Source organism: Pseudomonas gingeri, assembly GCF_013386115.1.
GTDB lineage: Bacteria > Pseudomonadota > Gammaproteobacteria > Pseudomonadales > Pseudomonadaceae > Aquipseudomonas > Aquipseudomonas gingeri.
On sequence record NZ_JACAOR010000007.1, the window covers coordinates 24,702 to 82,372 of the forward strand.

A 57,671-nucleotide genomic window follows, 5' to 3' on the forward strand; every position below is an offset into this window, starting at 1 on the left:
CGGGCTTGCCCGCGAACCGCCGCAAGGCGGCCATTCACAAGACGCCTATCGCCGGGCCAGGATCAACTCTTCAATCGCCCGCGCCGCGCCATCCTCGGTATTGCTGCCGGTCACCACATCCGCCTGGCGCTTGACCACTTCCTCGGCCTGGCCCATGGCAATCGCCAGCCCGGCGCGATGAAACATCGCCGGGTCGTTGCCACCATCACCGATGGCCGCCGTCTGCTCCAGGGGCACGCCGAGGAACTTCGCCAGCGTCATCAACGCCTCGCCCTTGTTCGCCTGCATCGCGGTGATATCCAGATAGGCCCGCTGCGAACGGCTGGCCAGCGCCTGGTCGGCCACCAGCGGTTGCAACACCGCCTCCAGGTCGATCAGCAACTGCGCATTGGCGCTGGCGCCGACGATCTTGTCGATACGGTCCAGGTACGGGCCGAAGTCTTCCACCACGGTCGGTGGATAACCCAACGCGTGCTGCTCCCGGGGCACCATGGTGCCGTGGGGATTGCGCAGCAGCCAGTGGTTGTCGGCAAACACCCAGACCTCGACCTCGTCATGCCGCGACAGCAGTTCCAGCGTGCAGATCGCCGCGGCCCGTGGCACATGGTGGGCCACCAGGTAGCTGCCATCGGGATGCATCAGCGTACCGCCATTGAAGGCCGCCACCGGCAGATCGACACCGAGGGCGTCGATCTGTTCGCGCATCGCCCGTGGCGGACGCCCGGTGGCAAGGCTGAAAAACACCCCCGCCGTCCGCAACGCCCGGACCGCCTCGACGGTGCGCGGGCTGAGGCTGTGATCGGGACGCAGCAAGGTGCCGTCCATATCGCTGAGCACCAGCCGGATCGGATACCGCGCCGTGCCGCTCATCCGATGCTGTGCCAGACACGGCCGTCGCGGGCCAGCAACTCGTCGGCGGCTGGCGGACCGTTCTCGCCGGCCTTGTAGCCCTGCACCCGGTTGTCCTCGCGCCAGGCATCGAGGAACGGTTGCACGGCCCGCCAGCCGTTCTCGATATTGTCGGCACGCTGGAACAGCGTCTGGTCGCCGGTCAGGCAATCGTAGATCAGCGTCTCGTAGCCGGTGGACGGCTGCACCTCGAAGAAGTCCTTGTAGGCGAAGCCCAGCTCGACATTGGCCATCGCCAGCGCCGGCCCCGGACGCTTGGCCAGCAGGTCGAACCACATGCCTTCGTTGGGCTGGATCTGGATCTTCAGGTAGGTCGGCTGCAGGCGCTCGACCTCGGTGTCGCGGAACTGCGCATACGGCGCCGGCTTGAAGCAGATGGCGATTTCCGTGTCGCGCACGCTCATGCGCTTGCCGGTGCGCAGGTAGAACGGCACGCCGACCCAGCGCCAGTTGTCGATCATCACCTTGAGGGCGACATAGGTCTCGGTGTTGCTGTCCGGCGCCACATTGTTTTCTTCACGGTAGCCGGGCAAGGATTTACCGCCCAGCTCGCCCGCCTGGTACTGGCCGCGCACCGAGTTGGCCCGTGCCTCCTCGACGCTCCAGGGCCGGATCGCGCCGACCACCTTGGCCTTTTCACCGCGCACCGCATCGGCGCCGAACGCCGCCGGCGGTTCCATCGCGACCATCGCCAGCAACTGGAACAGGTGATTGGGCACCATGTCCCGCAGCGCACCAGTGTGCTCGTAGAAACTGCCACGGGTTTCCACGCCGACGGTTTCGGCGGCGGTGATCTGCACGTGGTCGATGTAGTGGTTGTTCCAGAACGCTTCGAACAGCACGTTGGAGAAACGGCTGACCAGGATGTTCTGGACGGTTTCCTTGCCCAGGTAATGGTCGATGCGATAGATCTGTTTCTCGCTCATCACCTTGAGCAGGCAGGCGTTGAGGGCCTCGGCGGTGGCCAGGTCGGAACCGAAGGGTTTCTCGATCACCACCCGGCGAAACGCCTCGTCGGTTTCCTCGAGCAGACCGGCCGCGCCCAGGCGCCGCGCCACTTCACTGAAGAAGCGCGGTGCGGTGGCGAGGTAGAACACCGCATTGCCGGTGCCGCTGGCGGCAATCTTGTCGGCCAGCGCGGTGTAGGTCGAATCGTCGAGAAAGTCGCCCTGGACGTAGCTGATGTTCTTCGCCAGCTTGCTCCAGAGCGCGGTGTCCAGTGCCTTCTGCGCACCCTCGCCGGTCTTGGCCGCTATTTCGGCACGGCTGAAGTCTTCCAGCTTGCTGGCGAAATCGGCATCGCTGATGGCGTTGTGATCGACGCCGACGATATGCAGGCCATCGCCCACCAGGCCATCGCGGGTCAGGTTGTACAGCGCCGGCATCAGCAGGCGCTTGACCAGGTCGCCATGGGCGCCGAACAGGAACAATGTGGTTGGCGGCGCCGGCTCGGCCTTGCGCTTGCTGCGGGTGGCATTCATTTTTTCGGTGTCTCCACATGACCGCCAAAGCCGAAGCGCATCGCCGACAGCAGCTTGTCACCGTAGGTGCTTTGCTGGCGGGAGCGGAAACGGGCAAACAGCGAGTTGGACAATACCGGCACCGGCACCGCCTGTTCCATGGCCGCCTCGATGGTCCAGCGCCCTTCGCCGCTGTCGGCCACCGCGCCGCTGTAGCCGTCGAGTTTCGGATCGCTGGCCAGGGCATCGGCGGTCAGGTCCAGCAACCACGAGGAGACCACGCTGCCGCGCCGCCAGACCTCGGCGATATCCGCCAGGTTCAGGTCGAAACGCTGGTCTTCGGGCAGGCTCGGCGAATTCTTGGTCTTGAGGATATCGAAGCCTTCGGCGAAGGCCTGCATCATGCCGTACTCGATGCCGTTGTGAATCATCTTGACGAAGTGCCCGGAACCCGGCGGGCCGGCATGGATATAGCCGCGCTCGGCACGGTCGTCGGCGCTGACCCGGTCGCGGGTACGGGGAATGGTGCCGATCCCGGGCGCCAGGGTGGCGAACAGCGGATCGAGGCGCTCGACCACCTTGGCATCACCGCCGATCATCATGCAGTAGCCGCGCTCCAGGCCCCAGACGCCGCCGGAAGTACCGACGTCGATATAGTCGATACCCTTTTGCGCCAGCTCCTGGCCGCGACGGATATCGTCCTTGTAGAAGGTGTTGCCGCCGTCGATGATCACATCGCCGGCATCCAGCAGTTTGCTCAGCTCGGCAATGGTGTCCTCGGTCGGCGCACCGGCCGGCAACATCACCCAGACCGCCCGGGGCTGGTCCAGGCCGGCGACCAGCGCAGCCAGGTCGGCGACACCACGGGCACCCTCTTTCGCCAGGCCGCTGACGAAGTCGGTATTGCGGTCATACACCACTGTCTGATGGCCATCAAGCATCAGGCGCCGCGCGATATTGCCGCCCATGCGGCCCAGTCCGATGATTCCCAGTTGCATGCAGCGTACTCCCGATATCGATGAAAAACTCTGACACACCTTAGCCCAGCGACACGCGGATGTCTGTCTCGATATCGCTCGGGACGATGGACGCAGAGACCTGCCGGCGCGTTTTCAGCCACTTGTATCCACTTCGCCAGTATTGAAAAACAGCGCCTGGGCCACGCCCTTGTCGAGAATCCGGCCGCGGTGGATATCCAGCGTCAACTGCGCCCGACCGCCCTGTCCGGCCTGTATCCTGGCGGCGGCGCGCTGCCGGGCCGTGGCCTGGGCCCTGCTGCCCAGGCGCCGTTGCGCCAGGGTCTTCAGATGTGCGCTGGCAAAGTCCTTATCCGCCGTCGTGGCCGTTGGGTAATGGAAATGCGCGTACCACAGCGGGCGGCCATCCTTGTCGCTGATCACATACTCCTGCAGGAAGCCACCCTGCTCCTGCGCCTGGCGCCCACCGGCGCGATGAATCTCCACCTGGTCCTGCTCCTTCAGGTATTGCAGACGCGCCAACTGTGGCGCGTTGCGCTTGATCGCGGCGATCCGCGCCTGGCGTCCTTCGGCAGCCAGGCGGGTGGCGTCGTGGCGCAGGGAGTCCTTGAGCGCCTGGGCGGCTTTCACCGATGCCGACGTCCCGCTGCCCTCATCGAGGGCCTGCTGGATATCGTCCGCCAGGGCATTGAGCTTCTGCCCTTTCAGTTCCAGGATACCTTGCAGGTCGCGGGGGTCCTTGGACGTGCCGGTCAGCGCCATCACCTGGCGTATCAGGGCCTCGACGCCAGCGCGCTCGGCCTGCCCCTGGGTCACCAGCCGGGCCAGCCCGACCTTGCGCTGGCCCGGCGGGACTGGCGCCGGTTCGGCCTTTAACTCCTCCCAGAAAGTATTGCCGGCATCCGCCTTGTTCTCCTTGAAGGCCGACACCAGCGCGCCATTGGGATCGGTGATCTCGACGATTTCGTCCGCCTGCCCGGTGGTACGCTCGCGGACCCGGCCGACGAACACCTCGCGGTTGCGGGTGCGGATGAACTTCTTGCGCGGACTGCCCGCCGATGGGCCGGGCCTGGGCGCAGGCTCGGGGTCGGCCGGCGTGGTGTCGTCCCACAGGCCGGCGAGGCTGTTCAACGCCCCCTCGCGCAACCGGGCCAGCAATCCCGACAGGCGGCCGGCATATTCGAGCAGGCGTTGGCCCGGCATCAGGGTCTTCAGGTAGTCGAGCAGGTCGCGGGTCTCGTCGTAGCGACCGATTGCCGTCAGCAAGGCGTCGATCCGGTCCTGGCGTGGGTCTTCGGCACTCAGGCGATTGATGGTGTTGGTCACGTATCGGGTCTGTTCGGCACTGTGCTTGATCGCCGCGAAAATCTGCTCGTCCATTTGCAGGGTGATCTGCAACGGCAGTTCGTCCAGGGTCAAGGCCAGCAGGATCGGCAACTGCACCGCCTGCCAATCCAGTGGGGTGAACGGCTGCGCCACCGCCTGCACCAGGGCGGCGGCTTGCGCCGGCCCCGGTTCGGGCAGCGCCCGCAAGTCGTCGAGCGCGGCGTATTCCCTGGTGCTCCAGAGGATCTGCTTGTCGGTGATCTCGACATTGTGCTTCAGGTTGGCGACGACCTGGGCATAGCGGGTAGCGGCGTTGCCGGCGATCATCTCGCCAATCTCCCCGGCACTCAGGCTGCCTTCGCGCCCCACCGTCAGCGACAGGTCCAACAAGGCTCGGCAATTGCGCACGCTGTCGGCCAGGGTCGCCACCAGCACCGACGTCTGCGGCACCACCTGGCGGTTGTCATTGAGTGTCCTGACCAGGCCGATCTTGTCTTCGAGGGCGGCCTGCAAGTCCTCCAGCTTGCCCAGGTATTCGCGGCGCTTGTCGCGACGTTGGCGGTCGCTGAAGTTCTTCGCGGTCTTGCCTTCGCTCAGGGTGGCCAGACGCTTGCGCAGCGTTTCAGCCTCGCCGAACAGGACGCCGATACGCGCCGACGCCTGGGTCACTTGCCCCTGCAGCGCGGTGGCGCGGTCGCGCAGCTTGCGCTGCAGGCGTGCCTGCACGGTGTCACGGCCGCTGCCCCCGCGCAGGCGCAAGCGCAGGTCGAGGCCCCAGCGACCTTGCCCGTCACGCCGCAGAAACGGCCCCGGCGCGCCCGCGCCATCAACCACACGGGGACCGTCATCGCTCCAGGCGACCCGATACAGGGCATTGCCGATCAGGACATGCCAGCCCTTGTCCCGGGCATCCTCGAGATGCACCAGGCCCTGGTTCGGGCCGCTTGCAGAGACCGTACCGAGACCATCGAGTCGCGGTGGCGTATCGAACACCTTGACGCTGAACGTCTCCAGCACCTGGCGCGCCGCCGCCGACAGGGCGCCACGGGGATTCGACCAGGAGCGGTCGAAAGGCAGTTGGGGCGAGTCATCGCCGGCCAGCAGTGGCGTGATCCGCTCCAGCGCCACCTCGCCGTCGATCGCCCGCGGCTCGCGCTGAGCCAGCGACTCCGGCAAGGCTTCGCGCTCGTCCGCTATCACCTCATGCAACAGCACCGCCGCCAGGTTGCTCAGCATATCGGCCCAGGCCTGGGCCCGGGCTTCCTCGTCGTCGCCCTGCAACCCCGGCAGATCCTGACGGACCCCGCGATAGAGAAGGACCAGCCAGCCGGCCTGGGTCAATGGGCCGCTGGCAAACATCAGCCAGGCACTGAACAACTGCCAGCCGCTGTCCTTCAACCGCTCCCAGCGCTTTTCCGCATTCGACAACACTTGCCTGTCGGCCTGGTGGATAACCGCGTTGACGCAGGCACGGAACAGATGCTGGACATAGTCCTCGGTGATTTCCTCGCTGCCCAGGGTGGCCGGTGCCGGAGGGGTCGGCAGCGGTGCGCTGTCATCCCCCGGCAATAGCGAAACCAGATGGGGCTGCTGGAAACCGCCATGGGCATACACCGCGGTCCTGTTTGCGGGGAGCCAGGCCAGCACACTGTCCTGCAAGGCACCGGCTTGCCCGATGGCCGCCAGCAACGCCTGGCGGCTGGCATATTCACTCAGGGGCGGGTCGAACAGCGGTCGGTAAAGCACATGCGGTCCACGGCGGGTGTCCCGGGGTTCGATCAGAAACATGGCCGCCACCGTGTCCGGGTTCGCTTCGGCGCTCGCCCGCAAGGCCAGGGGCCGGAGCACGATCGGCACACCGTCGACCTGCCGCTCGTGGGCGTCGAGCGCCAGCATCGCCGTGACCCAGCGACAGCCCTGCCCGGTGATCCCCTGTTCGCCGCGCAGCTTGAGCTCCAGTGCCGCCAGGGGCAACTGGGCCTGGACCTGGCGGGAAAAGCGCTGCTGGCGGATCACCGCATAACGGCTGTCGCCCAACAGTCGCTGACGCAGGTAAGCCGGGTAGCCGGCACCGATATCCACGGCGGTGACCAGTTCCACCAGATAGTCAGCCGTCATCCAGTCCGGTGGCGGGCTCTGGTCAGCGAGGTGGATATGCATCCTGGTTGCGCCGAAACGAAAGTCGTCGAGGTTGGCCAGCGCCAGTTCGGGCAGGCTCAACTGGACTTCCTCGAACTCCCCCAGCACGTCCGGCGGCAGCGGCTTGCGTCGGTACTTCTCAAGCCTGAGCCGGATATCCTGCATCTGGATGTCCGGCATCCGTGGGTGGCGGCGCACCATCGCCGCCCTCAGCGCCTGGCCGCTGAAGGCCGACAACGACGCGACATCGTCGAAAAGACCGTGGGACGATGACTGGCCCAGTGCCATGACCAGCGTCGATAAATGTCCCGCATACTCGCGGCGATCCGCGGCCGTGGCCTCCAGCAACCACAGCGGCGCCACCTCGCGCACCCGCCGTTGCAACGGCGTGAGCGGCGCGGGCGCGGGCATGGCGAACCAGTCTCCCGGATCGGTGACGCGCGCGACCCGCGCCGGCCAGGACTCGCCCACGCCGTCACCGCCATTTCGCGGCAGACGCTCCAGGGCCTGCAACTGGTTTTCCAGCAAGGCCCCGGCCAGGTTGTCGAAGACATTCAATCGCGAGGGGATCAGTTCGAGCCTGCCGGGATCCGGCAGTTGCCCGCGCAACAGCGTCCAGAGTTCATCGATGTGCTGCAAGCGCTGCACGTCATGGCCTGGCCGGAGCAGGAAATAGGCAAAGGCCTGCGCCGGCAACTGGCGGGCGAAGACCACCGCGACCGGAGTAGTACCGAGTCGTTCGCGCCGGCCCCTGGCATACAGCAGGTAGGCGACCAGGGCATTCTTGCCCAGCAGGCTGTCACGGGTTGGCTGGTCTTCGCTGACCAGCGCCTTGGGCAGCATCTGGCTGGCCTGCAACGCCAGGCTGCTGGCCTGGTTCCCGGCACCGTACATCGACACGAACAGCAGGTTCGACAGGGCCGCGCAACGGCTGGGGACCTGCGGCGAGTGCCGGTCCCAACCCGGTACCCAGGCGTCCGATCCCGGGACCTTGCCCGCCCAGTCGGGCACCGGCTCATTCCAGAACTCGACCAGTCGTACCTTGAACATTTCGCGCCGGGCAGCATCGTCACTGTCGAGCGTCGTCCCCATCGGTCGCCCGGCGAACAGCGCGCGGGCAGTGCTGCGGTAATGCTGCAGGGAAGTCTGCAGCGAAGTCGACGGGGAGATCGGCAGGGAGGTCATGAGGCCGCAATCCTTGAAGAGGGAAAGCGGCCAGTGGACCAGCCCCTGGCCGTCCCCGGGCGGTAGCCGGATACCGCTCCGATCAGCCGGGGAAGAAGTGCCGTTGCGCCGCCGCCAGATCGATCCGGCTGCGATGGATCTGCAACGCCAGGCTGGCGTTGCCACCCTGCCCCGTCTGGATCTTCTTGAAGGCCTTCTCCTGCTCCAGCGACTGGTACTTGCCGCCGAGCTTGCGCTGCCCGGCGGTTTTCAGGTGGGCGGCCTCGAAGGCCGCGTCCGGCGCCTTCACGCTCGCGTAGTGAAAGTGCGCATACCACAACGGCTTGCCATCCGTGTCGAGCAGTGCATATTCCTGCAGCAAGTCATCCTTGCCGAGCCTGATGCGCTCGCCTTCCTTGCGGATGCTCACCTCCCCCAGCGTCAGGAGGTAATCGATACGCGGCATCTCCGGCGGGTTGGCCTTGATCGCGGCGACCCGTGCCCGCTGCCCGGCGGCCAGCAGTCGCGGTGCCGCCTCGCGCAGCTGGCGTGCCACTGCCTGGGCATTCCTGACCCGATCCGGATTGCGCGGCGGCGTCTGTTGCACCTCCAGGAGCTTGTCGATCTCCGTGGCCAGTTGCTCCATCGCCCCGGCTTGCAGGCGCAGGATATCCTCCTGCGCCCTGGGCGCGTTGGAACGCGCGGCCTGCTTCATCACCCGCTCGGTCGCCGAGGCTTCGTCGTTGAGCAACCGGCGGGCATCGGACACGCGTTTTTCCAGGCCGACCTGGGGTCTGATCACTTCGGGCTGACCCGGCACCTGCGGGGTGACCACCGCCTCCCACAGGCCATCGGTGGTGTTTTGCCGGTAGGTCTCGATCGTCTGTCCAAAGCCAGTGCTGACCTGCACGGTCTCCTCGCCACCCGCCGAGGCCGACGCCCGCACCTCGCCGGACAACAGTTGCCGGTGACGCGTGCGGATGACCTTTCTGCGGACCTTTTCCGTCGAAGGTCCCGCAACGGCGATGGGCGGCAGCTCCCAGTCATCACGGCCCAGCAAGCGGCGCAGATCTTCCTCGGTGTCCTGCGCAATGCCCTTGAGCGATGCCAGCACCCGCTCCGGTTTTTCCGTGGGCAAGCGACGCTCGACCAGTGCCGCCAGATGAAATTCGAGCCGTTGCTGAAATTCACCGGATTGCTCGACAACCGACTCCAGTAACTCGATGCGCTCGCCGACTGCCAGCTTGCCGTCCACCAGGGCATCGAGCGAAGAGTAATAGGACACGTACAAGCGTTGGAACTGGTCCCAGATCGCCGCGAACATCTCCTCGCCAAGATACTCGGGGGTTATCTCGCCCAGGACAAAACGGTTCTTCAACTGGGCGATCTTGCAGGCTCGCACTTCGACTTCAATGGAGCCCCAGCCGATGTTGGCGATCACCTTCTGATAATTTTCCCGGCCGTCACGTATCTGCCTCAGTTGATCGAGCCAGTCCTGCTGCTGCACGGCCCACTCCACCGTTTTGTCCGTGGCCGCGGCATCACGCTCCCACTCGACCCGCACCTGATCCGTGTCCATCTGCTCTTCAAGCCGCCAGGAAATATTCGAATGGGGTTGCTCGACTCTTTCCAGCAACCAGGTCTGGTGGGAGTGGAGCAAGGTCTGCAGTTCAGACACGCCATTTTCCAGGGCATTGATCAGAAAGGGCCGCACCACCTTGGTCAACCTGGGATCGGTCATCAGCCGCCTGCTCAACTCCAGCTGTCGGCGGTACTTACGCACATTGTCTTCCAGCAGGCGGGTCAATTCGCCAAGCAGTTCGGTACGGCGCTCGAAGGTCACGCGCCGGGCCGTCTCGCCTTCAGTCGCCAGCTTCCAGCGCTTGGCGCTGTTGCTGACTTGCGGTTCGCCGTCCTTGATCTGCTGGTTGAGGGCCACCAGCTCCGCACGCTCCTCGATGACGGTTTGCGAACCACCGGCCGGCACCCGCCTGGGCGGGCTGCCACCGCGCAGACGCATATCCAGGGACCAGCGCCCCTGCCCGTCATTGCGCACCCAGGGCCCGGCATTGCCGTGCTCGTCGACGATGCGCACGCCCTCGTCATCGGCTTCCCAGGCCACCTCGTAAAGATCGTCCTGGATCAATGCACACCATTTGCCCTTGCCGGCCTTCTCGATATGGACCAGGCCCCGGGCCGGCCCCGAGGTTGCCACACGTCCCAGTCCGGCCAGGGCCGATGCCGGCTGGTCGAACGGACGCAGGCGATAGGGGCGGACCCGCTTCATCAGCGCCTCCGGGACAGGCCAGCCAGACCTCGACCACGCACTCAGCTGGACACGGGGCAGGTCGGCCAGGCGGGCGATGATCGGCGCGGGCACCACCGCCACGGGCGGCGACGGCTCCAGCGACGGCAACCGCGGCGGCAGGGTGTCGCCTGCGCCGGACGCGGCGCGATAGTGCAACAGCAGGGCCGCGAGATTGAACAACAGGTCCGCCGCCCCCGCCGACTGTTCCAGCTGATTGTCGCTGTCCAGCGCCCGCAGGTCGTCATGACCGATCTCCAGGGTCACCAGCCAGCCGAGCACTTCCACCAGGCGTCCGACATAGGGCAGGAGCCCGGCAAACGGCAGTTGGGTGATGCTCAGCAGTACCCGCCAGGCGCCCTCCTTCCAGTCCGCCCAGCGCTGTTCGGCATTCGACACCGACTGCCGGTCGGCCTGTTCGACCTGGGCCCTGACCATCGCGGCGAAGATCGCCGGCAGGTAGTCGGCCTCGACAACACCCTCGGCCAGCGTCGCGGGAAGCGGCTTTTGCGGTGCCGGCGCGAACTCGTCACCGCCCAGGAACTGCTGGATATGCGGTGCGTCGAAGCCGCCATGGTCATAACGCCGACGCGCCGTTTCGCTCATCCAGGTCAGGACACTGCGTTGCAGATCACCGGGCTGGCGGATCGCCGCGAATAACGCCTGGCCGGTGTCGAACTGGCGCAGCGGTTGTTGCAGGAACAACGGGCGATACAGGATCACCGGACCACGGTGGATATCCCGTGGACCGATGACAAACATCGCCTGCACCTCATCAGCCTGCCAGTCGGCCCTGGCCTTGAACGCCAGGGGCCGCAGGACGATTTCCATGCCATCGACCCACCGACCGGAACCCGCCGGCAGGACCATCGCCTGCACCTGGCGAAAGCCCTCGTCACTGAACCCCGCCTCCTCCCTGATTTTCAGTTCCAGGGCCTGGAGTGGCAGGCGCACCCGCCACTGCGCGACGAACAATGCCTCGCGCCGCCGCGCCTCGTCGGCGTCGCTGATCAGCCGGGCCTTGAGCAGGTCCGGATAGGCCTGGCCGATATCGGCACGGGTCACCAGGCCGCGCAGATAATCCGGGGTTATCCAGTCCGGTACGGGCTGGGCCAGGCCGCGCGCTTCGAGGCGGATGCGCATGCCGGTATGACGCATGCCGCCCAGGTTGGCCAACGCCAGTTCCACCAGCGTCATGTCGACCGCTACCGTGACCTGCGCCTGTTGCGGATCGAGGGTCTGGGTGGCGCCGTAGTCGAGCTTGTCGATAGTCAGCTTGAGCGCATTCGGGTCGATGGCGGCCGCATCGGGATGATCCTCGTGCATCAGCGCCTGCAAGCGCCGTGCGGCAAACTCGTTGAGGGTGCCGATATCCTCGAGGAAATGCCGGCCGGCGGACAGGCATTGCTCGCGCGCCAGGTCGGCGAGCAACTGGCTGTAGCTGGCGCGATCGGCCATGGAGGCAGCCAGCAGCCAGTCCGGCAGCGATGCGCTGGTCACGCCGAGGGCCGCCGGGCCGCAGCGCTCCTGCCTGAGCACCTGGAAACGCCCGGTATCCTGGCTCCTCGCGGGCACGGCGAACCACCGGGCCGGATCGGTGATGTCGTCCACCCAACGCTGGAGATGGGCCCTGCCATGCAGGTCGCCCGACGGCAATGCGCTCAGCGCCTGCAGTTGATATTCCAGCAAGCCCTTGGCCACGCTGTCGCCGATCACTGCGGCGGGTTCATCCCAGCGCCAGACCAGCGATTCCCTGATTTCCAGGTTGCGCCCGGCCGTCCGGCTGCCGATCAGCATCGCCACCAGCTCGGCGCTATCCGGCTTGCCGACACGCAGGCCGCCTTCAGCCGGATGAAAATACAGCGGATAGGGCAATGGCTGCAGTTGCTCGTCATAGCGCCGGAAGTCGATCACCGGGAACAACTCGGGGTAGCGACGGCCCTGGGCATCCACACTGAAGACCCGGGTCTCGAAGGCCCGGATATCCGGGGCCGGGCTCGCGCCGCCGGCGTCGTCAGGCGAGCAGCCCATGTAGAACGGCAGGCGACTCAGGTCGGGAAGCCCAGGCCGGCCAGGTGTCGGCCCGATCACCAGTTGGCGCCCGATAGCGGTCGCGAGCCGCGCCCACCGGCTCGGTCCGTGCCCTTCTGGCGATTGGTTCCAACGCGCGATCAGTTGCTGCCTGAGGTTCTCCAGCAGTGACCGCGCAGCCGCCTGGTCCAGGCGCTTGAGCAGGCCGTCGAGATCGATCGCCAGGGGTTTTGCCGCCGTCGTCGACGAGTCGCGCCAGAGCAGGTTGTGGGTCTCCCAGCGCAGACTCCGGGAAGCGCCCCAGACCGGAGCGCGCAGGGCGAAACGTTCGAGCATGACCTCGGCGAGGCTGTAGTGGCGATGCCCGGCCGGGGCGCCATCGATGCCCTCGGCCAGGACCCAATAGGGCACCGCGAGGCGGACCCGCTCGGCCGACAGGTCGAATTCGCCATAGTGCCCGTCCAACACCTCCTGGACCAGCGGGGTGGCGACCGCAAGCAAGGTGGGAGGATCGGCGAAAAGTGCCTTGGCGACCGAAACCGGGTCCGTTGATTGACTCTCCGCAACCGGCGACTGCGTTGACATGGTTGACGTCCTCGTTCGAATGATGGGAACGAGTCGTTACCGGGCGCATCGGTTCGCCGGCCACGACTCCCGAAGGATTCAATCCTTGCGACAGGCGTCGTGTGCGGTAGCGGGATAGGCCCTCTCGCGGCAGAGGGCACTATACGGGGGGAACTAGAGGTACTTGTTCCAGAACAGCATCTGGCCGTGCTGCGGATCGAGTTGCGCGCCACTGAAACCGAACTTGCGGTAGGAACCCTGGGCCACCGCATTGCCTTCGAGCACTTCCAGGGTGATCTTGCAGCAACCGCGCTGGCGGGCGATATCCTCGACCTTCTGCAGCATCTTCTGGCTCAGCCCCAGGCCGCGAAACTTGCTCACCACCGAGACGTCATGGACGTTCACCAGCGGGCGGCAGGCAAAGGTGGAGAACCCCTCGAAGCAGTTCACCAGCCCCGCCGGCTCACCGCCGACAAACGCCAGCACGCTGAAGGCATGAGGCCGTTTGGCCAGTTCGCCGGGCAGTTGCAGCAGCACGTCCGGCGCCAGGGTCTCGCCCCCACCCATCGGGTCTTCGGCGTAGTGATTGAGTACCAGTCCAATGGCTTCGGCATGCACCGGGTTGGTGTAGCTCGCTTGCAATACCAGTATGTCGGCAACGTCCATGTCAGTCCTCGGCGAAACCATTTAAGGGCAACTCTCTGTGGGTCGGGAAGCCGATTGTAACCTTGCCCGTGGCGGGTGACGGAAGAAAAATAAACGTTTCACCGGCCGAAGCGCTGCAACTGCATCTCGTGCAGACGACTGAGCGTACGGCGAAACGGGAAGGCCAGGTAGCCTTCGGTGTACAGCTCATCCAGTGCCACCCGGGCGCAGATATAGAGCGGCACCTTGCGGTCGTAACACTCGTCCACCAGGGCGATGAAGCGCCGTACGCTATCGTCGTGCATCGACAGCGGCGGCAGTTCGCGGTCCCCGGCAACGACGCGCTGTGCCGCGTCCTCGGTGCCCCGGGCGATGCGTCCGGGGCGCTGGCGGGCACTGAGGCCGGGCACCTCGATCAGGAAAATCGCCGTGTAGCGATCACACAGCGCCATGAAATCCATGGCCGCCAGGGGCTGCTCGCACAGTTCGGCATAACGGCAGCAGAGCACGCTGGGCGAAGCCTGCACCACCGCCAGGGTTCGATGGCCCATGGCGACCGCCGCGTCGGAGAGCGGCTGCCCGGCCGTCAGGCCCTGGAAGGCTTCGAGCAGTGCGGCCGACTGTCCCGTGGGCTCGACCCAGTAACGCTGCAGCACGGTGCCCGGATGCAGGCGATGATCTTCGTCTCCATCGACATCCACCACCTCCATATGCTGCCTGATCGCGGCAATGGCCGGGACAAACCGATCGCGGTTGAAGCCATCGGCATACAGTTGGTCCGGGGGCTGGTTGGAGGTGGCGACGATCACCACGCCTTCGTCGAACATCACCTGGAACAGCCGCCCGAGGATGATCGCATCGCCGATATCGTTGACGAACAGCTCATCGAAACACAGCACCCGGACTTCCCCGGCCAGCTCACGGGCGAGGGTCCGCAGCGGGTCGGCGATACCACTGAGCTGGAACGAGCGCTGATGGACCCAGCCCATGAAGTGGTGGAAGTGCTGGCGCCGCGACGGCACCCGCAAGGTCTGGTGGAACTGATCCATCAGCCAGGTCTTGCCGCGCCCGACCGGGCCCCAGAGATAGACACCCCGGGGCACCTGGCCCGCATGCAGCGCCACATGGCAGCGCTGCAAGGCCTGCACCGCCTGCCATTGCGCCTGGTCATGGACAAAACCGCGCTGCTCGACGGCAGCGCGGTAGGCAGTCAGGGGGGAATCGGCAGTCATGGCGTCGTGCAGGCTCGCTGGCGGGAGCCGTGGAGTATGCCAGCTTGTCCTAGAGGGAAATATCCAGCCGGGCAATCTTGCCCTGCTCGTTGAGTCGGAACACGTAGCGCAACTCCACCGGACTGCCGGGAAAGCTGCCGGAAACCAGCTGCTTGACCAGCACCTTGCCGGTGCGTTGAGCGACATCGAGGACCTCGACCCGGGGCTGGTATTTGCGCGCGGTCTCATCCATCCACTGGGCGATGGCGAGGGTGCCGACGCGATGCTGGCCCTCATCGAAGACATTCGCGTCCGCGGCGAAGAAACTCTCCACCGCCGAGGTGTCACGGGCGTTGGCGGCGGCGATGTAGGCTTCGATGGCCGGGGCCAGGGTGGTCGTTGCGGATAAGGTGTTCATGCTGCTGACAGCTCCTTGCTGGTTGGAGTGGAACCATCCTAAGACAGCCCCGCGTCAGTTCCTGTCAGGAGTGAAACGCCCGCTCTTGTCGGCCGGTTCATGGGTTTTCAGCCAGGCCCGCAACAGATCGCTGCGGCGTCCCGGATAACGTTCGCCCTGCTCGCGCGCCGCCGCGATGCGGTCGGTGCGAAAGGTCCGGTAGTCGTTGCGCAGTTCGCACCAGGCGACAATCACTCGCGCCTCGTTCATGAACCCCAGGGCCAGGGGCCAGATCAGGCGCTGGCTGGCGATCTTGTTCACGTCGGCGTAGTCGATGTGCAGCTTCAACTGCTGGCCGATGGCCTGGCGCAGGACGCTCAGCGGCACGATGTTTTCCGGAAACCCGACACACGCCGGCCCTGCCAGCACCGTCGGATTGCGCAGGGCTTCCTGGGCCGCCGGCGCCAGCACCGCGGCAATCTTGGCCAGCGCATCGGATGCCGCCTTGCTCAAGACTTCGTCACCCCGCTGATCGACGTACTGCAAACCCAGCACGATGGCTTCGGTTTCGTCGGCATTGAGCATCAGCGGTGGCAGGAACAGCCCGCTACGCAACACATAGCCGATCCCCGCCTCGCCCTGGATCGGCGCGCCGAGGGCGGTGAGCTCGGCAATATCGCGGTAGACCGTACGCTCGGAAATCTCCAGCTCGCGGGCCAGGGCCGCCGCGGTGGCCGGGCGGCTCTTGGCCCGCAGCACCTGGAGCAGGGTCAACAGACGGGAAGTACGGGACACGGTGTTCAACCTGAAAGACACGGATCCGCGCAGCCTAGCAGAGAGTCCTGTCAGGAATTGTCAGGAGGCGGCAAACCCGGAACATCCGCTTGACCAAATAGATTACACATATAATATTAAATAAATGTCGTCTGAAATCTAATCTACCGCCAGGAGTCACCCCATGCACTACAAAGTCCTTGGCCGCCGTAGCGGCCTGCGTGTTTCGGAACTGGCGCTGGGCGCCGGCAACTTCGGTACCGGCTGGGGTCATGGCGCCGAGCGCGACGAGGCGAAGCGGATCTTCGACGGTTACCTGGAGGCCGGCGGCAACTTCATCGACACCGCCAACGGCTATCAGGCCGGACAATCCGAGGTGATGGTCGGCGAGTTCATCGCCGCCGAACGCGATCGCCTGGTGGTGGCGACCAAATACACCATGGGCACCACCCCGAACGCGGGGATTTCCCATACCGGCAACAACCGCAAGAACATGGTCCGCGCGGTCGAGGAAAGCCTGAAGCGCCTGAACACCGAACAGATCGACCTGTTCTGGGCACATATCAGCGACGGCCTGACCCCCATGGAAGAAATCCTCCGTGGCTTCGACGACCTGGTGCGTTCGGGCAAGATCCTCTACGCCGGCCTGTCCAACTTCCCAGCCTGGCGCATCGCCCGTGCCGACCTGCTGGCCGAAGTCCGTGGCTATGCGCCGATTGTCGCGATCCAGGCCGAGTACAGCCTGGCCGAACGCAGTGCCGAGCGTGACTTGCTGCCGATGGCCGAAGCCCTGGGCCTGGGCGCAACCTTGTGGTCGCCGCTGGGTGGCGGCCTGCTGACCGGCAAATACCGGGAAAGCAGCGAAAACACCCGGGCGAGCAAGCTCGGACGCTTGATCCATGTGGAAAAGACCGCCCGTGACAGCGCCCTGATCGACACCTTGCTGGCGGTCGCCAGCGAGTCGGGCGCAACCGCCACCCACGTCGCCATTGCCTGGTTGCGCGAACAGGCGAAACGCTCGACCACCAGCCTGATCCCGATCCTCGGGCCACGCACACGGGAACAGCTCGACGGCACTCTCGGCGCCTTGCAGGTACGCCTCAGCCCCGAGCACCTGGCACGGCTGGATGAAGTCAGCAGCGTGGCGCTGGGCGTGCCCCATGCAATCATTGCCGAAGCGGTGGGCCGCTATCGTGGCAGCGAACCGTTCGACCTGCCGGTGGTTCCGGTGATCTGAGGCTCCTGATGATCGTTCCCACGTTCCAGCGTGGGAATGTCTCCCTGGACGCTCTGCGTCCGCTCTTGTGACGCGGAGCGTCACGGGCTGCGTACCCACGCAGAGCGTGGGTACGATCGGCGCGGGACGAACTCTCGCAAGTCCCCGGCGTCTATGCTTGACCGTAGTGCCTGACTTTCGAGAGACCTCCGCCATGCGCAAACTCCTGGGCCTCGGCCTGCTGTTCCTGACCCTCGGTGCCTGCGCCCTGTTCCCGGATCGCGATCCACTGAATATCAATGTGGTCGGCATCGAACCGCTGCCCAGCCAGGACATGGAGGTGCGTTTCGCCGTGACCCTGCGCCTGCAGAACCCCAATGAAAACGCCATCGACTACAACGGCGTGGCCCTCGACCTGGAGGTCAACGGCCGCCCGCTGGCCTCCGGCGTGAGCAACCAGCAGGGCTCGATCCAGCGTTTCTCCGAAGCGACCCTGACGGTGCCGATCAGCGTCTCGGCATTTTCCGTGCTGCGCCAGACCCTCGGCCTGAGCCAGGCGCAGAGGCTCGACAACCTGCCCTACGTCCTGCGTGGCAAGCTGGCCGGCGGGCTGTTCGGCACGATGCGTTTCGTCGAGCGGGGCCAGTTGAACCTGTCGGGCCCCAACGCCGGCACCTGGTGAGCAATCCCCTGTCCAACGGCCGGCAACGCCTGCTATAAAGCCGTCTTGTCATCGCGTCCAGGACGGCACGCCCCATGGAAAGATACCCCACGCTACGGACCGAACGCCTGGTCCTGCAGCCCCTGTCACTGACCGACGCAGCGGCTATCCAGCAACTCTTCGCGCACTGGGAAGTGGTGCGTTATCTCAATGCCCTGGTGCCCTGGCCCTACCCGGCCGACGGCACCTTGAGTTATCTGCGCGACAATGCCCTGCCCGCCATCGAGCGCGGCGAGGAATGGCACTGGTCGATCCGTTTGCAGTCGGCGCCCGAACAGTTGATCGGCTCCATCAGCCTGATGACCGAAATCGACAACAACCGTGGGTTCTGGCTGGCACCACAATGGCAGGGCCGGGGACTGATGGCCGAAGCCAGCGTCGCCGTCACCGACTACTGGTTCGAAACCCTCGGGCAGAGCGTGTTGCGCGTGCCCAAGGCCGCGCTCAACCAGGCCTCGCGACGGCTCTCCGAACGCCAGGGCATGCGCCTGGTCCGCACCGAGGAACGCTCATTCGTCAGCGGGCGACTGCCCTGCGATATCTGGGAAATCACCCGCGAAGAATGGCGGCGCGGTCGCTGAACGCTCCAGTCGCTCAATCCTGGAGAAAACGCACGCCCGGCCTGGCCCGCTCGTCCACCTGCAATTCGAACACGTCCGGACGGGCATAGTGGCCGGTGACGTCGAAATCATAACGGGCGCGGACCAACTGTGCGGTATCGATCTCGGCCACGAGCAGGCCGGCTTCACCGACCAGCGGCCCGGCCAGCACATCGCCCATGGGACCGACGATCAGGCTACCACCGTTGATCAACGGACGCTCGGCGGGCCAGTTGGCGATGTCGCGGCCCAGGTCGGCGGGTGACGGCTGGACCTGGCAGGCACTGACCACAAAACAGCGCCCCTCGCAGGCGATATGCCGCATGGATACCTGCCACATCTCCCGCTCGTCCACCGTGGGTGCACACCAGATATCCACGCCCTTGGCATACATCGCGGTGCGCAGCAGCGGCATGTAGTTTTCCCAGCAGACCGCCGAGCCGATACGCCCGGCCTTGCCCTCCAGCACCGGCAGGGTCGAACCGTCGCCCTTGCCCCAGATCAGCCGCTCGGTGCCGGTGGGCATGAGCTTGCGATGCCTGGCTGCCAGGCCCTGCTGCGGATCGAAAAACAGCACGGTGCAATACAGGGTATGGCCGCTGCGCTCGATCACCCCGAGGACCAGGTTGGCCCCGGTGCGCGCCGACAAGCCGCACAAGGCCTCGGTTTCCGGTCCCGGCACATCGATCGCATTGGCGTGATAACGGGCGAACGCCTCGCGTCCTTCCGGCAGGCGATAACCGAGCTGGGTGCCGAAAGTCTCGCCTTTCGGGTAGCCACCGAGCAGGGCTTCCGGCATCACCACCAGGCTGGCACCGGCGGCAGTGATCGCGGCTTCATAGCCCAGGATCTGCTCCAGGGTTTCGCCCTTGCCTCCCGGCAGGGAACCGATTTGCAACGCGGCGACGATGGACTTGGACATGGGCTGTTCTCCGGGAATGAATGCGTGTTGCAGATTGTCGTGGCGAACCGGATCATGAATAAAGCCCACTTCATCACTGAATGATATGAACAAGACGAATATCAAGACCCTCGACCTCAACCTGCTCAAGGTCTTCGAGGCCCTGCACGACGAATCCAGCGCCAGCCGCGCCGCCGTGCGCCTGGGTGTCACGCAATCGGCCATCAGTGCCGCCCTGCGGCGCTTGCGCGAGGTCTACGGCGATCCGCTGTTCGTTCGTACCGGGCGCGGACTGGCCCCGACCCTGTGCGCCAACCAGCTCAAGCCGGTGATCAGCGAAGCCCTGAACAAATGCCGGCAAAGCCTGGCCCTGGTGGATCCGCATGCCCAGCACTACGAGGGTCGCTCGGTGATCATCGGGCTGTCGGACGACTTCGAAATCGCCTACGGCCGACGTCTGATGGAACTGATCGCCGTGCAGGCACCGCGCCTGCGCCTGATCTTTCGCCAGACCCACAGCCAGATCGTCGGCGAAGGGCTGATGCAACGCCATTTCGACCTGGCCATCACCGCCGGCGGTTTCGCCGAACGCCTGCTCAGCCGGCGAGTGCTGGGGGAAGGCGATTATGGCTGCCTGGTCGACCCGCAAAGCCTGGCAGCCGGGCAGACCCGCCTGAGTCTTGAGCAGTTCGTGGCCCGCGACCACATCCTGGTGTCGTCCGGCGGTTTTATCGGCATCACCGACGAAGCGCTGGCCGGACTCGGCCTGAGCCGTCATGTCAGCGCCTCGACCAGCCATTTCGCCGCATTGCCCCATCTGCTCCGGGGCAGCCAGGCAGTGGCGACCATTCCCGGCCACGCGGCACGGGCCATCGCCGAACTGAGCGGACTGAGCCTGCTGCCCTGCCCCATGGCGCTGCCGCACTACCCGATCGAACTGGGCTGGCGTACCAGTGCGTCGCTCGATCCGGCCGTGACCCAGGTGCAAGCAGCGATTTTGCAATGTTTTCACATCACATGAACCATCATGAAAATCCGCGAGGGGGGCTGTTTTACCGGGCCGTTTGGTGAAAAACTCGAGCCGAACTGATATGCATTTGCCATCTACTGTTCTCGGCAAGTGCCAGGGAAGGTTAGAATGTAGGAAATAGGGAAGAGTCAATGACAGAGCCGATCCTCTCCGAAGCCGAGTACGATGCGATCACTGATGCCGCCGCGCATTGGTGCATGCGGCTGCATGAGCAGGATTGCACGGTGGCCGAGCGCGCGCAGTTCGACGCCTGGCTCAAGGCTGACCCGCTGCATGCCTTCGAATACGAGGCGATGCTGGAGATCTGGGAAGTCGCCGATCACCTGCCCCGCCCGGTCGAAGCCGAGGTGATCCCGTTGCCGGTCAGGCACCGCCGTTGGCCACGTTATGGGGTCGCTGCCGCCGTCAGCCTGCTGGCGATTCCGCTGGCCGGCTATATCGGCTGGAACCTTGGCTGGGTGCCCAGCTCCTACCAGAGCTTCGAGGCCAGGGGCCAGGTCGAGCGCGTCACCCTCGCCGACGGCAGCCAGGTGGAATTGAACCTCGGCACCCAGCTGACCTACAGCAACTACAAGAATCAACGACGGGTCACGCTGAAAAAGGGCGAGGCCTTTTTCGACGTCAGCCATGACACCGAACACCCCTTCGTGGTGAAGGCCGCCAAGGGCCAGATCCGGGTCACCGGGACCCGCTTCAATGTCTGGATGTACGAAGACCAGGTCCGCGTGACCCTGCTCCAGGGCTCGGTCCTGGTCAGCAGCGACACCAGCCAACCCGGCGGCTATCGCCTCGATCCGGGCATGCAGGCGCGCTACAAGGCTGGCGACTACGAGCCGCAGATCAGCCAGACCTACGCCAACGACGCCTCCCTGGCCTGGCGCAACGGCAAGCTGGTCCTCGACAACCTGAGCCTGAGCGACGCCCTGCCGCTGATCAACCGCTACCTGAGCAGCCCGGTATTGCTGGCGGACCCGGCCACCGGGGCGATCCGCATCGGTGGGATCTACAGCACCGGGGAGGTGAAAAAGCTGGTCACATCGCTGCCCAAGGTACTGCCGGTCTACCTGACCCAGAACAAGGACGGCAATCCGGTGCTCAATTCGATTCCCCGGGACAAGCCGCGGACCTGACAGTCGTTGATCGTTCCCACGCTCCGCGTGGGAATGCAGTCTGTGACGCTCTGCGTCACAACATCGGACGCAGAGCGTCCAGAGAGGCATTCCCACGCGGAGCGTGGGAACGATCGTCACACCAGCCTTTCGTCACAGGTGCTGTTACTCCCGCGCCAGCTTTCCGCCCACAGGCGCTGATTCATGCTTCTCGCTGATCACCTGCAAGCGATACTGCTTGTCGGCCTTGATCTGCTGCTCGGTAAACGGCAGCACGCTCCAGGCCTTCTTCGAGAACGCTTCGGTCTGGTCGCGGAAATGCGCCGAAGCCGGGTCGCTGGACAGTGAGAACGCCAGCAGGCCCTGGGCCTGCGGACCGTTGTCGTCGAAGCTGACCACCTGCAGGTAGCTGGTGCCGCTGACCACTTCGCGCTTGCCGTCCTCGCCGGGAACACTCTGGATCGCGTTGTACACCCCCAGCGTGGCCGGCCCGCCATGCACCGGTACCGGTTGCCCGCCCTGGCTGACCTGCTGCACATCGCCCCACTGCGTATCGGCCTTCAGCCCCGCCTTGTTCACGCTCTCGACCGACGCCAGCATCGCTTCGCGCACGGCCCTGGCCACGTCGGCCTGCTCGATGTCCAGTCCGCGCGGGGTGTGCTGCGGATCGGCCGGATCGAACTTGACCCGCCAGATATCGCCACTCTCGAACAACTGCCCCATGACATTCTGGAAATGCACAAAACCCAGGCCACTCTGCAGGTTGGCGTGCTGGTCCCAGCTCTTCAGGCTGTCGCACAGCGGTATCAGGGCCGTGGCGTCCGCGCCCAGGTCGGCGGCACAGAACTGCAGCAGGTCCGGCAGCACCTGGCCGGCGAGGTAGACCTGGTCGTCCATCACCATCCGCTGCAGATCCTCGACCTTGACCGGCCCGGCCTGGTTCAGGCGCGCCAGTTGATCGAGGGCAAAGCGCGCACGCTGGCCAAGGGGCTGGCCGTCACGGCTGATCACCGGCGAAAAACCCTTGAGCGGCGCCGCCGGATTGACCATCCAGGCCGAGTCATTGGAGTTCTGCACGTAATCGCCGCGCTCCAGTTGCGGCAGCCGGTCCGCCGGGAAGATCCCCTTCTGCGCGGCGTTCGCCGCCACGCTCCAGGCACAGCCGCGGCGCGATCCATCGAGCACGATCAGCTCGGTGCCGGCCCGCGGGTCACTGCATTCGCTCAGCTTGGCGGCGTCCACATAAGGCACCACCGACAGGTTCATGTACAGCGCCCGGCCCTGGTCATCCACCGCCAGGGTGTTGACCCAGGGAATCCCCTGGATCTTGTGCACCGCCGCCTGCAAGGCCTTGAGGCTGCCGGCCCGGTTCATCGCGTACCACTGCTGCAGCACGCGGTCGTTGTCCTGGTTGGCATCACGCAGGCTGAAGGCGACCTGACGGTTCCAATCGAGCTTGCCGGGCCATTGCACCACCGGTCCGAACACCGAGCTGTAGACCACCCGCGAGACCGCCTTGTGGCTGCCATCCGGCTGGCGAACCTGGACAGTCACCTGGCGCTTATCCATGGCCGTGGATTTTCCATCGAGCAGATAACGGGTCGGGTCCTTGGGGTCGAGTTGCAGTCGATAGAGGGTGAAATGCTTGGACGTGTCGACCGTGTGGGTCCAGGCCAGGTGCTGGCTGAAGCCGATATTGATCAGCGGCAGGCCGGGCAGCGCGGCGCCCATCACATCGAGCTGACCGGGAATGGTCAGGTGCATCTGATAGAAACGCATGCCGCCGACCCACGGAAAATGCGGGTTACCGAGCAGCAGGCCACGACCGTTGAACGAGCGCTCGCGTCCGACCGCCACGCCGTTGCTGCCGCGATCCAGGGCGAACCGTTGCATGCGTTCGGCAGCCAGCTCGAAGGCCATCGATGGCACCTGTGCGGTCTGTTCGGGCGGCGTTGCCGCCACCAGCGCTTCGGCGAACTGACCGACACCACCTTCGACCAGCAGGCGCCGGGTCAGCTTGACCTGGTCCAGCACGGTGATCGGTCGCACCCAGTCACCCTGGCACTGCGCCGGCAGGCCCTGGGCCTGGCGCTCGCGCAACTGCCGGTTGTAGCCGGCGACATACCCCTCGACCCGCTGCCTGATCTCCGGGCTCTGCGCCTGCCAGAACGCCGAAACCGCCGCCGGCGTGTTGAGCCAGTTGAAGAACAGGTCGCTGGTGAGGTTTTCCCGTTGTTCGACCGTCAGCGCCTCGGGGCCGAAATACTTCGAGCGCTCGCCGTTGACCGTGACGATCTCGTTGGCCAGCAGGCACAGGTTGTCCTGGGCATAGGCGTAACCGATGCCATAGCCCAGGCCCCGTTCATCGCTCGCCAGGATGTGCGGGACACCGAAGGTGGTGCGACGGATATCGGCGCTCAATTCGCTGTGTGCGGAACGGGCATGGGCGCCCAGGCTCAGGCCGATCAGCAACGTTGCAAGGCAGCACCTGGAAAATGGCCGGGAAGTGATCACGCAGACTCCTGATAGAACAATCGAGTACCAGGCAGCGCGAGACATGACACGAACGGGCGCCTGGAAAAACCGGCGCCCACGGGGAAAAGCAACGGGCAGCCGATGCCTGCCCATAAAGACGAATGCCGCACGCGGAATTTAGTCGACCGGACAGCTGCGGTTCAGCGCCTCGACATGCCTGCGACCTGATAGCGACAAATTTTCTACATTCGGGGCTTCATGATTTATCCGTCTCGTTCGTCTTAACAAGCGAGAGCAGACATCACTTTCCTGATCAGGCTCTGAAAAGGAGTTTTTGCATGTACGACCAGCACAGGCCAACGGACGGTATTTCCTTGCAACGCGATCCTACCTACAGCTCGGGCGCCATGTTTGCCAAACCCGCCGAGCGCAATGGCAACGAGCGTATTCGCCAACTGCTCAAGCACTTCGGCTTGCGCACCAGCCTGATCCGGCTGAAGGTGATCGATGCCCTGCTCGACGCCGGCAACGGCCAGCGCCGCCTGGGCGTGCGCGGCGTCCACAGTCATCTGCTGGAGCTGGACATTCCGTTGTCCTTCCTCAGCGTGCGCGAAGTGCTCAAGCGCTTGTGCAGCGAAGGTGTCGTGGTGCTCAACACGGACAAGAGCTACAGTCTGCATCCGGACGCCCTGGCGGCGCTGGAACAGCAGGATTGAGGGTCAGGGCTTGACCTTGCGACGCATCACGCCGTTGATGATCACCACGACCACCGCCACGCCGATGGCGATGTACTGGAACAGCTTCTCGCTGATCACGCCGGTGTTCTGCAGGTAGGTGAGGCCGAACATGATCCCCAGCACCACCAGGACGATCAGAATCGAGTATTTCAAACGTTGTGCCTGGGTCATTGCGTGCGTCCTGAAAAAAGCCTGAAACGGAAAATTGTATCGGGTTTGTATCGGCATTCATGCCAAGCGCCTACAGCGCTCGCCGAATAAGCCGGGCCAAACGCAGTCTCATGATACAGCCGGGCAAGAGTTTTCGCTTCCCGGCTTCAACCATGAGGATGTGTCCATGTTTCGTCGAATCACACTGCTGATTCCTGTGTTGCTCATGTTGTCCATGAGCGGTTGCATCATATTTCCCCACGGCGGTGGTGGCTGGCATGACCACCGTTATTACGGAGGCGGTCCCGGTTACTACCATCGCTGACATCCACGGGTGAGCCCTGCGGCTCACCCGTTTCGTTTCAGGCCCCTGCCCCTCAACGCTGGAAACCGATGCCCGGCCGGGCACACACCTCCACCAGCCAATCGACGAACACCCGCACCCGCTGGGACAACTGGCGATGCGGCGGGTAGAGGGCGGACAGCGGCAAGCCCGGCTGCGCTATCCCCGGCAGCACCTCGCACAGTCGACCATCGCGCAATTGCTCGACCACGTGGTAGTACGGAATCTGTGCCAGGCCGAATCCGGCTTCGCAGGCGGCCAGGTAGCCATCGGCGCTGCTGACCGCGACCTGCCTGGCCAGGTGTAGGGCCTGCAACTGACCGTCGTGGAGAAAATCCAGGCCATAGCGCTTGCCGCTGGCGCTGGAAAAGTACTCGACCATCCGATGGGCCGAGAGCGCCTCCAGCGAGTCGGGCACGCCGTGCTTGTGCAGATAGGCCGGGCTGGCGCAGATCACCTGTTCGACCGTCACCAGCGGCCTTGCCACCAGCGAGTCGTCCAGCACCCCGCCACCGCGCAACACGCAATCGATGCCTTCGCGAATCAGGTCCACGGGGCGGTCGTTGAGACCGATCTCCAGCTCGATCAGCGGATAACGCTCGGTGAACTCCGGCAGCACCGGGATCACGATCAGCCGCCCGATGGCCGCCGGCATGTCGACCCGCAAGGTGCCGCGCGGATTCAGGCGCGTGGCGCGAAACACCGCCTCGGTTTCTTCCAGGTCCGCCAGCAGGCGCACGCAGCGCTGGTAATAGGCCGCGCCGTCGAGGGTGGTGCTGACCTGGCGGGTGGTACGGCGCAGCAACTGCACTCCCAGGTGCGCCTCCAACTGCTTGACCAGGATCGTCACCGAGGCACGGGGCAGTTGCAGGCTGTCCGCAGCCTTGGCGAAACCGCCCAGCTCGACGATCCGGGTAAATACGCGCATGGCGTTGAAACGGTCCATCAGCGATCCATTATTTAGAAAATACGAACAGTGATAGCACTTTTAACGGGTTTATCGCGCTTTTGTCGAGGACCACAATGGGCAATCTTTCGTACAGGAGCGCCAACGATGCACACTCGTCAACTGGGCAGGAACGGCCCGCAGGTTTCCGCCATCGGCCTGGGCTGCATGGGCATGAGCGATTTCTATACCACCGGCGGCACCGGCGAAGCCGTCGCCACCCTGCACCGCGCCCTGGAGCTGGGCGTGACCCTGCTGGATACCGCCGATATCTATGGTCCCTACAGCAACGAAGAACTGATCGGCAAGGCGATCGCCGGCAAGCGCGACCAGGTATTCCTGGCGAGCAAGTTCGGCATCCTGCGCGACCCGGCCAATCCCTCCCTGCGCGGGGTCAACGGCCGGCCGGAGTATGTCCGCAGCTCCATCGACGGTACCCTCAAGCGCCTGGGCATCGAAACCCTGGACCTGTACTACCAGCACCGTATCGATCCGCACGTGGCCATCGAGGAAACCGTCGGTGCCATGGCCGAACTGGTCAAGGCCGGCAAGGTACGTTATCTGGGCCTGAGCGAAGCCTCGGCGGCGACCCTGGAACGCGCGCACAAGGTCCATCCGATCAGCGCGCTGCAAAGCGAATACTCGCTGTGGAGCCGCGACCAGGAGGACAACGGTTGCCTGCAGGCCTGCCAACGACTGGGCATTGCGTTCGTACCCTACAGCCCGCTGGGCCGGGGCTTCCTCACCGGAGCGCTGAAAACCCCGGACGACTTTGCCGCCGACGACTTCCGTCGCACCAGCCCGCGCTTCCAGGGCGAGAATTTCGCGAAGAACCTGCAACTGGTTGCGCAGGTGCAGGCACTGGCCGCGCAGAAAGGGGTCAGCGCCGGGCAACTGGCGCTGGCCTGGGTATTGGCCCAGGGCGACTACCTGATTCCGATTCCCGGGACCAAGCAGCGCAAGTACCTGGAAGAGAATGTCGGCGCACTGGACGTGCAGTTGAGCACGGCTGAACTGCAGGCGCTGGAGGCGGTTTTCCCGGCAAATGCGGCGGCGGGCACCCGTTACCCCGAGGCGGCGATGAGCAGCCTCAACCGCTGAGCAAACGGCTTGCCAGCGAAGAGGCCCCTGGGCCTTGCGGTGTCTGTCAGGGCGCCTTCGCCGGCAAGCCGACTCCCACAGATTCAATCAGTGGCGCGCCATAGCCCTTGTGGGAGCTGGCCCGGCGCTCCTGCGCCTGCCGGCTCCTCCCCTCAGAAATCCCGCTTGTAGAAGATATCCAGCGAACTCGCCACGCCACTCGCCGCCTCCAGGTACACGCGCTTGCTCAGCAGGTAGCGCAAGGCAATGGTATTGGCGGGTTCGAACACGCCTACGCCGTAACGCAGGCTGAGCTTTTCGGTGATCTTGCCGCTGGCCACCACCGCCGTGTTGTTGCCACTGCCCTGGGTATCCAGCTCGAAATCCTGGATGCCGAGGTTCTTCGCCAGGTCCGAGGTCACCGACGAACTGCCCATCAGGCCCAACCCCAGGGCGGCCTGGGCGAGCATGTTGTTGTCTTCCCCGGTGGTGCTCAACGGACGCCCCAGCACCAGGTAGGACAAGGCCTGTTCCTGGCTCATGGCCGGTTCCGAGAAAATCTGCGTGGTCGGTTGCTCGGCGCTGCCGCTCAGGCGGATCCCGGCGATCACATCGTCGGTCTGGCGGATCGCCTCGATATCCAGGTACGGCTGGTCGACCGGGCCGGCAAACAGCAGGCGCGCGCGGCGGATGGTCAGGCGCTGGCCGTAGGCCCGGTAACGTCCGTCATTGAGCCGCAACTCGCCACGGGTATCGAGGTTGTCACCGATATGCACCTGCCCCGCCAGGTTCGCAGTGAGGCCGAAGCCGCTGAAGCTCAGCTTGTCCTGGCCGACCACGACATCGATGTCCATGGCGATGGCCAGCGGGGTCTTGCCCTCTTCGGTCTGGTGTCCGACGATCACCGTGTCGTCCGACACCTTGACGGTCGACGGCGGTAACTCGCGCACAGTGATTTCGCCCTTGGGCACCAGGACCTTGCCCACGATCGCCAGCTTGTCGCCGCGCATGGAAATCTTCAGGTCCGGGGCGACTTCCAGAGTCGCGTAGGGTTCGACGGTCACTGGCAATTGCGCGCCCTTGACCGCGATATCCACCAGCAGCGCGTCAGCCCAGCCGATATGCCCGCCCAGGCTGCCCTGCCCCGACTCGCCGCCCTTCCAGGTGCCGTTGAGCTGCACGTTCTCGCCGGCGATCTGCGCCTGGATCTGCAGGTCGCTGATCGTGGTTGGCAGTTCCGGCCCCGAGATTTCCCCACCACTGAGGCTCAGGTTGCCGTTGACCTGCGGCGCCAGCAGGCCACCGGACAAACGTCCGCTGCCGTCCAGGCGCCCGGCCAGTTTCTCGACCATCGGCACGAAAGGCCGGATCACGGTGAGGTCGAGCCCGCCGAGACGAAAATCGCCACTCAGGGGTTTGTTCTTCGCCAGCGGATTGATCTGCGCCTGGAGGGTCAGTTCGCCCAGCTTGCCGCCGCGAAAATCCAGATGGGTATCGACCCGCCGAGGCGTCAGGTTGCTGGTCAGGCGGAGGGTTTCATAGGGGAAGTCCAGCCACTTGCGGCGCTTCTCGCGGATGCGCAAGGTGCCGCCACTGGCGTCGACCACGATCTGGCCTTTCGGCCCGCCCGCCGGCAGGTCCAGTTGCAGGTCGGCGTTGAGCCGGCCCTGCCAGGCGAAATCCCGGGGCATCCACTGCGCCAGGCTTTCCAGGGGGAATTGCTTGAGGTGATAACGCAATTTGGGCTCTGGCATCAGGCGCTGGTCCTCGCCGCACAGGCTGGCGTCGCCGGACATCCAGCAATGGGCACCAAAGGTCAACCGACCATCGGCCAGCCGCTCCAGTTTCGCCGGGTTCTGCAGTTTCCAGTCCTGGCCGCCGGTCTGCACGTCGCCCGAGGCCAGGCGGCCGCGCCAGTTGCCCTGGTCCAGCGTACCGTCCAGGCCCAGGGCCAGTTTCAGCAGGGGCCCCTGCAGATCCAGTTGCAGTTGCTGGCGCTTGAGATCGCCCTGACCATTGACCAGCAGGTTGCCCAGGTCGGTTTCCCCGAGCTTGATCGCGTTACCTTTGAGTTCGAGACGGGCGCGCTGGGCGTCGTCGAGGTTGGCTTCGAGGCTGAGGCTCTGCAGGCGGTTGTCGGCGAACACCAGTTGCTGCCCTTGCAGGCTGACCTTGCCCTGGGGCGCCCTGAGGCTGCCGGCGAGATCGACCCGCCCCTTGAACTGTCCGCGCAACTGCGGCCAGAGCTGGCCGAGACGCGGCATATCGAGGTCGAGCTGGCCGGCCAGGCGCTGTTGCAGGCTGCCGTTGCCGGTGATGCGGTTGTCCCCCAGGCGAATATCCAGGGCGCCGAGATTCCACTGCTCGCCGGTCCCGGCCGCCTTGGCCTGGAGCACCGCCGGTTGCCCGCGCAGCCGGCCCTTGAGATCGAGATCGGCCGCGAGGTCGAGTTGCCCGTTCTTGAACTGCCCCTTGCTGCGCAACGGCCCGGCCAGGGTGCCGGGCAGTTCCGCCAGCCAGTAAGCCGGGTTGAGCGCACTGAGGTCCAGCGCGGTATCCCAGGCCACGCCGTCGGCAAACTGCAACTTCAGGTAACCGCTGGCCTTGCCCTGCCCCGCCGTCAGTTCGAATTGCGGCAGGGCGATCTGCTGCAGGTCGCCGCTGAACGGGCTGAGCAGGTTGAAGCGGCCCGCTGGCCCGTCGAGGTCAGCCTTGAAATTGCCCAGGTAGTTGCCGTCGGTGTAATGCACTTCGCCGATAAAGGTCCGCGCCTTGACCGCCGGTTCATCGATCAGCGGATACAGCCGATGCCAGGGGAAATCCAGCCAGTCGACATTGGCGTCGGCACTGAAGCCCTGGTGCCAGTCCAGTTGCCCGCTGACCTTGAGGCGCTGGTCGGCACTGGCCGTCAGGTCCAGCGCGGCGATCTGCGCGCCGTTGGCATCGACCCGGCCTTGCAGCGCCAGGCCGATCGGCCCCTGCTCGGCCGGCAGGGTCGCCTGTCCCTGCAACTGGTAGCCGTTCTTCAGGTCGCCGTTGCCGGTCAGTTCCAGCTGATTGAGTTGCAGGGTATCCGGCAGGTCGGCGCTGGCCTTGAAGCCGTCGGCGGTGATCTTCACCCGCGCCGGCAGGTTTTCCGCCAGGGCCTGCAACTCCCCCGTCAGTTGCCCTTGCAGGTAACCGCTGCTGTCGGCCTTGAGTCGCAAGGTCTTGAGCAGGTCGCCCTGGATATCCAGGGCCAGCGACCACGGCGTGGCGCCGGGTGCCGGCAGCAGCAACTTGCCCCGCAGCGCCAGTGGCCAGTTACCGGTCGGCTGCAATTGCCCGTACAGTTCCAGGTTCAGGTCATCGCGTTGCAGGTGCAGGGTGTCGATCTGCAGACCGTTGTCCGCCCAGCGCGCCGCCAGTTGCAACGCCTTGAACTGCTCGCTGCCATCCAGCAGGAGACTGCCGATCCGCACCTGCCCCAGGCGAATCGCCACGGGCAATTTCAGCTCGGGCAAGGTCAGCGGCCCGCTGCTGGTTTGCTCGCCCGGCGCGAAGTGCAGCTCGACCCGCTCGACATCCAGTTGATCGATACACAGGTTCAACCGCGCCAGGCACGGCAGCGACCAGTCGAAGCGCGGCTGCAGCAGCTCGACCTTGCTGCCGTCCTGCTGCCAGAGCAGGTGATCGGCACTCCATTGCCCGCCGAGACGCCCCTGGAAATTCTCCACGCTCAAGCCCGGCACCTGGGCCAGCGCCCAACGGCTGCCGGACTGGGTCCCCAGCACCAGCCCCAGCAGCGCCGCCACGAGCAGCAGGACGGCGAGGAACACCAGGCCGGCGATTTTCAAACCACGCTTCACAGCTCAGGCCCCATTGAAAAGTGCAAACGGATACCGCCGGGATCATCCAGCGCATGGGCCAGGTCAAGACGGATCGGACCAACCGGCGAAACCCAGCGCACGCCGATGCCGACGCCGGTCTTGAGGCTGGGAAAGTCCAGGGTATTGAACGAATTGCCCTGGTCGACAAAGGTCGCGATGCGCCACTTGTCAGCCACGGAATACTGGTACTCGAGACTGCCGGCCACCATGTAGCGGCCACCGATCCGATCGCCCTGGTCGTTTTCCGGGGACAGGCTCTGGTATTCGTAGCCGCGCACGCTCTGGTCGCCACCGGCAAAGAAGCGCAAGGACGGTGGCACCGACTTGTAGCCGTTGGTGGCGCTGCCGCCGAATTGCACCCGACCGAGGAAACGGTGCTTGTCCAGGACCGTCGTCAGCCCCTTGAGCATGGCGGTGCCGTACAACAGGTTGTTGTCCGAGCCCAGGCCCTCCTTGGCGACCTTGGCATCGAACTGCAGGCGATAGCCGTCATGCGGGTCGATGCGGTTGTCGCTACGCAGGTACGAGTAGCTGACACCCGGCATCAGCAAGGTACTCAGGCCGGAGTCATCGCCCAGGCGATACTCTTCGCGCTGCCATTTCAACGAGATCACCCGCTGCCAGCCGCTGGGCAGCTTGCTGTGCCATTCCGGGCCGACGGTGAGCAGCTTGCTCAGGCTGTCGGTGTTGGCCAGTTCTTCATATTGATAGCCGGCCGCCCAGCGCAGCTTGTCGGTCAGTGGCGGATCCAGCGGATGGTCGTACCAGATGCCGACGTTCTGCCGCGGCGCGGAGATTTCGCTTTCGATACCGTAGCTGTCACCCTCGCCATTGACCCAGTGGCGGGTCCAGTTGGCCTTGCCCCGCGGGCCGACGTCGGTCGAATAGCCAAGGCCCAGGCCCATGGTGCGCGGCTTGCGGGTCTGCAACTGGACCTCCACCGGAATCACCCGGGCCGTGGCGGCGGTCGGTGCGGCGTCCACCCGCACACCCTCGAAGTAACCACTCGATTGCAGGGCCTGGTTGAGTTCGGCGATCAGCTCGGAGTCGTACGGGGTATCGGGCTTGAATGGCACCATGCGTTGCAACAGGTCATCGTCGAACGGCGTGTCACCGGCGAAATGCACATGGCCCAGGGCATAACGCGGGCCGCTGTCGTAGACCAGTTCGATATCGGCGACACCGGCCTGCGGGTCGACCAGGAGTTTCTGCGCGGTAAAGCGTCCGCTGAAGAAACCGTAGCGCGAGGCCTGGTTCTGGATCAGTCGCTTGGCGTCTTCGTAATGACCATGATTGAGCACGGCGCCGGGCTTGAGCGTATCGCTGCGCGGCACGCGGAATGCCTTCAGGCTGGTGGCCGGCCCCTCGATGCGCACGGTCACATTGCGCAGGCGCACCGGTTCGCCGGGGTCGATGGTGAGGATCAGGCGCGGCGTCTTGCCGCCCTCGACCTCGGTTTCTATCCGCGGCTGGTAGTAGCCCAGGGCCTGGGCGGCTTTTCGCGCCTGCTCCTCGGCCCCCCGGCTGAAACGCTCGAGCCCACGCTCGCCACGATTGCCGAGGCTACCGATGTAACCTTCCACATTGGACTTCAACTCATCGTTGGCCGGTTTGACCCGAACATCGAGTTCACTTTGTGCCAGCGCCGTCATGCTGCACAAAAGCAGGAGCAAGCCGCTGGTGAATCTTCCTGAAAACGTCATAAGCGCGGATGCTACCACGGGCTGGGGACCGTCATAGAACCCCGTCCGGGGTTAAAGTTCGCACTCAAGCCATTGCTGTTTGTAACACCTGCGGGTTGGCGTGATAGAACACATGTTCCAGGATCGGCCCTACCGCCACTTCGCCGATCTCCTCATAGCCCTGGCGCTTGTAGAACTCCAGGTAGCGCGGATTGCCGGTATCGAGGATGACGCCTTCGGAGTGTTCGTCCTCGGCACACCAGTTATGCACCGCCGTCAGCAGTTGCTCGCCGTAGTGCTGGCCCTGGAACTGCGGATGGATCCCCAGCAGCGGCAACACGTGCACCGAAGTGGAAGGCACGCAGGCCAGCACCGCCTGGTGATAATCCAGGTAACGCCGGGTGCATTTGAAACCGGTGCTGAGCAGCATGCGCATGCGCCAGGCCCAGCTCTCGGTGATCCCCAGCCGGCGTTGCGGCGGCGCGATCAGGGCAATACCGATCAGACGGTCGTTGACCAGCAGGCCGATGGCCGGCAGTTCCTGGAGAAAGTGCTGCTTGACCAGTTCCCGTACCGTGGCGCGGACCCGCTGTTCATAACCCGCGCGCTCGGACTCGAACAGGTAGCCGAAGGTCGGCTCGTGGCGGTAGGCCTGGTACAGCAAGGAACGGGCTTCGCGTGAATAACCACCGTCCAGCAGGTGAACCTGGGCGATGGTTTCTGAAGTGTCGGGCATGACGGTCGATCTCCCTGAACGCTGCGTGGACGCAGCTTGTTGTTATGTACGAGCGCTGGATGGGCGCGACAGTTCAAAGCGACTGCCGGCAACCTCTCGATAAAAGACGTTAGCAGCGCATTTGTCCTACCGCCATGCTGGCCGGGATCCGACTTGTCGGCTAGCATCGCTGTTTTGCCAGGACTGCCGCCCATGAAGATCGTCTCGTTCAACATCAACGGCCTGCGCGCCCGTCCCCATCAGCTGGCGGCGCTGATCGAAAAACACCAGCCGGACGTGATCGGCCTGCAGGAAACCAAGGTTTCCGACGACCAGTTCCCCCAGGCCGAAGTCGAAGCCCTGGGCTACCACGTGCACTTCCACGGCCAGAAAGGCCATTACGGCGTCGCCCTGCTCTCGCGCCAGGCGCCATTGAGCCTGCACAAGGGCTTCGAGAGCGACGACGAAGAATCGCAGAAACGCTTTATCTGGGGCACCTTCGCCGATGAAAACGGCACCCCGGTGACCATCATGAACGGCTATTTCCCCCAGGGCGAAAGCCGCGACCATCCGACCAAGTTCCCGGCCAAGGCGCGCTTCTACGAGGATCTGCAACAGTTGCTGGAGAGCCGTTTCAGCAATGACACGCCGCTGGTGGTGATGGGCGACATCAATATCTCCCCGGAAGACAACGATATCGGCATCGGTGCCGAGAACGCCAGGCGCTGGCTGAAAACCGGCAAGTGCAGCTTCCTCCCGGAAGAACGCGAATGGCTGGCGCGCCTGAAGAACTGGGGCCTGGTGGACAGCTTCCGGCACCTGCACCCCGAGGTGAACGATCGCTTCAGCTGGTTCGACTACCGCAGCCGCGGCTTCGAGGACGAGCCCAAGCGCGGCCTGCGCATCGACGTGATCATGGCCTCCAACGGCCTGCTGTCGCGGGTCAAGGCCGGGGGTGTCGACTACGAACTGCGCGCCATGGAGAAACCGTCGGATCACGCGCCGATCTGGCTGGAACTGGACTGATCCCCGTTCTCCCAGGCAGTACAAAACCCTGCAGGAGCCTGGCTTGCCAGCGATGGCGGCCGAATTGATGATGCAAATCTGACGGGCCTCATCGCCGGCAAGCCAGCTCCTACAGAGGTTACGGTGTTTTCAAGAAGGGGGGCCGGCCCCCGCCCCATGTCATTTAACTGAAACCTGACTGACTCATTCTCGCAGCACTTTTGTTGATAAAAGGTGCCGCCCTCATGCTGCGCGCGCTCTCCCTGCTGATATTTTGCGGTCTGACGCCCCTGGCGTCGGCCGCCCTGCCGCCGCCGCCCGATGACGGCCTGGTGCTGCGTATCCAGGGTTCCAACACCATCGGTGCCAGCCTCGGCCCGGCGCTGGTCAAGGGCTGGCTCGAAGAACAGGGCCTGCGCGGGGTGCATGACGCGGCCACCGGCAAGGACAACGAGCAACGGCTGCTCGCCACCACCGAGCAGGGTCGGCGGGTCAGCGTGGAAGTCGCCGCCCATGGCTCCAGCACCGGCTTCGCCGCCCTCAAGGCCGGCACCGCCGACCTCGCTGCCGCTTCCCGGCCGATCAAGGAATCCGAACGCCTGGCCCTGGAACACCTCGGTGACCTGAAAAGCCCCGAGGCCGAGCAAGTGATCGCCATCGACGGCGTGGCCATCATCCTGCATCCGCAGAACCCGCTGAACCAGCTCGATACCGGGCAACTGGCGAAGATCTTCGCCGGTGAAGTGAAAACCTGGGAAGAACTGGGCGGTATCGGCGGAGCGATCCACCTGTATGCCCGCGATGACCAGTCCGGGACCTGGGACACGTTCAAGGACCTGGTCCTCGCCCGGCGCGGCAAGTCCCTGGCCGTCGGGGCCCGGCGCTTCGAGTCCAGCGAACAGCTGTCGGACGCGGTGAGCCAGGATCCGGCCGGCATCGGTTTCATCGGCCTGCCCTATGTGCGCCGGGCCAAGGCCGTGGCCATTGTCGACGGTGATTCGCAACCGATGCTGCCGCTCAACAGCCTGATCGCCACCGAGGACTATCCGCTGTCACGCCGGCTGTTCTTCTACTTGCCGCCCGACCTGCCCAATCCCTGGGCCCAGTCGCTGGTGCGCTTTGCCCAGAGCAAGGCCGGACAGGCGATTGTCGCCCGCAGCGGCTTTATCGCCCAGACCGTCCAGGCGATACCGGTACAGGCCAGTGCGCAGATGCCGCCCGGCTACCAGCAACTGGCGAAACGGGCGCAGCGCCTGTCGGTGAATTTCCGCTTCGAAGAAGGCAGTGCCAGCCTCGACAACAAGGCCCGCCAGGACGTGCTGCGGGTGCTCGATTACCTGCGCGGCCAGAACAAGCTGCACAAGCGGGTGACACTGGTGGGCTTTGGCGATGCCAAGAACGATCCGCAACGGGCGGCGTTGCTGTCCAGGCTGCGGGCGATGGCGGTACGCCGGGAACTGCTCAAGGGCGGCGTGGTGTTTCGCGACATCCAGGGCTTCGGCGCACAGATGCCGGTGGCGGCGAATACCGCCGACGAAGGACGGATCAAGAACCGCCGGGTCGAGGTGTGGGTGTACTGAGGGATAGGTCCTTGCGGGAGGCGGACCTTGCAGGAGACTGACCTCATGGGAAGCCGACCTTGTGGGAAGCCGACCTTGTGGGAAGCCGACCTTACAGGAGACTGAGCTTGTGAGAAGCCCACCTTGTGGGAGCCGGCTTGCCGGCGATGAGGCCCTCAAGACAGGCCTTGCCCTCACGGACCTCATCGCTGGCAAGCCAGCTCCTGCAGGGGACCGGGCTCACCCCGGCAGCGGTGTGAGATTCAGCGCTCCGAACGCATCATCTCCCGTGGCACATACTTGCCGATCTCGAACTTGCCGATCGCCGCGCGGTGCACTTCGTCCGGACCGTCGGCCAGGCGCAGGGTGCGCTGCATCGCATACATGTAGGCCAGCGGGAAGTCATTCGAGACCCCGGCCCCGCCGTGGATCTGGATCGCGCGGTCGATCACCTTCAGGGCCACGTTCGGCGCCACCACCTTGATCTGGGCGATTTCGCTTTTCGCCACCTTGTTGCCGACGGTGTCCATCATGTACGCCGCCTTCAGGGTCAACAGGCGGGCCATGTCGATCTCCATCCGCGAGTCGGCGATCTTGTCGATATTGCCGCCCAGGCGCGCCAGCGGCTTGCCGAACGCGGTACGGTTGACCGAGCGCCTGCACATCAGCTCCAGCGCCCGCTCCGCCATGCCGATGGAACGCATGCAGTGGTGGATCCGGCCCGGGCCAAGGCGCCCCTGGGCAATCTCGAAGCCCCGCCCCTCGCCCAGCAGCACGTTCTCATAGGGCACCCGCACGTTCTCGAACAACACTTCGGCATGGCCGTGGGGGGCATCGTCGTAACCGAACACTGGCAGCGGACGGAGGATCTTCACACCCGGTGCATCCACCGGCACCAGGATCATCGAGTGCTGCTGGTGACGCGGCGCGTCCGGGTTGCTCAGGCCCATGAAGATCAGGATCTTGCAGCGCGGATCGCAGGCGCCGGAGGTCCACCATTTCTTGCCGTTGATCACCCACTCGTCGCCATCGCGCACGGCCCGGGCGGCCATGTTGGTGGCATCCGACGAGGCGACATCGGGCTCGGTCATGGCGAACGCCGAGCGGATCTCGCCGCGCAGCAGCGGTTCGAGCCAGCGCTGTTTCTGTTCTTCATTGGCATAGCGCACCAGCACTTCCATGTTGCCGGTATCCGGCGCCGAGCAGTTGAACGGCTCCGGGCCCAGCAAGGAGCGGCCCATGATTTCCGCCAGGGGCGCATATTCCAGGTTGGTCAGGCCGGCGCCCAGTTCGGACTCCGGCAGGAACAGGTTCCACAGGCCCTCGGCCTTGGCCCGTGCCTTGAGCTCTTCCATGATCGCGGTGGGCTGCCAGCGATCGCCTTCGGCGACCTGGCGTTCGAACACCGGTTCGGCCGGATACACATAAGCGTCCATGAACGCGGTCACACGTTCACGCAATTCCTGAACCTTGGGCGAATAGGCGAAATCCATGGGCAGCTACCTTCTTGAGCAGGTGGTCGGGGTCATGGAATCGATGCTAGATCAGCTACGAAAATTTACCAAAGCTATTCTCGGCGTGTATTAACATTCATCACCGATATATGATCGGCTGATCGAAACCCCATAATAAGAGCGCCGCGAAATGAATCTGAGCAAGGTCGACCTCAATCTTTTCATCGTCTTCGACGCCATCTACACCGAAGCCAACCTGACCCGTGCCGGGCAGATCGTCGGTATCACCCAGCCGGCGGTTTCCAACGCCCTGGCACGCCTGCGCGAAACCTTCAACGACCCGCTGTTCGTGCGCACCGCCCAAGGCATGGTGCCCACCCCGATGGCCCAGAATATCATCGGTCCGGTGCGCAACGCCCTGTCGCTGCTGCGAATCTCGGTCCAGGAAAGCCGAATCTTCAACCCGTTGCAGGCGAACAAGACCTACCGCATCAGCATGACCGACCTCACCGAGGCGGTGATCCTGCCGCCGCTGTTCCAGCGCCTGCGCCGCCTGGCGCCGACCGTGGCGATCGAGAGCTTTCTCTCCAAGCGCCGCGAAACCACCAAGGAACTGGCCGCCGGGCGGATCGACTTCGCCGTCGATGCACCGCTCAACACCGACCCGCAGGTGCGCCATGTCAAGCTGATGGAAGACCGCTATGTCTGTGCCATGCGCAAGGGGCATCCGCTGGCGGGCAAGGACAAGCTGACCCTGGACGATTACCTGGGGCTGACCCACATCCATATTTCCAGCCGCCGCAACGGCCTCGGCTACGTGGACCTGGCCCTGGGCAAGATGGGCATCCAGCGCAAGATCGCCCTGCGCTCCCAGCATTACCTGATGGCCTCGCAGGTATTGCAGCAGACCGATATGGTCATGACCGTGCCGGAGCGCTTCGCCCGCCGGCACGACCTGCATTACTTCCAGTTGCCGGTCAACGACGTGCCGCCGGTGGAAACCCACCTCTACTGGCACGAAAGCACCGACCAGGACCCGGCCAACCGCTGGATGCGCGAACAGATGATCGAGTTGTGCCAGCAGGTCACGGCCCACGAGAAGAAGCTCGACAAGGCCTGACCCCACACAAGGCCCGCGCGGATGCCGACATGCTTGACGTATACGTCAAGCAGCCCTTAGCTTAGCGCCAAGACCTTTGCCGAGCGCTTTCATGAGCAGCCAGACCTACAGCATCTCCGACCTCGCCCGCGAGCTCGACATCACCACCCGGGCCATTCGCTTCTATGAAGAGCAAGGCCTGCTCTGCCCCGAGCGTCGCGGCCTGGAACGCATCTATTCGGCCCGCGACAAAGTGACCCTGAAACTGATCCTGCGGGGCAAGCGCATCGGTTTTTCCCTCGCCGAATGCCGCGAGCTGATCGAACTCTACGACCCCACCAGCGGCAACCAGAAACAGCTCAACAGCATGCTGGCGAAAATCACCGAGCGCCGTGCGCAACTCGAACAGCAACTGCTGGATATCGAGCAGATGCAGCTCGAACTCGATACGGCCGAGGAACGCTGCCATCAGGCCCTGGCGCAGACCCTGGAAACCCAGGCCAGCCAGATCCTCTAGGCGCTCCATCGACAACAACCCCATTGCGCAAGGTATCCCCATGTCCCTACCTACCCACGTACGCCTGATCGAAGTCGGCCCCCGCGATGGCCTGCAGAACGAGGCCCAGCCCATCAGCGTCAACGACAAGGTCCGCCTGGTGGACCGCCTGACCGATGCCGGCCTGGGCTATATCGAGGTCGGCAGCTTCGTGTCACCCAAATGGGTCCCGCAGATGGCCGGCTCCGCCGAAGTCTTCGCGCGCATCCAGCGCAAGGCCGGGGTCACCTACGGCGCCCTGGCGCCCAACCTGCGCGGCTTCGAAGACGCCATGGCCGCCGGGGTCCGGGAGGTGGCGGTGTTCGCTGCCGCTTCCGAGGCCTTTTCCCAACGCAATATCAATTGTTCCATCAGCGAAAGCCTCGAGCGTTTCGTGCCGATCATGGATGCCGCCCGCCAGCACGGCGTGACCGTGCGCGGCTATGTGTCCTGCGTCCTCGGCTGTCCCTACGAGGGCCCGGTCGCCGCCGAGCAGGTCGCCGTGGTGGCCCGCGAGCTGTATGCCATGGGTTGCTACGAAGTGTCCCTGGGCGACACCATCGGCACCGGCACGCCGGGGGCCACCCGCCGGATGTTCGAGGTGGTCTCGGCCCAGGTGCCACGGGACAAACTCGCCGGGCACTTCCACGACACCTACGGCCAGGCCATGGCCAACCTCTACGCCAGCCTGCTCGAAGGCATCCAGGTCTTCGACAGTTCCATCGCCGGCCTGGGCGGTTGCCCCTATGCCAAGGGCGCCAGCGGCAATGTCGCCACCGAAGATGTGCTCTACATGCTCAACGGCCTGGGCATCGACACCGGTGTCGACCTGGATCGCCTGCTCCGGGCCGGCCAGGAAATCTGCGGCGTGCTGGGACGTGTTACGGGGTCGCGGGTCGCCAAGGCACGCCAGGCCGGTTGAATGTGTCCGGGTGTTACCGTCTGGAAACACAAACGAGTAACACGGAAACAGGTTCAGCGATTTTTCCTGCAACGATTGTCGGACAAAACTTTCAAGCCATTGATTTTAAAGGCTTTGCAAAAGTTGGCACGCCACCTGCTATATCTCCTGCATAACAAGAATAAAAAGCGGCAAACCAATAAAAACAAGACGTACCGACTCTGACATAACAAAAACAACACGGCAGAGACGCAGCTAACAGATTTTTTTGGAGAAGGTGTGCTTTCAGGGGACTTGACCGTCACCCGCAACCGGGCAGAGAAAAATAAAACTACCTCAAGGTAGCTCCCGAACTGGTTGGATCACCTGATAAAGCAGATCAGCGCTCAAAAAAATACGTTTGCTCTTTGACCCCGGATGGGGGTCAGCCAAAACAGCGGTAAAGGGCCACGGTTGACAAAAACAACAACAGACCGCCCCTCAATAATAAAAAAAGAGCATACAACAACGCATTCAAGGGGAGCTTCGGCTCCCCTTCGTGTTCCTGCCATTTGCTGACCCCCTCCCCGTCCATATCTATGTAACGCATCCGCGGATCCACCGACCGGATACTGAATCCGCCTGCGCCAGCGTCTACCTGCCCCCAGGTACAACACGTGGCGCCGTCCATTCAACCGTCAGGAAAATCGGCAGATATCACAGTGTCTCCAAGAATCCCGCTCAAGCCAGAAACGCCCACCCTTCGCGTGCCCGGATCAAAGACGCCGAGCCTCCCCGAATCCTCGCTACCCCACCGTGAGCCAACTATCAGCGGCTTGCGCGTAAACCGGCCGGACCACCCGGCGCTTGCCGTCGGCCAGGCCCACAGCCAGCCGCCCCGGGCACCGGCCGGCACGCCGGCGGCTGCGGACATACAACTGACGTCCTTGCCAGCTCAACCCGTGGCCGGAACCTCCCGTTCGCTGGACAACTACCGGGTCGCCGCGACCGCGGCATTGCCGCCACCCGACCCCCAGGGCCTGCGGATCGCCAGGAAACGGCACTATGTCGATCTCGACGAAGGCGGCACGGTGATGGTCGCGTATGACGCGCAACTCGAAACCTACCGGGCCAGGCGTGTCGATGAGTTGCTGCCCTCCGGCCCGCCGTTGTACCGGACAGGCCACGGCGGCACCTGGGGAACGCACCCCGTGCCAGCGTCCCCCGCCCAACCCGCCATCAGCCCGCCACCGCCCAAACGACCGCGCCCGGCCGAGGAGCCGGCACCCGCCGTGGTCGTCGCCAAGTTCAACTACACCCTCCGCAGCCGCTATACGCTGCTGGCGGGCCCCGATGGGCAAGGCTATTACCGCTTGCGAGATAATGATGCCGCCAGGCACCCTGGCGCCGCGGAGCGTGTGTTCGCCTTCAGCAAGGACGACGACCATTGGGCACTGGTCGATCCGCCGACAGGTCGCATGGACGCCAGCGGCCAGTCCCTTGCCCCCGACAAGCTGCCAGCCTGGACCGACCGCGATATCTGGGAGCACTACGGATTGCACGGCAACGCCATCGACCGTTTCCGGGCCGATGCCGCAGCGCTCGGCACACCACCGCAATGGGCCCGCCCCAGCCAGGAAGGTAGTACTCGCCAGCAACTGATACGGGCACTGAAATGGGCCCATCCGGACCAGACCGCGGAAGAACGCGGGGAGCTACTGCGACGCTACAACCTGCTGCCCAGCATGCTGCCGCGCCTGCAACAGGCGCTCCAGGAAAACGGCGCGATCCCGGAATGGGCCGAGTCGCACAAACGCCAGTCGATGGCCGAAACCCATCCACGGCGCTTTGACCTGCTGGAACAGGAGGTGATGCCGCAGATCCGCAAGGTGCGCAACTTCGAGCCGCACACCCTCGAAGCGGATTTCGACGCCTACTACACCGGGCCATTCCTGGAAGCCTTCCTGCTCCGGCTCGGCTACCGCAAAAACATCCATGGCTGCCTGTACCGGACGGACATTCCCGCGATGTTCAGGAGCGAAGACCGCACGCCGTTCGAGCTGGCCCGGGATGGCTGCATGCTCGCCCGCGAGCACCATGCAACCGGCTCGACCACGAAAAAAGCCCTGAGTGCCACCTTCAGCCTGAGCGACGCCAGAAACTACAGTGTCGGTGGCGGGCCGGGCGCCGGCCAGTTGCGTTACAACACGCAAACCAATAAATACCCCGGCAAGCGCCCGGAATCGGAGAGCAACTCCGACAGCGAAGCGAGCAGCCAGGGGCGTTCGTCGGATACCTCATCGGCAGCCTCCGGCAGCACCGGCCAGTCCGCTGGAACGGCATCCAGCGGTTCGGGCGCCGCGCTCTCACTCGACAGCGAACGCGGCTACACCACCTACCGGCACCGGCAGACCACCAGCTTCACCTATATGATCGATACACGTGAGATCGAAGTCGTGCCGGGTCAGGAAAATCGCCTGTTCAACCGCGACTCCCGCGACCGCCACTTCTTTCCCTACGACGATATCGAAGGGCATATTTCCGTTTCCCCCAGGGGCATCGCCGCCGGGCGGATCTGGCTGGTCAACTCCAGCCTGACCCGTGCCGCCAGTGTCCGTGCGATCCATGCGGCGGCGGGACAAAGCGCCGCCGACATCGAAAGTGCGACCTGGAGCGGCACCGATAACAGCGCGGTCTACGACCAGTTGATCGACCAGGTGGCCGAATCCGGCGGCACGGTACTGAACTGGCCGGCCGACGGGAAAATCTTCGCCGATGACGTGATCTGGCCGGTCCCGAAAAACTGACGTCACCTCCCGGCCGGGTGAATACCTACCGCAGCCCCGGCCGGCACGCCGAATACCCTGCCCCTTCGAACCACGAATCGGGCTTCACACCATGACCACCACCACGTCGGCGGACGCCGGTTCCGCCACTGTCCCCAGCCGCCCCCCCGCACTGCGCGGGCACCGGGGGGTTCACTATGAATTCATCAAGGGCAAGTTCCCCGAATGGCTGGTCCGGGCCGACACCCGGACCCACCTGGCCCTGGGCCAGCGCGCGTTGGGTAAACTGCCTCGGTTGAAAGACGCAGCGCAGGTCTTCACCCACCTGCACCAGAGCTATACCGCCTGCCGCTATTTCCAGCGCAAGGTCGAGGACATACTGCGCAACGTGAGCACGGTCGAGGCCTTTGCCAAACCGCTGCTGGAGCAGGCGCTCAAGGACGAATTCGGACTGACGCTGGACGTCGGCAAGACCTTTATCCTCCAGCCCACCAAAGGCAGCCCGGGGGACCTGCGCTCATCCGTCGCCACCTTGCTGCACGCCGCGCTGCACAACTACGAGGCCTGGGAAACCAGGGACGGCAAGCTGGACGCGCCCGGCCTGCCCGCGGCAATCTACAACAAACCGCCCCTCGATCCGGACGCACGGCGCCTGGCCCTGTCGCCAGCCGGTTTCGCCGCCCTGTGCCGCAAGCTGGACCTGGGCCGGCAGTACCAGAAACATCTCGCCGGGGTGTTCTTCCCCACCGCCAGGGCCGGCGAAGCGACGCTGGAAGCGCAACACGCCGTGCGCGGCCATTTCACCGTTTATGACGCCTATGCCCTCGAGACGCAGGTGCATATCGCCTTCCTGCAACGTCACCTGGACGACGCGGCCTATCGGCTGATGCTGGAAGTGGCCAGGGGCAAGCAGGTCCCCGTGCCAGCCGGACATCCACAGCGCTGCTTCACCCTGAGCCTGCTGCGGATCGCCCTCAACGGCATCCTGGTGGTGCGCACCGACGACCATGCCCGCAGTTGGGTGGTCTATCTACCGGACGATCCCTTCCATCCGGTCCGGCAATATCCATCCCGCGCGGCCTTCGAAGACCACCTGCGAGAGAAGCTGCGGGACTTCGAGTACCTGAAGTTCTTTACCCGTTTCATTCCCCAGCGCTCGCGAGCACGTTTTTTCGACAAGCTGCGTGAACGCCTCTCACCGCGCCAGTGGAACGGCTATTTCTATCAGCCGACCCCCGACCCGAAGGCCAGGCTCGATGTCGCCGGCGACCTGATCGACAGCTATGTGTTTCGCCAGCGCTACCAGCAGAAGGTCGAGACCTTCTTCGAGGATGCCCTGTTCATCGCCGTGCCCACCGCGGAAAAGGACCGGCAAAGTCTCACTGCCCGCCTGGAGCACTACCTCACGATTGCCCTCAATGTGCTCAATGTCGCGGCGTTTATCGTTCCCGGGCTCGGCGAAGTCATGCTCGGGGTGGTCGCGGTCCAGTTGGGCAGCAATATTTTCCACGGCATCGACAGCTTTGCCCTCGGCGAAAAAAAGCAGGCCTGGGCCTACCTGACCGGCGTGTTGCAGAACGTCGCGTTGATCGCCGCGCTGGGGGCCGCCGGAGCGTCGGCGGCCGCCGCCGAAAACGCGGCAATCGGCAGCGCCGGATTTGTCGACGGGCTGCGTCCGATAAAACTGCCCAATGGCGATATCCGCCTGTTCAACCCCGACCTGGCGCCCTTCGCCCACAAGCTGGTGCTGCCGGCAACCCTGGAACCCGATGCCGCGGGCCTCTACCACCACCTGGGACGCACCTACCTGCCGCTCGACGGCAAATTCTACGAGCTCAAGCCGCAGCCATCCTCCCCGCGCTACCAGGCCCTTCATCCAGGCAAAACCGACGGCTATGCACTGGCCTTCAGGCACAACGGCAGCGGTGCCTGGGTCCACGAATTCGAGCAACCACAGGCCTGGGATGACCTGCGGGCGTTTGCGCGTCTCGGCCCCGACGCCGCGGCCCTGGACGAAAGCGCCGCGCGCCGTGTCATGGGCACCAGTGGCGTCGGCGGCGATGTGCTGCGCCGCGTGCACCTGGACAACCTGCCACCCCCGGCGCTGCTGCGCGACACCCTGATCCGCTTCAAGCTCGATCAGGACCTCGGCAAGCTGATCGCCCGCCTGCAGCGCGGCGATGCGCTGGGCTATTCCCGGGACGAGTTGCACATGACCCTGCAACTGCTGACCAACCGCCCCGTGTGGCCGACCTCGAAAGTGCTGCGCCTGCTGGATGAGCAGAACGTCACGCTGAGCGAATACCCGCCCGGTATCGACAGCCGGGTGACGCGGCTGGACGCCACCTGGGACAGCCTGCACGCCAACGATCTGCTCGAACTCGTGCTCACCCGGCTGGGCGAGCGCGAGATCGCCAGCCTGCTCGACGAAGAATTCGGCCAAGGCCCGCTGAGCCTGACGGTGCGCACCCGCAGGCTGCGGCAGATGCTCGCCAGGGAGGCAGTGCAGCGGCGACACAGCCTGTTCGCCTCCCACTACGAGTTTCGCAGCCGCCCGGCCAATCCCTCGGCGCCGATAACGGTGATCCAGCGGGACTTCCCCGCGCTGCCGAGCCTGGTCGCCGGGGAACTGGTCGGCCAGGCCAACGGCGCCGAACTGCAACGACTCGCCGCCGGATCGGTGCCACTGCGCCTGGCCGAGGAAGCCCGCTACTACCTGCGCAATATCCGTATCGCCCGGCTCTGTGAACAGCTCTATCTCGACTCGGTGAACCAGGCCGAAGCCTACCGGGTCATCCTGCCCATGCTGGAAAAACTGCCGGGCTGGTCAAACAGCGTCCGCCTGGAAATCCGCGACGGCGCCTTCCGCGGCCCGCTGCTGGGTAGCATCGGCCCCGAGCGGGCCGCGGCGCGCAAGGTGCTGATCCGTCAGGGCAGCCGCTATGAGGCCCGCGACGCCCGGGAGCAGGAACTGCACGGCCCTGACGACCTGTATGCGGCGGTGCTGCATGCCCTGCCGGATGCCGAGCGGGCCGCCCTGGGTTTCCCCCATGTCGGCCAGGGCGCGCAACTGCGCCAGGCACTGCTCGACCTGCCGCTGCCACCCCGCGCCACGCTGCATGACAGCCTCGGCCTGCCACCGATCAAACCGGGCTTCGTTGCCCCGATGCGCCTGGCCGACGGCCGCCTCGGCTATCCGCTGAGCGGGCGCGGCACGGGCCGGGCGCTGCGCTCGTTCCAGTTCAACCGCCTCGCCCAGGAGCTGTACCCGACCCTGCGCCTCTCCGAGGTGGAAACCCTGCACGGCCTGCGCGACCTGAGCCTCGGTGCCGGCATCGAGCGACTGCGGGCCCTGGAACTCGAATACGCCACCCTGGAAGACGAACTCGACGCCTGGATCGGCGAGCCCCAGGCCAGCGCCGAAGCCAACGGCAAGCGCCGGATCGCCATCCAGATCAAGCGTTGCTGGCGCCATGAAACGGACCTGTCCACCGACGCCAGCGGCCAGCCCATCGGCGGCCGCCAGCTCAGCCTGGCCGGCTATGCCGTTGAACGCCTGCCGACGTTGTCGGCCAACTTCGACCATGTCACCGACCTGCACCTGCGCGGGCTGGCACTGACGGTCTCGCCGGAACTGGACGGTTTCCTGGGCACTTTCCGCCGCGTGCAACGCCTGGACCTGAGCCGCAACGCCCTGACCCGGTTGCCGTCCGCCCTGGAACGGCTGACCGAGCTCAGGCACCTGGACCTCAAGGCCAACCGGATCGTCATCACACCCGCCACCGGCGCGCCGCTGACCCACCTGACCCGCCTGGAAGTGCTGATCCTGGAAAACAACAATACCCTGTCGATGCTGCCCGACCTTAGCCCGTTGACCCGCCTCGCCTACCTGCACCTGCGCAATACCGGGCTGCGCCAGTGGCCGCCCGGTTATGACCAGCTTCGCGCCTTGCGCCGCCTGGACCTGAGCGATAACCAGATCAGCAACATTCCCGACGAAGTCTTCGCCAGCGACCCGCAACGCCAGCGCCTCAACCGCGCGATCAACCTGGAAGGCAACCCGATCCCCATCGCACTGCGCCGGCGCGTCGACCTCTACCGGCAGGAAACCGATCTCGACCTGGGACTCGATGTACTGGTCGAAAGCGACGATCAGTCGGAATGGAGCAGCGACTCGCGCCCGCAATCAGCGGTCAGCTCCCGCCACGGCCGCTGGGGCACGCCCTCGCCCGTACCGCGTGACAGCACGCCCTGGCTCGAAGGGCTGAGCCGGGCGGAACGACATGCCCGGCGCGACCTCTGGCTGCGCCTGGCGAGCGACGATATCGAAGCCTCCGAAGCCTTTTTCCGGGTGCTGGAAGACCTCAGGCTCTCCGCCGACTATCTCGACGCCGAATATCGCCCCGAACTGTCCAACCGGGTCTGGCACATGGTCAGGGCGGCCACGGAAAATAGCGAGTTGCGCGAGCAGTTGTTCAGGCGCGCCAGCGCGCCGGATCCGGACAGCTGTGAAGACGGGATCACCGTAGTGTTCAGCGACATGGGCTTCGATGTGCTGTTGCACGAAGCCAGGGCCCTGCCCCTCGAACAGCGGGAAGGCGAGCTGCTGCGCCTGGCCCTGGGCAAATTGCACCTGGAGTGGGTCAATCGCCATGCCCGCCGCCTGATCGACGCCCGCAAGGCCGTCGGAGGGAACCCCGATGAGGCGGAGGTCTACCTGGCCTTTCGCATCGGCCTGGCGCAACGGCTCGACTTGCCCTGGCAGGCCAGGACAATGAAGTACGAGCGGATCGCCGACGTCAGCAGCCGCAAGCTCGACGAGACCTACCAGCTGATCCTGGCCCGCAAGCGCCTGCCCGGCGAAACATCCAGGGGCCTGCTCGACCAGCCGTTCTGGAAGGACTATCTGGAAGAACGCTTTCATGACGGACCACTCCAGGCGCCACGGGAAGATCGCGACCATCTGATCGGCGCACTCGACGATCTGCTGTCCGCGCAACGCGAATGGTTTGACGGCAACCCCCTGGACGAGCGGCAGAACGCCGACCTGGCCAATACCCTCAGGCAATCGGCGCAGGCACTGGGGCTGATCGCCGATGCCACCTTCGCCGCGGCCCTGACGGACAGCGCCTACCTGAGACTGTCCGCCGATATCGCCAGACCCTATAACGACACCTTGAAGCAATTGACCGAACAGTTGCTGCGCCAATACGGCCTGTAGCCTCCCGGTCGCTCCCACGCTCCAGCGTGGGAGCGATCAGGGCCGCTTAACACGGGAGCCTGGCCAAAAGCCCATAACCGGCTACTTCAACGGTACAAATTATCGATCACAACCCACTGATAAAGCTCAATTTTTTCAACTTTTACGGGCCCACATTCAGCATAAGCTGAAGCCTCGTTCACGGAAGAAGTTGACCTACATGAGCAACCCGCAATCCACACCTGCCACGCCAACCGCAACGGTTCGATCGATCCGCAACCATCGCCTGCTGCTCAAGCAACTGCCCACCTGGCTGGCCCAGGCGCCCCTCGCCCGTCGCCGGGCATTCGCCACGCGCCTCAAGCAGAGCCAGAGCTCCAAGGCCCTGCTGGGGCGTTATCTGCAAGGTTTCAAAAGCCTCAAGGACTTTGCCGCCCCGCTCCTGTCCAGGGCCCTGGACGAGCACTACGGCCCGGGCCTGGACATCCACCACGACCAGCTCCGCCACGTGCATATCCTGGCCGCCGCCACCCTCGGCGCGCCGCGCCAGGAGAGCACCCTCGTGCAGAGCCTGCTGCAGGCCGCCCTGCAGAACTTCGAAAGCAGCGAAACCGGTCGCTTCGGTTTCGACAGCGGCTCGGCCATCCTGCGCAAAAGCACCGCGATGCTGAAGAAACCCATCACCCCGGCGGATTTCGCCGCCGTCTGCCGCCAGCTCGACCTCGGCGGCCAGTACAAGCAGCACGTCGAGCATTTTCTCCTGCCCACCCAGCATGGCCGCCCACTGCCGCTGTTCAAGGCCCTCTTCGAGCAACAACAACGCGACGAACTGGCGCTGGGAGCGGAAATCGCCCTGATCCAGGGCCACTTGGACCAGCCGGCCTACCAGATGCTGCAAAGCCTGCTCGACCCGGCGCAGCCCACCCGCTGGGACAATCGCCCGGTACACTGCCACTCCCTCAGCCTGCTGGACTTTCCCAACGTCGACAGCGGCTCCTGGGGCGCGTTGCTCAAGGGTGTGCTGCTGATCGAGCACAGCGTCCCGGCCAGCAACAGCGACCTGCCCTGCGTCGCCTACCTGGCAGGCGATCCGCAACAGGCCGTCAAGCGCTATCCGTCCGTCACGGCATTCCATGACGAGCTCAGGGAACGCCTGCGGGATAAAACCTACCAGGCGTTCTTCCAGCGGTATGTGCACCTGCGCACGCAACCGGCTTTCTTCCAGGCCCTCGACGATTGCCTGAACCCCCTCGACCCCGCCAGCGGACAGCGCAAGGCGGCCCCGCAAGCCAGCCTGAACCTGCAGAAAAGCTCGCTGGGCGACAGCCCTTTCGACGAGTTCTGCGACCTGCAAACCATCAAGAAACTCGACGACGCCCGCGTCAGCGCGGTGCCCACGGACGACGAGGACAAGAAGACCCGGCTGACGCGCCTGCACGCGTTGCTGAACTGGGGCATCAACCTACTGTTCCTGGTCCCCGGACTCGGCGAGGCGATGCTCGCGGTGGCCGCCGCGCAAATGATCGTGCAGCTCTACAACGGCATCGAAGAATGGCGCCATGACGAGAAAATGCAGGCGGTGCTCGGTTTTATCGGCGTGCTGCTGAATGTCGAGTTGCTGGGGGCGGGAACCGCGCTGACCCGCGAGGTCGAAGGGGCATCGTTTGTCGAAGGGCTCAAGCCGATCCAGTCGCCACAAGGCAAGCCGGCGCTGTGGAAACCCGACCTGGCCCCTTATGAACACCCCCTGCCCGACAAATCGGAACTGAAAGTCGATGCCAACGGGCTCTATCACCATCAGGACAAGACCTACCTGGGGCTCGACGGCCGCCACTACCGGATCCGCCCCGGCGCCAGCGCCAACCGCTTCCACTTGCAGCACCCGAGCAACCCCGATGCCTACGCGCCGCTGGTCTATCACAATGGCAAGGGCGCCTGGCTCCATCAGTTCGAGAACCCCTTGCAGTGGCAACAGCCGCAGCTGTTTTCCCGACTGGGGCCGGATGCGGCCAGCCTGGACCCGGCGGCGGCGCAAAGAATCATGCGACTGAGCGAAGTCGACGACGGCATCCTGCGCAGGCTGCACCTGGACCAGGCACCACCTCCGGCCCTGCTCGAAGACAGCGTGACCCGCTTCAAGCTCGACCAGGACCTCAAGGCCCTGGTGCAACGTCTGCAAAGCGGTGGCGCGGCCAACAGTTCACTGGATGAGCTGCACATGGAACTGCAATTGCTCACCAGCGAACCGGTCTGGCCGCCCTCGAAAGTGCTGCGCCTGCTGGACCGTCACGGCGCCCCGCTGAAGGAATACCCCGGCGGCCAGTTGCAATCGCTGCAGCGCATCGACCTGCAATGGCCCGGACTCAACGCCAACCAGTTGCTGCAAAAGGTCCTGGTCAATCTCGACGAGAGCGAGATCCGCAGCTTGCTGGGCGAAGACTTCGGCGCCGGCCCCATCAGCCTGGAGGCGCGTACCGTGGCGCTGCGGCGCAAGCTCGCGACCCAGGCCACCCGCCGCCGGGCAGCGCTGTTCGATTCACACTATCGCTATCGCACCCAGAGCAACGACCCCGCCGTCGCCTTGATCCGCCAGGCATTTCCCGAGCTGTCGACGCCGATCGCCGAGGAACTGTCCAGAAACGCCAGTCCGGCCGAGCAACGGCTGCTGCTCAAGTCCCGCCGCGTACCGTTGCGACTGGCCGAAGAAGCCCGCTACTACAGGCGCAACCTGCGCCTGGCGCGAACCCAGGAAGGGCTGTATCTGGACGCCACGAACAACCCCGATACCGACAGGCTGATCCTCAGCCAGATCGGCAAGTTGCCGGGCTGGTCGGACCAGGTCCGCCTGGAAATCCGCGAGCCGCACTTCGGCGGATCCCTGCTCGACAGCCTCGGCCAGGAGCAGGCGCCGATTCGCAAGGTCCTGGTCAAGACGGACGGCCAGTACGAAGCCTATGACGCCCTGGGCCAGGAACTGCACGGTCCGGACAATCTCTACAGCAGCGTCCTGCACGCCCTGCCCGACACCGAGCGCAAGGCCCTCGGCTTTCCCAGCCCCCATGAAGCGGCCAACCTCAAGCAGGCCGTGCTCGACCAGCCATTGCCGCCACGCAAGGAGATGGAGAAACTCCTCGGCGCGCCGCCCACCAAGCCCAACGCCACGCCGCCCATGCGCCTGGCCGGCCGCCGCGCCAGCGCTGCCGCTGCCGAAAGCGAGGCGACGCAGCGAATTCCCGGCACTCGCTCCCTGGCCTTTACCGAGCTGGCGCGACGCCTTTACCCCGAACATCCCTGGCGGGATGTCGAGACCTTTCTCGGCATGCGCGGCCTGAACGACGTCGCGGCGGTGCACCGCCTGGAAGAACTGGAGATCGAATACAACACCTTGTGCGCGGAGCTCGATGCCTGGATCGGTCTGACGCCACCGTCCGACGTGCAAAGGATGGTCAGAGAGTTCATGGCCCAGTCGGTCAAGCAATGCTGGCGCCGGGAGCTCACCCAGACGCCCTATGGGCAAGCCTACCGGCTCAGCTTCGTCCTCTATGAACCGACCGCCCGGCTGCCGGCGCTGTCGGCCAACTTCAGCCATGTCAGCGAAATGCTCCTGACCCTGGGCCATCCGGACATCACCCAGGGGCTGAACGCGTTCCTCGAGGGATTCCCGCAACTGAAGCGCCTGTATATCAGCGGCGGCGGGCTGACCGAGATCCCCGCGGCGCTGGGCTCGATGTCCGAACTCACCCACCTCAACCTGGGCGGCAACCAGATCGTCCTGACCGAGGAAAGCGCCACCCTGCTCGGCGGACTCACCCACCTGCGGGAATTCAACCTGAGCAATAATCCGACCCTGGGCCGTTCGCCGGATTTCAGCGCGATGCGCGAACTGACCCGGATCGGCCTGCGCAACACCGGGCTCACCCAATGGCCGACCGGTTTCACGGACCTGCCGGCCCTGACCCACCTGGACCTGAGCGAGAACGAACTGACCCTGATCCCGCAGTCAGTCCTGGATACCAGCGAGGACGGTCAACGGATCGCCCGCACCCTCAATCTCTACGGCAATCCCCTCGAACCCTATTACCTGAACGATGCCCTGGACTATCACACGGAAACCGGGATCGACCTGGGGCTGGACATACCGGCCGACTCGGATTCGGATGGCAACCTGAGCAGCGACGATTCGCCGGTGCACAGTCCGCAGGGCTCGCGCCCCCCCGCCTCCCGCGACGAAAGTCCCTGGTTGCAAGGACTCGACAGCCAGGAGCAGCAGGCCTTTCGCGCCACCTGGATGAGCCTGGCCAGCGAGGAGCCGGTGGAGCAGTCCGAAGCGTTTTTCCGGGTGATCGGCGACCTGGCACTATCGGCCGACTATAAAGAGGCAGACGCTCGTCCGGGGCTCTTGGACAAGGTCCGGCGCATGGTCCGTGGCGCCGCCGAGAACACCGAACTGCGCGAGAAGCTGTTTCTCAGGGCCACCGCGCCACAATCGGATGCCTGTGCCGACGGCATCGCCGTGGCGTTCAGCGACATGGGCTTCGATGTGCTGCTCCATGAAGCCTACGCCGAGCCGGATGCCCAGAAGATCGAGGCGAAACTGCTGCAACTGGCCAGGGCCAAGTCACGCCTGGATCGCACCAACGCCCAGGCCCGGGCCCTGATCCAGAAACGCCGGGATGCGGGTCGGCATCCCGATGAGGCGGAAATCTACCTGGCCTTTCGCATCGGTCTGGCGCAACGCCTGGAACTGCCCTGGCAGGCCTCGAAGATGCTTTTCGGCAGGATTACCGGGATCACCCCGGACCAGATCGAGGCCGTCTACCAGGCTATCCTCGAACAGGAACGGCAGCCCATGGACAGGATCCGGCAGATCATCGCGCAGGAGTTCTGGAGGGACTACCTGGAGGTCCAGTACCTGCAGGAGCTCAGCGCGAAGGAAGCGTTGCGCGAGGCCAAGAGCGATGCCCTGCTGGACCTGCAATCGGCACAGGAGCGCTGGTTCGGCGATGACGCTCTGCCCGAGGAGGAAAAGACCCGCCTGCAAGCCGTCATGAAAGCCTCGGCCGCCACCCTGGGCAAGCCCGAGACGGAAGTGTTCGCCCGCGTCATGACCGATGCCGAATACCAGAATCTCTACCAAGCCATCGCCCGTGAGCACAGCGACGAGATGGAGCGCCTGACCGCGGAGGCGCTGAAGGAGCACGGCATGGCGCGCTGACCCCGCCGGGGCTGCGCCGCCAGCCCCGAACCGACCCCTGATGGAGGGCGAGCGGGCCACCCCGCTCGCCCCGGAGCACTCCCTGAAGCGATCCCCCGCAGAAGGACCCACCCGTGGAAAAACAGCCCCGTGGAAATGTCCAATTGACAGCCGACGCCATCGGCTTTACGTTAACGTAAAGGTAAACAACCACTGACACTCCTGCCTTGCTCATTCCATAACAAAAGGTGCCTCATGAGCTATCCGACCCTGAACTTCGACCTCGGCGAAACCCTCGACATGCTCCGCGACCAGGTGCAGGGCTTCGTCGCCCGGGAGCTGGCGCCACGGGCGGCGCAAATCGACGTGGACAACCTGTTCCCCGCCGACATGTGGCGCAAGTTCGGCGACATGGGCCTGCTGGGCATCACCGTGCCGGAAGAGTACGGCGGTGCCGGCCTCGGCTACCTGGCCCATGTCGTGGCGATGGAAGAAATCAGTCGCGGTTCGGCCTCGGTGGCCCTCTCCTACGGCGCGCACTCCAACCTCTGCGTCAACCAGATCAACCGTAACGGCAACCACGCGCAGAAAACCCGCTACCTGCCGAAACTGATCAGCGGCGAACACATCGGCGCCCTGGCCATGAGCGAACCCAACGCCGGCTCCGACGTGGTCTCGATGAAGCTGCGCGCCGACCGTCGCGGCGACCACTACGTGCTCAACGGCAGCAAGACCTGGATCACCAACGGCCCCGACGCCAACACCTACGTGATCTACGCCAAGACCGACCTGGAAAAGGGCTCCCACGGCATCACCGCGTTTATCGTCGAGCGCGACTGGAAAGGCTTCAGCCGCGGCAACAAGTTCGACAAGCTCGGCATGCGCGGCTCCAACACCTGCGAGCTGTTCTTCGATGACGTCGAAGTGCCCGAAGAAAATATCCTCGGCACCCTCAACGGCGGCGTGAAAGTACTGATGAGCGGCCTCGACTACGAGCGCGTGGTGCTCTCCGGTGGCCCGACCGGGATCATGCAGGCCTGCCTGGACCTGGTGGTGCCCTATATCCACGACCGCAAGCAGTTCGGCCAGAGCATCGGCGAGTTCCAGCTGATCCAGGGCAAGATCGCCGACATGTACACCCAGCTCAACGCCAGCCGCGCCTATCTGTACGCCGTGGCCCGGGCCTGCGAACGCGGCGAGACCACGCGCAAGGACGCCGCCGGGGTGATTCTCTACAGCGCCGAGCGCGCGACCCAGATGGCCCTGGAAGCGATCCAGATCCTCGGCGGCAACGGCTATATCAACGAATTCCCCGCCGGACGCCTGCTGCGCGACGCCAAGCTGTATGAAATCGGTGCCGGCACCAGCGAGATCCGTCGCATGCTGATCGGCCGCGAACTGTTCAACGAAACCCGCTGAGGGGCGCGCACATGGCAATCCTGCACACGCAACTCAACCCGCGCTCGGCGGAGTTCGCCGACAACCGCGCGGCGATGCTCGAACAGGTGGTGGCCCTGCGCTCACTGCTGGCCCAGGTGCAACAGGGCGGCGGACCGAAGGCCCAGGAACGGCACACCTCGCGAGGCAAGCTGCTGCCACGCGAACGCATCAACCGCCTGCTCGATCCCGGTTCGCCGTTCCTGGAAATCAGCCAGCTGGCGGCGTATGAGGTGTATGGCGAAGAGGTGCCGGCGGCCGGGGTGATCGCCGGGATCGGTCGCGTCGAAGGTGTCGAATGCATGATCGTCGCCAACGATGCGACGGTCAAAGGCGGCTCCTATTACCCGCTGACCGTGAAAAAACACCTGCGGGCACAGACCATCGCCCAGCAGAACCGCCTGCCGTGCATCTACCTGGTGGACTCCGGCGGCGCCAACCTGCCGCGCCAGGATGAAGTGTTCCCGGACCGCGAGCACTTCGGGCGGATCTTCTTCAACCAGGCCAACATGAGCGCCATGGGCATCCCGCAGATCGCCGTGGTCATGGGCTCCTGCACCGCCGGCGGCGCCTATGTACCGGCCATGGCCGACGAAGCGATCATGGTCCGCCAGCAGGCGACCATCTTCCTCGCCGGCCCGCCGCTGGTGAAGGCCGCCACCGGTGAAGTGGTGAGCGCCGAGGACCTGGGTGGTGCCGATGTGCACTGCAGGATCTCCGGCGTGGCCGACCATTATGCCGACAGCGACGAACACGCCCTGGCCCTGGCCCGGCGCAGTGTCGCCAACCTCAACTGGCGCAAGCTCGGCGAGTTGCGGCAACGCGCGCCGATTGCCCCGCTGCATGGCGCCGACGAGCTGTACGGCGTGATCCCGGCCGATGCCAAGCAACCCTTCGACGTGCGTGAAGTGATCGCCCGGCTGGTGGACGGTTCGCTGTTCGATGAATTCAAGGCGCTGTTCGGCACCACCCTGGTCTGCGGTTTCGCCCACCTGCACGGTTATCCCGTGGCGATCCTGGCGAACAACGGCATCCTCTTCGCCGAGGCCGCGCAGAAAGGCGCGCACTTCATCGAACTGGCCTGCCAGCGCGGTATCCCGCTGCTGTTCCTGCAGAACATCACGGGTTTCATGGTCGGCCAGAAATACGAGGCCGGCGGTATCGCCAAGCATGGCGCCAAGCTGGTCACCGCCGTGGCCTGTGCGCGGGTGCCGAAGTTCACCGTGATCATCGGCGGCAGCTTCGGTGCCGGCAACTATGGCATGTGCGGGCGAGCCTACGACCCGCGCTTCCTGTGGATGTGGCCCAACGCGCGGATCGGCGTGATGGGCGCCGAGCAGGCGGCGGGCGTGCTGGTGCAGGTCAAGCGCGAACAGAGCGAGCGCACCGGCCAGGGCTTTTCGGCCGAGCAGGAGGCCGAGATCAAGCAACCGATCCTCGACCAGTACGAGCACCAGGGTCATCCGTACTACTCCAGCGCACGACTGTGGGACGACGGCGTGATCGATCCGGCGCAGACCCGCGAGATCCTCGGTCTGGCGCTCTCGGCCTCGCTCAACGCACCGATCGAACCGAGCCGCTTCGGCGTGTTCCGGATGTGATCCCCCTGACTGTGGGAGCGGGCTTGCCCGCTCCCACAGGGTTGGCATCGCCTGCACACATGGAATCTCCCGCCGGTCTGACTCCGGTCGACAAGGCAACAGACACCGCTGCACAGGACCCGACACCATGACCGATTTCAACACCCTGGAACTGCAGACCGACCCACGTGGCTTCGCCACCTTGTGGCTCAGTCGCGAGGACAAGAACAACGCCTTCAACGCCGAGATGATCCGCGAGCTGATCCTCGCGCTGGACAAGGTCCAGGCCAACCCGGCCCTGCGCTTCCTCGTGCTGCGGGCCCGCGGCCGGCACTTCAGCGCCGGTGCCGACCTGGCCTGGATGCAGCAGTCGGCCGAACTGGACTACCACACCAACCTCGATGACGCCCGCGAACTGGCCGAACTGATGTACAACCTGGCCCGTCTGAAGGTCCCGACCCTGGCCGTGGTGCAGGGCGCGGCCTATGGCGGAGCCCTCGGCCTGATCGGCTGTTGCGACATGGCCATCGGTGCCGACGATGCGCAGTTCTGCCTTTCGGAAGTGCGCATCGGCCTGGCCCCGGCGGTGATCAGCCCGTTCGTGGTCCAGGCCATCGGCGAACGCGCCGCCCGCCGCTACGCCCTGACCGCCGAGCGTTTCAGCGGCGTGCGCGCCCGTGAGCTGGGGCTGCTGGCCGAAAGCTACCCGGCGACCGAGCTGGATCGCCAGGTCGAGGCCTGGATCGACAACCTGCTGCTCAACAGTCCCCAGGCGATGCGGGTGAGCAAGGAACTGCTGCGCGAAGTCGGCAGCGGTGTCCTCACCCCCTCCCTGCGGCGTTACTGCGAAAACGCCATTGCCCGTATCCGGGTCAGCCCCGAAGGCCAGGAGGGCCTGCGCGCCTTCCTGCAAAAACGCCCGCCGGGCTGGCAAGCCGAACCGACTGCCAAGGAGCCCCGTTGATGAGCGCCCCCGTGATCACTTCCATCCTGGTCGCCAACCGTGGCGAAATCGCCTGCCGGGTGATGCGCACCGCCAAGGCCATGGGCCTGACCACCGTCGCCGTGCACAGTGCCATCGACCGGGATGCCCGCCACAGCCGTGAAGCCGACATCCGCGTCGACCTGGGCGGCAGCAAGGCCGCCGACAGCTATCTGCAGATCGACAAACTGATCGCCGCCGCCCAGGCCAGCGGTGCCCAGGCCATTCATCCCGGCTACGGTTTCCTCTCGGAAAACGCCGCGTTTGCCCGGGCCATCGAGGCCGCCGGACTGGTCTTCCTCGGCCCGCCCGCCGCCGCCATCGACGCCATGGGCAGCAAGTCCGCGGCCAAGGCGCTGATGACCACCGCCGGCGTGCCGCTGGTGCCCGGTTATCACGGCGAGGCCCAGGACCTGGACACCTTCCGCAGCGCCGCCGAACTGATCGGCTACCCGGTGCTGCTCAAGGCCACCGCCGGCGGTGGC

The 57,671-nt window shown here is 65.0% G+C and carries 36 protein-coding genes (1 of these 36 only partly in view); 19 read left to right on the forward strand and 17 right to left on the reverse strand.

What is annotated here, in order from left to right:
- Positions 1-45: 45 nt before the first annotated feature.
- From HX881_RS12850 to HX881_RS12890, 9 genes are all read right to left on the reverse strand, one after another.
- The gene (locus HX881_RS12850) at positions 46-870 is read right to left on the reverse strand and encodes an HAD family hydrolase (RefSeq protein ID WP_177084805.1); all 825 of its coding nucleotides are present in this window, start codon (positions 868-870) and stop codon (positions 46-48) included.
- Entirely contained in the window at positions 867-2,390 is a 1,524-nt protein-coding gene (gene zwf, locus HX881_RS12855; protein WP_177084807.1) for a glucose-6-phosphate dehydrogenase, read from the reverse strand. Before zwf ends, HX881_RS12850 begins: the two co-directional genes overlap by 4 nt.
- Positions 2,387-3,463 carry a phosphogluconate dehydrogenase (NAD(+)-dependent, decarboxylating) gene (gene gnd, locus HX881_RS12860; RefSeq protein WP_218169443.1) on the reverse strand — a complete coding sequence of 359 codons (1,077 nt, stop codon included), beginning with the start codon at positions 3,461-3,463 and terminating at the stop codon, positions 2,387-2,389. The genes zwf and gnd overlap by 4 nt, the downstream gene beginning before the upstream one ends.
- Before the next feature lie 18 nt (positions 3,464-3,481).
- Entirely contained in the window at positions 3,482-7,996 is a 4,515-nt protein-coding gene (locus HX881_RS12865) for a dermonecrotic toxin domain-containing protein (protein ID WP_177084809.1), read from the reverse strand.
- Between the two features lie 82 nt (positions 7,997-8,078).
- Positions 8,079-12,896, reverse strand: a complete 4,818-nt coding sequence (locus HX881_RS12870; protein WP_177084811.1) for a hypothetical protein — start codon at positions 12,894-12,896, stop codon at positions 8,079-8,081.
- A 153-nt stretch (positions 12,897-13,049) separates the two neighbouring features.
- Positions 13,050-13,541: a GNAT family N-acetyltransferase gene (locus HX881_RS12875; RefSeq protein ID WP_177084813.1), complete on the reverse strand. Its 492-nt coding sequence runs from the start codon at positions 13,539-13,541 to the stop codon at positions 13,050-13,052.
- A gap of 98 nt (positions 13,542-13,639) precedes the next feature.
- The gene (gene zapE, locus HX881_RS12880; RefSeq protein WP_177084815.1) at positions 13,640-14,752 is read right to left on the reverse strand and encodes a cell division protein ZapE; all 1,113 of its coding nucleotides are present in this window, start codon (positions 14,750-14,752) and stop codon (positions 13,640-13,642) included.
- Positions 14,753-14,801: 49 nt separating this feature from the next.
- Complete coding sequence (locus tag HX881_RS12885; protein ID WP_017125829.1) at positions 14,802-15,149, reverse strand: nuclear transport factor 2 family protein; 348 nt, start codon at positions 15,147-15,149, stop codon at positions 14,802-14,804.
- A gap of 54 nt (positions 15,150-15,203) precedes the next feature.
- Positions 15,204-15,923, reverse strand: a complete 720-nt coding sequence (locus HX881_RS12890) for a helix-turn-helix transcriptional regulator (RefSeq protein ID WP_042935218.1) — start codon at positions 15,921-15,923, stop codon at positions 15,204-15,206.
- A gap of 163 nt (positions 15,924-16,086) precedes the next feature.
- On the opposite strand from HX881_RS12890, the gene HX881_RS12895 reads away from it, so the two are divergent.
- The 3 genes from HX881_RS12895 to HX881_RS12905 all read left to right on the forward strand — a co-directional run bounded on the left by HX881_RS12895 (position 16,087) and on the right by HX881_RS12905 (position 18,420).
- The gene (locus HX881_RS12895) at positions 16,087-17,139 is read left to right on the forward strand and encodes an aldo/keto reductase (protein WP_177084817.1); all 1,053 of its coding nucleotides are present in this window, start codon (positions 16,087-16,089) and stop codon (positions 17,137-17,139) included.
- Between the two features lie 193 nt (positions 17,140-17,332).
- A complete protein-coding gene (locus HX881_RS12900) occupies positions 17,333-17,800 on the forward strand; it encodes an LEA/WHy family protein (protein ID WP_017125827.1) in 468 nt (155 codons plus the stop codon).
- Between the two features lie 74 nt (positions 17,801-17,874).
- Positions 17,875-18,420 (forward strand): GNAT family N-acetyltransferase, encoded by a 546-nt coding sequence (locus HX881_RS12905; protein WP_177084819.1) that lies wholly within the window; start codon positions 17,875-17,877, stop codon positions 18,418-18,420.
- 13 nt (positions 18,421-18,433) lie between these two features.
- Here the strand turns inward: HX881_RS12905 and HX881_RS12910 are convergent, their stop codons facing one another.
- Positions 18,434-19,360, reverse strand: coding sequence for a carbon-nitrogen hydrolase family protein (locus tag HX881_RS12910; protein ID WP_017125825.1), 927 nt, complete (start codon positions 19,358-19,360; stop codon positions 18,434-18,436).
- Between the two features lie 85 nt (positions 19,361-19,445).
- Here HX881_RS12910 and HX881_RS12915 point away from each other — a divergent pair, with 85 nt between their 5' ends.
- Both HX881_RS12915 and HX881_RS12920 read left to right on the forward strand, forming a co-directional pair.
- Positions 19,446-20,360, forward strand: a complete 915-nt coding sequence (locus HX881_RS12915) for a LysR family transcriptional regulator (RefSeq protein WP_177084821.1) — start codon at positions 19,446-19,448, stop codon at positions 20,358-20,360.
- Between the two features lie 140 nt (positions 20,361-20,500).
- A complete protein-coding gene (locus HX881_RS12920) occupies positions 20,501-21,499 on the forward strand; it encodes a FecR family protein (protein ID WP_177084823.1) in 999 nt (332 codons plus the stop codon).
- Between the two features lie 144 nt (positions 21,500-21,643).
- Here HX881_RS12920 and pvdQ read toward each other — a convergent pair whose 3' ends face one another.
- The gene (gene pvdQ / locus HX881_RS12925; protein ID WP_177084825.1) at positions 21,644-23,992 is read right to left on the reverse strand and encodes a bifunctional acylase PvdQ; all 2,349 of its coding nucleotides are present in this window, start codon (positions 23,990-23,992) and stop codon (positions 21,644-21,646) included.
- Positions 23,993-24,291: 299 nt separating this feature from the next.
- On the opposite strand from pvdQ, the gene HX881_RS12930 reads away from it, so the two are divergent.
- Positions 24,292-24,669: a fe2+ zn2+ uptake regulation protein gene (locus HX881_RS12930; protein ID WP_017125822.1), complete on the forward strand. Its 378-nt coding sequence runs from the start codon at positions 24,292-24,294 to the stop codon at positions 24,667-24,669.
- Between the two features lie 3 nt (positions 24,670-24,672).
- On the opposite strand, the gene HX881_RS12935 is transcribed toward HX881_RS12930, so the two are convergent.
- Both HX881_RS12935 and HX881_RS12940 read right to left on the reverse strand, forming a co-directional pair.
- The gene (locus HX881_RS12935) at positions 24,673-24,861 is read right to left on the reverse strand and encodes a hypothetical protein (RefSeq protein WP_017132048.1); all 189 of its coding nucleotides are present in this window, start codon (positions 24,859-24,861) and stop codon (positions 24,673-24,675) included.
- Between the two features lie 356 nt (positions 24,862-25,217).
- On the reverse strand, positions 25,218-26,129 hold the full coding sequence (locus HX881_RS12940; protein WP_017125820.1) for a LysR family transcriptional regulator: 912 nt from the start codon (positions 26,127-26,129) through the stop codon (positions 25,218-25,220).
- Positions 26,130-26,237: 108 nt separating this feature from the next.
- Between HX881_RS12940 and HX881_RS12945 the strand changes: the two genes are divergently transcribed.
- Entirely contained in the window at positions 26,238-27,230 is a 993-nt protein-coding gene (locus HX881_RS12945; RefSeq protein ID WP_017125819.1) for an aldo/keto reductase, read from the forward strand.
- A 152-nt stretch (positions 27,231-27,382) separates the two neighbouring features.
- On the opposite strand, the gene HX881_RS12950 is transcribed toward HX881_RS12945, so the two are convergent.
- The 3 genes from HX881_RS12950 to HX881_RS12960 all read right to left on the reverse strand — a co-directional run bounded on the left by HX881_RS12950 (position 27,383) and on the right by HX881_RS12960 (position 33,496).
- Positions 27,383-31,057, reverse strand: coding sequence for a translocation/assembly module TamB domain-containing protein (locus HX881_RS12950; RefSeq protein ID WP_177084827.1), 3,675 nt, complete (start codon positions 31,055-31,057; stop codon positions 27,383-27,385).
- Positions 31,054-32,781, reverse strand: a complete 1,728-nt coding sequence (locus HX881_RS12955; protein ID WP_177084829.1) for an autotransporter assembly complex protein TamA — start codon at positions 32,779-32,781, stop codon at positions 31,054-31,056. The genes HX881_RS12950 and HX881_RS12955 overlap by 4 nt, the downstream gene beginning before the upstream one ends.
- Before the next feature lie 64 nt (positions 32,782-32,845).
- A complete protein-coding gene (locus tag HX881_RS12960; protein WP_017125816.1) occupies positions 32,846-33,496 on the reverse strand; it encodes a GNAT family N-acetyltransferase in 651 nt (216 codons plus the stop codon).
- A 192-nt stretch (positions 33,497-33,688) separates the two neighbouring features.
- On the opposite strand from HX881_RS12960, the gene xthA reads away from it, so the two are divergent.
- Together xthA and HX881_RS12970 are read left to right on the forward strand one after the other, a co-directional pair.
- Entirely contained in the window at positions 33,689-34,501 is an 813-nt protein-coding gene (gene xthA, locus HX881_RS12965; RefSeq protein WP_177084831.1) for an exodeoxyribonuclease III, read from the forward strand.
- Positions 34,502-34,725: 224 nt separating this feature from the next.
- Positions 34,726-36,060, forward strand: coding sequence for a substrate-binding domain-containing protein (locus HX881_RS12970; protein ID WP_177084833.1), 1,335 nt, complete (start codon positions 34,726-34,728; stop codon positions 36,058-36,060).
- Between the two features lie 242 nt (positions 36,061-36,302).
- Here the strand turns inward: HX881_RS12970 and HX881_RS12975 are convergent, their stop codons facing one another.
- Positions 36,303-37,532, reverse strand: coding sequence for an acyl-CoA dehydrogenase (locus tag HX881_RS12975; RefSeq protein WP_017125814.1), 1,230 nt, complete (start codon positions 37,530-37,532; stop codon positions 36,303-36,305).
- 151 nt (positions 37,533-37,683) lie between these two features.
- Here HX881_RS12975 and HX881_RS12980 point away from each other — a divergent pair, with 151 nt between their 5' ends.
- The 10 genes from HX881_RS12980 to HX881_RS13025 all read left to right on the forward strand — a co-directional run.
- The gene (locus HX881_RS12980; protein ID WP_177061161.1) at positions 37,684-38,613 is read left to right on the forward strand and encodes a LysR family transcriptional regulator; all 930 of its coding nucleotides are present in this window, start codon (positions 37,684-37,686) and stop codon (positions 38,611-38,613) included.
- A gap of 91 nt (positions 38,614-38,704) precedes the next feature.
- Positions 38,705-39,109, forward strand: coding sequence for a MerR family transcriptional regulator (locus HX881_RS12985; RefSeq protein ID WP_017125811.1), 405 nt, complete (start codon positions 38,705-38,707; stop codon positions 39,107-39,109).
- Between the two features lie 40 nt (positions 39,110-39,149).
- Complete coding sequence (locus HX881_RS12990; protein WP_177084835.1) at positions 39,150-40,049, forward strand: hydroxymethylglutaryl-CoA lyase; 900 nt, start codon at positions 39,150-39,152, stop codon at positions 40,047-40,049.
- A gap of 794 nt (positions 40,050-40,843) precedes the next feature.
- Positions 40,844-42,814: a hypothetical protein gene (locus HX881_RS12995; protein WP_177084837.1), complete on the forward strand. Its 1,971-nt coding sequence runs from the start codon at positions 40,844-40,846 to the stop codon at positions 42,812-42,814.
- Positions 42,815-42,905: 91 nt separating this feature from the next.
- The gene (locus HX881_RS13000) at positions 42,906-48,014 is read left to right on the forward strand and encodes a dermonecrotic toxin domain-containing protein (RefSeq protein WP_177084839.1); all 5,109 of its coding nucleotides are present in this window, start codon (positions 42,906-42,908) and stop codon (positions 48,012-48,014) included.
- A 199-nt stretch (positions 48,015-48,213) separates the two neighbouring features.
- Complete coding sequence (locus HX881_RS13005) at positions 48,214-53,208, forward strand: dermonecrotic toxin domain-containing protein (RefSeq protein ID WP_177084841.1); 4,995 nt, start codon at positions 48,214-48,216, stop codon at positions 53,206-53,208.
- A gap of 234 nt (positions 53,209-53,442) precedes the next feature.
- Complete coding sequence (locus tag HX881_RS13010) at positions 53,443-54,606, forward strand: isovaleryl-CoA dehydrogenase (RefSeq protein WP_177084843.1); 1,164 nt, start codon at positions 53,443-53,445, stop codon at positions 54,604-54,606.
- 11 nt (positions 54,607-54,617) lie between these two features.
- Positions 54,618-56,225 carry a carboxyl transferase domain-containing protein gene (locus HX881_RS13015; protein WP_177084845.1) on the forward strand — a complete coding sequence of 536 codons (1,608 nt, stop codon included), beginning with the start codon at positions 54,618-54,620 and terminating at the stop codon, positions 56,223-56,225.
- Between the two features lie 127 nt (positions 56,226-56,352).
- On the forward strand, positions 56,353-57,168 hold the full coding sequence (locus tag HX881_RS13020; protein WP_177084847.1) for a gamma-carboxygeranoyl-CoA hydratase: 816 nt from the start codon (positions 56,353-56,355) through the stop codon (positions 57,166-57,168).
- Positions 57,168-57,671, forward strand: partial view of an acetyl/propionyl/methylcrotonyl-CoA carboxylase subunit alpha gene (locus HX881_RS13025; protein ID WP_177084849.1) — the start only. 1,449 nt of this gene lie beyond the right edge of the window; only the first 504 of its 1,953 coding nucleotides appear in the window; the start codon lies at positions 57,168-57,170; its stop codon lies beyond the right edge, outside the window. The genes HX881_RS13020 and HX881_RS13025 overlap by 1 nt, the downstream gene beginning before the upstream one ends.

What these genes read in the sequence shown, in the direction of transcription:
- HX881_RS12970 (WP_177084833.1), top strand. Translation starts at nt 34,726, where the DNA reads ATGCTGCGCGCGCTCTCCCTGCTGATATTTTGCGGTCTGACGCCCCTG.
- HX881_RS12865 (WP_177084809.1), bottom strand. Translation starts at nt 7,996, where the DNA reads ATGACCTCCCTGCCGATCTCCCCGTCGACTTCGCTGCAGACTTCCCTG.
- HX881_RS12885 (WP_017125829.1), bottom strand. Translation starts at nt 15,149, where the DNA reads ATGAACACCTTATCCGCAACGACCACCCTGGCCCCGGCCATCGAAGCC.
- HX881_RS12875 (WP_177084813.1), bottom strand. Translation starts at nt 13,541, where the DNA reads ATGGACGTTGCCGACATACTGGTATTGCAAGCGAGCTACACCAACCCG.
- zapE (WP_177084815.1), bottom strand. Translation starts at nt 14,752, where the DNA reads ATGACTGCCGATTCCCCCCTGACTGCCTACCGCGCTGCCGTCGAGCAG.
- HX881_RS12940 (WP_017125820.1), bottom strand. Translation starts at nt 26,129, where the DNA reads ATGGACCGTTTCAACGCCATGCGCGTATTTACCCGGATCGTCGAGCTG.
- HX881_RS12900 (WP_017125827.1), top strand. Translation starts at nt 17,333, where the DNA reads ATGCGCAAACTCCTGGGCCTCGGCCTGCTGTTCCTGACCCTCGGTGCC.
- HX881_RS12945 (WP_017125819.1), top strand. Translation starts at nt 26,238, where the DNA reads ATGCACACTCGTCAACTGGGCAGGAACGGCCCGCAGGTTTCCGCCATC.
- HX881_RS13020 (WP_177084847.1), top strand. Translation starts at nt 56,353, where the DNA reads ATGACCGATTTCAACACCCTGGAACTGCAGACCGACCCACGTGGCTTC.
- HX881_RS12980 (WP_177061161.1), top strand. Translation starts at nt 37,684, where the DNA reads ATGAATCTGAGCAAGGTCGACCTCAATCTTTTCATCGTCTTCGACGCC.
- HX881_RS13000 (WP_177084839.1), top strand. Translation starts at nt 42,906, where the DNA reads ATGACCACCACCACGTCGGCGGACGCCGGTTCCGCCACTGTCCCCAGC.
- HX881_RS12905 (WP_177084819.1), top strand. Translation starts at nt 17,875, where the DNA reads ATGGAAAGATACCCCACGCTACGGACCGAACGCCTGGTCCTGCAGCCC.
- zwf (WP_177084807.1), bottom strand. Translation starts at nt 2,390, where the DNA reads ATGAATGCCACCCGCAGCAAGCGCAAGGCCGAGCCGGCGCCGCCAACC.
- HX881_RS12935 (WP_017132048.1), bottom strand. Translation starts at nt 24,861, where the DNA reads ATGACCCAGGCACAACGTTTGAAATACTCGATTCTGATCGTCCTGGTG.
- HX881_RS12985 (WP_017125811.1), top strand. Translation starts at nt 38,705, where the DNA reads ATGAGCAGCCAGACCTACAGCATCTCCGACCTCGCCCGCGAGCTCGAC.
- HX881_RS13015 (WP_177084845.1), top strand. Translation starts at nt 54,618, where the DNA reads ATGGCAATCCTGCACACGCAACTCAACCCGCGCTCGGCGGAGTTCGCC.
- HX881_RS12850 (WP_177084805.1), bottom strand. Translation starts at nt 870, where the DNA reads ATGAGCGGCACGGCGCGGTATCCGATCCGGCTGGTGCTCAGCGATATG.
- HX881_RS12960 (WP_017125816.1), bottom strand. Translation starts at nt 33,496, where the DNA reads ATGCCCGACACTTCAGAAACCATCGCCCAGGTTCACCTGCTGGACGGT.
- HX881_RS12895 (WP_177084817.1), top strand. Translation starts at nt 16,087, where the DNA reads ATGCACTACAAAGTCCTTGGCCGCCGTAGCGGCCTGCGTGTTTCGGAA.
- HX881_RS12930 (WP_017125822.1), top strand. Translation starts at nt 24,292, where the DNA reads ATGTACGACCAGCACAGGCCAACGGACGGTATTTCCTTGCAACGCGAT.
- HX881_RS12910 (WP_017125825.1), bottom strand. Translation starts at nt 19,360, where the DNA reads ATGTCCAAGTCCATCGTCGCCGCGTTGCAAATCGGTTCCCTGCCGGGA.
- HX881_RS13005 (WP_177084841.1), top strand. Translation starts at nt 48,214, where the DNA reads ATGAGCAACCCGCAATCCACACCTGCCACGCCAACCGCAACGGTTCGA.
- HX881_RS12920 (WP_177084823.1), top strand. Translation starts at nt 20,501, where the DNA reads ATGACAGAGCCGATCCTCTCCGAAGCCGAGTACGATGCGATCACTGAT.
- HX881_RS12915 (WP_177084821.1), top strand. Translation starts at nt 19,446, where the DNA reads ATGAACAAGACGAATATCAAGACCCTCGACCTCAACCTGCTCAAGGTC.
- HX881_RS12955 (WP_177084829.1), bottom strand. Translation starts at nt 32,781, where the DNA reads ATGACGTTTTCAGGAAGATTCACCAGCGGCTTGCTCCTGCTTTTGTGC.
- HX881_RS12990 (WP_177084835.1), top strand. Translation starts at nt 39,150, where the DNA reads ATGTCCCTACCTACCCACGTACGCCTGATCGAAGTCGGCCCCCGCGAT.
- HX881_RS12870 (WP_177084811.1), bottom strand. Translation starts at nt 12,896, where the DNA reads ATGTCAACGCAGTCGCCGGTTGCGGAGAGTCAATCAACGGACCCGGTT.
- HX881_RS13010 (WP_177084843.1), top strand. Translation starts at nt 53,443, where the DNA reads ATGAGCTATCCGACCCTGAACTTCGACCTCGGCGAAACCCTCGACATG.
- HX881_RS12975 (WP_017125814.1), bottom strand. Translation starts at nt 37,532, where the DNA reads ATGGATTTCGCCTATTCGCCCAAGGTTCAGGAATTGCGTGAACGTGTG.
- xthA (WP_177084831.1), top strand. Translation starts at nt 33,689, where the DNA reads ATGAAGATCGTCTCGTTCAACATCAACGGCCTGCGCGCCCGTCCCCAT.